The sequence below is a fragment of the Pseudoalteromonas sp. SR43-7 genome (genome assembly GCF_014163785.1).
In the GTDB taxonomy this organism is placed as follows: domain Bacteria; phylum Pseudomonadota; class Gammaproteobacteria; order Enterobacterales; family Alteromonadaceae; genus Pseudoalteromonas; species Pseudoalteromonas distincta.
Genome location: NZ_JACJDY010000018.1, coordinates 57,672 through 101,114, shown reverse-complemented (window position 1 = coordinate 101,114; position 43,443 = coordinate 57,672). Strand labels below are relative to the sequence as shown.

The following is a 43,443-nucleotide window of genomic DNA, read 5'->3' as shown; positions in this document are numbered from 1 at the left end:
GTCTCTGAAGGGCCGTTGAAGACTACAACGTTGATAGGCAAGATGTGGAAGTGGTGTGAGCCATTAAGCTAACTTGTACTAATTACCCGTGAGGCTTAACCATACAACGCCAAACGCGTTTTATGTGATAGTGAAACAAGCGAAGAAGTTAATATAACTAAAGTAGATATTACTTAAGAAAGACTTAAAAAATATTATCAGATATTTTCCAAATTCAGTTAGTGCGTAGAAATACGAATTAACGCCCAAATTTGCTTGGTGACAATAGCGTTTTGGACCCACCTGATCCCATGCCGAACTCAGTAGTGAAACGAAACAGCGCCGATGATAGTGTAGCATTTGCTATGTGAAAGTAGGACATTACCAGGCTTCAAATTGTAGAGAGCCCGACTAGAAATAGTCGGGCTTTTTTACGTCTGCAGAAAAGTTAAATGTGGTGAATTACTCACATATCACATTATAATTTAGCTAATTTACATCCTACCAAACACTTATATTAAGCACTCAATCTCGGTGAACGAGATAAATTAAGAATCAGTTTGATCCCCTACTTAGTTGATAAGTATCTATATAAATATAGTTAAGCTCTATCTCAATAATACTGAATGGGATTGAGGTGAAAACAGTGTTAACTAGGTACTTAATACTCTTATAGAGCACATATATTGTGCCAACATGTAATTCATTGACTATAATCATTATTCCTAGGTCGCGGTAAAGAGCGCTACTTAAAATAATTAAATAATTGATTATTCGAACTGGTGAATTATTTCCTTGTTAGCATAATTAATCTTCATTGTACTTTGCATAATTCAACAAAGGATTTAATTTTCTCTGATGCGATATAAAATATCTTGGTGCTTACTTTTTACCACTATGCTTACTCATTTTTCAGCTTTTTCTAATGAGTTAGAATTTTCTGGTTATGCTCGAGTTATTGGTGGTTACTTAGACGAAAAAAATGTCGAATTTAAGGGATATGAAGACAGTATTAAATTTTCTCCATCTAGTTTAATTGGATTCCAAGGCGAGTATCAATTTGATGATAAGTGGTCTGCAACAGCCCAAGTTTTGCTAAGAAGCAATAACACAACAGCTTCTGACAACTCAGGGTTAGAGTGGTTATATTTAACATATAGGCCAACTGATAATATTCAGATAAAACTAGGAAAATTACGCACACCTTTTTTTACTATGAGTGACTTTTCGGATGTTGGTTTTGCGTACCCATGGATCAATCCACCTCAACAAGTTTATGATACTTATTTATTTAAAACATTTAATGGCATAGATGCTGTTTATAAATTTGGTGCAGAAAACTTTGATTTGAGCTTTGAAGGTTACTATGGTGAAGAGTCGGGTGATATAGGGATAGGCGCCTTAAGAACGGGCTTTGAAGTTGATAACCTTTTAGGGTTCATTGGTAAGATTAATATTGAAAACTTAGAATTTAGAGTTTCCCGTTATAATGGGAATATCAAGCTTGATATTGATGAGATAAGACAGCTAGAAAATGTTCTTAATAGCCTTAATTTTACAAAAAGTGCCAGCTCGGTAAAAACAAAAGGTAGGGCACATGCAGACCAATTCGGCGTAATTTACGACAATTTAGATTATTTTTTTAGAGGTGAATGGGTCCGCATTAAAACTGATTTAGGGATAGTGCCTATAATTCAAAGCTATTATTTAACTGCCGGTGTTAATCATGCTCCTTTTACTTACCACTTAACATTTGCAGATAGCGACGTAGAAACTCGTTCTGCTGAAAATGAAATTCCGTTAGGTATTAATAGCGACTTAGATCAACTTGCATATGGGTACAATCGTATTTTTGATGAATCTACGCCTGACTCAATTAAGAGTTGGACGGTTGGTGTACGCTGGGATGTGTTGCCAAACCTTGCCTTAAAAGCTGAGTTTTCAACCCTAGAAGGCGACGATGTAAAAGACTCGTTTTTCGTTACTCCTGATGACTCTGATTTTGATAAAAAAACTAATCTTTATCTTATTGGTTTGGATTGGGTGTTTTAATGATATTTTTTAAACCTATTAATAACATTAAAAAAATAATGATGCTCTTTGTATTCGCTAGTAGCCTATTTGGTTTTAGCATTTCAGTTTATGCAGAAAATACAAACCCCTCGAACGTCATTATTGTAGTAAATACCACAGATAAAAACTTATCTTTTAGTAAGCAACAAATTCGCCATATTTATATGGGCGGAGCTATGAGCAGACAATTTAAAGCAGTTAACCTATTTGTCGGCAATCCGCTTAGAATAAATTTTAACACTAGGATGGTAGGTCTTACTGAATCTAGAATACAAGCTTATTGGGCCCAAATGCGATTCACGGGGCGCAGCAAGCCCCCTGTTGAATTTGAGTCTACAGAAGAGGTTATAGAGTACTTACTAACCGTTGAAGACTCAGTAGCTTACCTTCCAGCAGGAATTACTATACCTAAAGAGCTCACCATAATTGCACTAAATTAAAAGTAAGCCGTTTGCTTAGTAAAAAATCAATTACACTGAGTTATTTTGAAGTTATTGTTAGTTCTTTAAATAATGTTTTCGCTCGTTCAATTGCGTGTGGTAGTTGTGCAATGCACACTGGTTTTGCAAAGTAATAGCCCTGCATTTCATCACTACCATTTGATACTAGGTAGTTAGCTTGGTCGGTTGTTTCAATTCCTTCGCTACATATTTTTAAACCAAGGCGTTGGCCTAAATCGAGTATTGCTTGTAATACTGCAGTGTCTTTTGCTGAGCTTGCATATTGATTTACAAACATTCGATCTATTTTTAATGTATCAATTTCAATTTTAGTAAGGTAACTCAATGAAGAATAACCTGTGCCAAAGTCATCTAATGCAATTGAGCCTCCCATAACTTTTACTTGATTAAAAAATTGATTCGCGTTTTCAAAATTTTCTAAATAGCTTGATTCTGTTATTTCAAACTGAATATTTGAAATATCGACGCTATGTTCAAGTAGTTTACTTTTTACAGTATGAATGAAGTTATGATCTTTTAAGTCATGGCTTGAAAGATTCATGGAGACGAGTACATTATTCCCCATAAGTTGTTTTAGCATTTGCATATCTTTAAATACTTGTGTGATCACCCATTGGGTAATCGCTTTTATTTTACCTGCTTGTTCCGCTATAGGTATAAACTCACTAGGAGAAACAAAACCTAGCTCTTTGCTTTGCCATCTTATTAAGGCTTCTAAGCCCTGAGTTTCGCCTGTATTCGACATTTTAAGCTGATAAAATAACTCAAATTCATTTTGCGCTATTGCGTGAGATATTAAGTTAGCGACTTGCGCTTTTCGTTTGTTATCTTCAAGCATTTTATGGTGGAATATTGTATATGCGCCTTTGCCTTTTTCTTTTGATGTGTACATTGCAATATCGGCATTACTGATAAATGTATTTATATCAAATTCAGCTTCTTTGGCACTTGCAATACCAATACTAATACCCGCTGGTACGTCCCACTCATTTATAGTGAATGGCTCTTTCATACCCTCAATGATATTTTCGGCAATATCTATAACAATAGATTGCTCAGTGATATTAGGTAGCATAATTAAAAACTCATCACCGCCTAAGCGTGCAATTATGTCGTTACTACGCAGATAACTTTTCACTTTTTTAGCCACAGCTTGTAAAAGCATATCTCCGGTTTCATGGCCTAGGGTGTCGTTAACGCCTTTAAAACTATCAACATCAAAGAACATAATCGCAACGTCTCGGTCGTTACTTTTACTACTAGCTAGTTCGAGTTTGAGTAGGTCCATAAAAAACATGCGATTAGGTAAACCTGTTAATATATCGTAGTTGGCGAGGCGCTCCATTGAATGCGTTTGTACTAAAAGTTGTGCGGTGTGTTTATGATTGGTTTGAACTTGGGAGTCAATTGTTTGTAGTAATGCATTAATGTCGTTACCAAGTTGAGATACTTCATCATGACCAGTGACTTGGTATTGAAGCTTATAATTTGTTGATTTTTCAACTTTCTGTGTGAACTTCGAGAGCGCTAAAAGTGGGCTTAATAAACGCTGATATATCCAAAATGAAATAATAATGGTGAGTGCAATAATTACAACAACAAATGGAGCTGCACTATAAAAAAGGCTAATTTTACTTTCATTCAATGGCTTTTTAAAGTCTTGCACAATGAGCAAATATCCAATAGGAAACTGCTCCTCCCCAATTGCCTTTAAGGCCACTAGTCCTTCATTGGTTATTGTAACCGCATAAGGTAAATTTTTTGGTTGAATACTTATAAGTTCAGGCTTAAAGCTCTCAAGCTCTAAATAGTTGGGGTGGACATACGATTGGATTAATTGCCAGTCAGCGTCAAATACATTAACAAACTTAATGTGTTCGTACCGATCAAAACCGAGCAATTCGGTGGTTATAGAGAACAAATCAACTTGCTCAGACATAACACGTAATAAGCTATCGGAAATATTTGAAGACATTGCATCTAAATTTTGTTTAACAGATTGGCGATATAAATCTTCGTGTTCATTAATCGCGAGGAAAAAAACTAAATTTGCGCTAAATATAATTAAAACCGTTGTTATTATAATAAATTTATATCGAATACTATGAAGCATCAAATTTAACCCTTAACCGTCATTTAATTATGTTTTAGTTATTATTGTGTAATCAGGCAATCCATAATTACAAAAAAGCTACTTATTACGCCCTTTGTAGCACTAAAAGCCTAACATTGAGAATGCTTTTAAATTCATATACTAAATATAGCTGTTTATTTAATTTTGTACTGACTTACTTTGTTGCAATTTCATTCTTGGTTTAATAAGTGACCTGTGTAAAACTACCTTAGTTAATTTAGTAAATCAGGTGACATGAATGTCGAATATTAAAGCTTGGAAACTTATAAGCCTGTTTTGTTTGTTCGCAGTGCTTATGGGTTGTCAATCTAAAGAAGAGCAGCTGCAACAAACAATTCAAGAGTCTATTAAAAAAGCAGATACAGAGCTGTCACAGCTTGGTACTGCGCTTGATAATGGGAATGTGCGCAATGCTGTATTACTTAAAGAATATGGCGAGCTCCTTAAAAAACAACAACCAGAGCTTACAAAAGTTGTTGATGTAATTACCCTTGATGCAACGCGCCAAGGTGCACTTTATAGTGGTTTAACACAGCGACTTAAAGATATTAAAGGAACTTACTTAATTCCTCCTTACGAAGATACGTTGCATAGCATTGATTTGTTGCGTGATGCGTCTAAACCTACGCTATTTTCTGATGCGTTAACCGATCCTATTAATATGCTAGCTGATATGTCCAAAGGCACTTTAGCGCGTGTAGGTGCAATTAGTAAGCAAGCTGAAGGTGAGGGTGTTGGTAACCAAATGGTAGGTAACCCTAACTATGGTAACTGGCAAACAAATAGTAATGGTATTAGCTTTTGGCAATGGTACGGCATGTACCGTATTTTAGGCGATGTATTTGACCGTGTTGAATATGGTAGTTGGAGCAAACGCCGAAAGTATAGTTATTACAATGACTATGGCCGTTCGCGTTATTCAAGCCCTAAACAAATTAAAACCCAAAGCGCGCTAGAAACACGCACGCGCCAAACATACCAACGCCAAGGTAAGCAGTTTACAAGCCCTTATGCGAGTAAAAAAACAGGTGCATCCGGTTTAAGCCGTAGTAGTTATACGCCACCAAAAAGCCGCAGTAGTTATTCTCGTTCGAGCAGTTATAGCAATAGCTCAGGATCGGTGCGTGATAGCGGTAGCAGAACCTCTCGTGGCGTGAGCCGTGGTAAGTAAAAGAATAAAGTTGGAGTTAGAATAATATGTATGAATTTAATGGAATAACTATGTGGTCGCTACAAGCATTGGCGATTGATTTTGCAATTATTGTTTTATTATTTGTAAGCCTTAAATATATAAAAGGTTGGGTTTCAAACTTACACGCAAATGATGAAATAACAGAGCGTGATAACTTTGCTTTTGGTATTAGCTTTGCCGCTGGTTTAGTGGCACTGGCGATTGTATTAACAGGTGTAAGTAGTGGTGCTTTTGCTGCAACATTGCAACAAGAAGCACTGCAAATGTTAGCTTACGGCGCATTAGCAATTGTACTTATTAAGTTGGGTCACTTTTTTCAAGATAAAGTAGCGCTTCGTAAAGTAAGCCTGCACGACGAAATAGTTAAAGGTAACGTTACAGCTTCAATAATTGATTTTGGTCATGTTGTTAGCGTTGCAATAGTTATTCGCTCAGCACTTTTATGGGTGGCTACTGATGGCTGGCATGGTCTTCCAATTGTAATTGCTGCCTTTATTATAGGTAGTGTTGTATTACTACTTGTTAGCCAGTACCGAGTGCAGTTATTTAAGCGTACAAACAAAAGTGGCGACTGCCTACAACAAGCAATTGTTGATGGTAACTTAGCTGTGGGTATTCGTTACGCTGGATTTTTAATAGGTAGTGCATTAGCTATTACAGCTGCAACGGGTGTTGCGCCATACGCTGCTGATAACATTAATGCGAGTTTACTATACTGGGCTATTAGCGCTGTTGTGAGCCTTGTCGCATTTATTATTTTGCACTTAGTGACAATTAAAATAATTTTATCTGGTTGCGATATTTCAGATGAAGTTAATCGTCAAAAAAATGTAGGTGTAGCAGCTATTTCTGCAGCAGTATCATTTGCTGTAGGTATCACTATGGCAACCTTACTAGGCGCATAATCAGTGTCATCAACCAACACTCCCCCAAGTAAGTCTCGCTTACTTGGGCACGATATATTACTAATTACTGTTATGGCCGTGCTTGCTGGGTGCGGCCTTATTTATGAATACTTACTGTCTCATTATGCGGGCCGTGTACTTGGCTCTGTAGAAAGCGCTATTTACGCCATGATCGGTACTATGATTGTAGCAATGGGCTTAGGCGCTTTTTTAGCGCGTTGGTTTAAAGATGCATTTACCGCTTTTGCTTGGCTAGAAAGCATTATTGCTTTGGTTGGCATGGGCTGCATTTTAGCGATAGCGGGTGTAATAGCAGTTAGTTATTCTCTTCCTCATTTATTTTCGAGCATTTTTAATTTACCCCCTGATGTTGTGCTTAATGGTTACGTATTTCAAAAGCTACAAGAGTGGTCACGTTTTCTACCTTATGTTTTTGGTTTAATACTGGGCTTATTTATTGGTATGGAAATACCGCTTATAGCGCGCATTCGTCAACATGTGTACGGGCGGTTTTTAGAAAACAACGCAGGGACTATTTATGGTGCCGATTATATTGGTGCTGGTATTGGTGCCGCCATTTGGGTAAGCATCATGCTCTCAATGCCTATAATGCAAGCTGCAGCGTGGACGGCGTTATTTAACATCATCGCAGGGCTTGCTTTTTTATGGCGTTACCATACCCATGTGCGCTTTGCTAAGGCACTTTTAGTTTGCCATATAGTACTGTTGGCATTGTTTGGCTTTATTTTAGTATTTGGCAGTAGCTGGATGAACAATCTAAGTAATGTTTTATACAAAGATAAAGTAATTTATTCGCAAGCAACCAAATACCAGCACGTAGTATTAACCGAACGCTTAAGTAAAAATCAGCCAGAGCCTATTACTGATTTGTATTTAAATGGGCGTTTGCAGTTCTCAAGTATTGATGAGCAAATATATCATTCAATGCTGGTTTATCCTGCAATGCTTGCCTCTAACAGACACGACCGTGTATTAATAATTGGTGGTGGTGACGGGCTAGCTCTAAGAGATGTTTTAAAATGGCCTGTGAGTGAAGTAACGCTAATAGATTTAGATGCGCAGCTTCTCAATTTATTTGGTCATAAAGACGGTGACTTTACGCCGCCAGAGCACATCAATAAGCGATTACTACAGCTAAACAATAAATCGATGCAAGACTCGCGAGTCAACATAATTGTGGGTGATGCATTTTTAGAAGTTGAAAAACTGCTTGATCAATCCAAGCAGTTCGACACCATCTTAATTGATTTACCGGACCCAAATCACCCTGATCTAAATAAGATGTACAGTGACTACTTTTATAATCATGTACGTCAGTTATTAGCACCCGATGGCGCAATGGCGGTTCAATCAACCTCACCTTATCATGCTAAAAAAGCGTTTTTAAGCATTGCTAAAACAGTTAAAGCCGCAGGGTTTGAGTATGTTGAGCAGTATCAGCAAAACATACCTTCGTTTGGGCAGTGGGGCTGGACGATAGCCACTAAAATGGGTCAATCGGCCAGTGGCCGTATTAATGATGCGACAGCTATGCCTGTGCCATCAAGGTGGATTAGTAAAGAATATTTATTGGCAAGTTTTGTATTTCCTAACCACTACTTTGAACAAGTTAAAAGTATTGAGGTCAATAGGTTAGGATCTGGTCAGTTGTATGATTACTACCGCACTGCATGGCAAATAGAAAGCGAATTGTATAAAAACTAACAAAACATGGTTGACATAATATGTCGGCCGTGAGAATCTTAACTCAGACATAATATGTCAAACGACAAAAGGCAGAGACATGGAATTAAATGAACTTTCAATAAAATTAGCTTCTTTTGAAACTGAAGGCGCTAACTTTGAGTCTTTCTTGATTGCCAACCCTGGCGAGCAAGATGTTTTACAAGTCATTGTTGATGGAAATGATGAACTTCCAATTTTTGTTACACAAACGCAAGAGCAGTTGTTATGTATTAGCTACTTGTTTGACGAAGATGAAGTTAAGAGTGAATTACGCAACGAGTTAAACGAAACATTACTACGTTTAAACGTGCCAATTCCGCTGAGTGCATTTGCTAAAATCGATAACAAATACGCGATTTTTGGTGCACTGTCGGTAAATTCATCATTAGATGACGTTACCCACGAACTAGTGACATTAGCCGATAACGCTATCGATGCACTAGAAGCCGTGACCTTGTATTTAAACGATTAATAGCCAGTTAGTGGAGTTAAGATTATGAGTATTTTAAAAAAATTATTTACAGCAGTACGTGGCGGCGCTCGTGAAGCAGGCGAAGCAATTGTAGACAAAAATGGTATCCGTATTTTTGAGCAAGAAATTGCAGATGCGCAAAATGCACTTCACCGCGCTAAAAAAAGCCTTACAGAAGTAATGGCTAAAGAAATGCAAACTAAGCGTAAAATTAGCGCTGTAGATGCATCAATCGCGGAACATGAAGCGTATGCAGGCCAAGCTCTTGAAAAGGGCAACGAGGCGCTGGCATTAGAAATTGCAGAAAAAATTGGTGACTTTGAAGCTGAAAAAACCGAAAACGAGCAAGTATTATCTGGTTTTAGCAATCACATTGTTGCGCTTAAGCAGCAAGTTAAAGATGCTGAAAAATCGATTAAAGAGAATCAGCGTCAGCTTACAATGGTTAAAACCACTGAAAGCGTACAGCAAGCAACAATGGCTGTTAACAGCACGCTTAATACAAACAGCTCGTCTATGACATCGGCTCGTCAATCGCTTGAACGCATTAAACAGCGTCAACAAGATCGTAGCGACCAGCTAGGTGCTGCAAAGCAACTTGAGTCAGACGTAAATGGCGATGACTTAAAAGCAAAAATGGCTGAAGCAGGCATTGGCGACACAAGTCCAAAAAGCGCTGATATTTTAGCTCGCATCAAAGCGAAGCAAAATAGCTAACCATTACGTTTATACTTTAAAAAGGTAACCGAGTTATGCTCAGTTACCTTTTTTGCTTAGAGGGCAGCCTTTCTATGTTTAATTTTTTCAAATCTAAAAAAGAGCCAGAGCGTCAGCTTAATCATCCGAGCGAGCTTAAAAAGGGCGACATGTTTAGTGTTATCGACTCATTTGCTTATCCGGCATGGTTAAAAGGTGAAACGCTACGTGTTACTGATATTCAGACTTACCAATATCAGCACAGTAGCGATACTGAATTTGTACTCGAGACAAATAGCGGGCAAGTTGTATTTTTACAAATTGAGCAAGATGACGGCGAAGAGTGGGCTAACTTCTCTATTAAAATTCAGCGCAACGAAGTTGAAGAGATATTTGGCCTTGATGAGTTTGCGCGTATTTTTGATGAAGAGTCGTTAACCCACATTACAGTGCAAAATACACCAGAGCGCTTTATGCAGTTTCTAGCTAAAAGCTATCAACAAAGCGAGTCGCCTTACGTGTGTTATTTCCATAATAAAGATTACCGTAACCAAACATTGCCTCGCTATGAGCAAGAAGGTGGTGAACCATGTGAAATGATTTGCTTAGCATCAGATAATGAAGGCTTTGGTTTAAATATCGAAATTTGGGATGGCGGCGAAACCGAAGTATCGCTAACACTGACGCGCCCAATGTCAGACATTGTAGACTTGTTTCCCGGAGATGCTAAGTGAGTGATGCTAAAGACAAGTGGTTGCGTCAGGAACAAGCTGTACGTGCCACACAAATGGCATTTGATCTAAGCAGTGAAGTTCAAAAGCTGATAAAAAAGCAAGCTATTGACCAAGAGTTAACTCCATCAGATATGATCCGTAAAATACTTGGCTTAGATGTAAAATCTAAAAAAACGCGTCAACGTTTATCGTTTAATTTAAATGATGACGAGATTGCGCAACTAGCCAGTCGCTTTGATGTCCCAAGTGATGATAAGCGAGCCGTAAAACAACAAGTAGCTGACTTACTAATTGCTCACACTAAAAAAACTAAGTAGTTGCACTAGATTATTATGAATATTACTCTAATTGCTTATCTACTTATTTTTGCGTTGTTTGGTACTGCGGCGAGTTATTTTGTACGCTTTATTTATGCATATTGGGTGCTTAAAACAATGCCCATGAAGTACATTATAAAAGCGGGTATTTGCGTAGTGCTGGTTGTTGTAATTTCAGCGTTAATTCCGTATTTAGGTTAACGCTGAGATTAAATTATACGCGACCATTTTTATTTTATATCAAACGACTGGCATTGGTGATTAATACACAGCGACTGCACTTCAAGTACTGGTGAACAATCGGTTAAGCCTTGTGCTTTATTTTGTATTTTTTCTTGTTTTGTTATTTGTTGAGCAAGCTGTTCTGCTTCTTCTTGAGATGTGTTCAGCGTTGAATAAACAGCATACTTACTCGGTCCGCCGCATGCGCGGGCGCCCACTTCAAGTACTTTGCACTGAAAACTTGCGGTGCAGCTGTTATTACTCACCATGTTACTAAGATCATAGTTTAAGTCAGACAAGTTTTTACTTTGCTCATTTGACGTCAAAGTACTAGCACAACCACTTAGTAATAAAATGCTGCTAGCAATGCTTAAAATTGATAGTTTAATTGTCGATGGTAAACAACTCATAACGTTATCCTTAAAATGCACTTACCGCTGAACCTTCAAGTTTAACACATTTATTTTCAACACACTGCGTGCTTGGCGTTGTTAAATGCTGACAAATGCTCATCATCCCTTTTTGTGAATTATAGTTACTTTCAAGCTTAGTAATTTTATCGCTAAGGGCTGCTACTTGTTTTTCAGACGCTGATTTTGTTGAGTACACAATAAAGCTGCTTGGCCCACCACATGCGCGACTGCCTACTGCACTTATTCTGCATTGGGTGCTGGTATCACATTGCTTATCTGTAATTAGCGTATTTAATTCGGCTTTAGCTGTTTTTATATCGTCTATTGAAACGTTTTTTAAATCGTCTATTGAAACGCTTTCAGCAATTACATTATTTTTTGTATTTTCTTGTAATTGAGTGTTTTCTTTTAGCTTTTGCAGCTCTTGCTTTGGCGCTTCAGTTTCTGAGGTTATTGTTACTTGCTGCGTTTCAGTTGGCGTTTTATCTAAGCATGCAGTTAAACAAAGTGGTAAAAGTATGGCTAACAATGGGGTACGCATAACAAACCTTGATAGTGATGAAATATTCATCACTATCATACACGGTGCATTTTTTACGGCAATAAAAACTATATTATCAAGTAATTAAAGCCGTGAAAAATATCGTTTATTAAAGTCCACCCTGCGTTAGTTTGGTGGGATTAAGTAATTTTTCGAGTTCATTGCGTGGTAAATCGGTTTCTTGTTCGGCTACATCAATAATAGGGCGGGCTTCCTTATAAGCCTGCTTTGCTATTTTTGCTGCTTTTTCATAACCGATCACCGGATTGAGCGCAGTCACTAAAATTGGATTTTTAGCGAGTGCTTTATCTATATTAGGCTGATTTACTTTAAAGCTGGCAATGGCTTTATCGCCCAATGCTTGTGCGCTATTGGCAAGTAATTCTATGCTTTGCAAAATATTATACGCAATGACTGGCAGCATAACGTTTAGCTCAAAATTACCCGCTTGCCCTGCTACTGTAATGGTCGCGTCGTTACCGATTACTTGTGCGCTTACCATGGCTGCGGCTTCTGGTATTACCGGATTTACCTTGCCAGGCATAATAGACGAGCCCGGTTGAAGTGCTTCTAGCTCTATTTCGCCTAAGCCCGCAAGTGGTCCTGAGTTCATCCAGCGTAGGTCGTTCGCTATTTTCATTTGTGCTACAGCGAGTACTTTTAATTGCCCCGAAAGCGCTACTATGGCGTCTTGTGAGCCGATGTTATAAAAAAAGTTACTACTAGGCGTAAATCTAATGCCTACATTGGCACTCAGGTTTTCTGCAAATTTGGCTGCAAACTTAGGGTCTGCATTTATTCCTGTTCCAACAGCTGTACCGCCTTGTGCCAGTTCGCATACACGCTCTAAGCTATGTCTAATTCCTGCTGCGGCATGGTTAACTTGTGACTGCCATGCACTTAGTGTTTGATCAAATGTAACAGGCATTGCATCCATTAAATGCGTACGGCCCGTTTTAACTATATGGCCTATCTCAGCTTTTTTCTTTTCTAGGCTTTGCGATAAGTTTTCAAGCGAAGGAAGTAATTCATACACTACATTTATTGCGCTACTGAGTGCGATAGCAGTAGGGACCACATCGTTAGAGCTTTGCCCCATGTTTACATCATCATTAGGGTGAATGCTTTCACTGCCTAATCGGCTAGCAAGCGTTGCAATAACTTCGTTGGCATTCATATTTGAGCTTGTGCCCGAACCGGTTTGAAAAATATCAACGGGGAAATGCTCAACATGCTCGCCATCAATAATACTTTGGCAAGCTTGCTCAATAGCATTTGCTTTGTCTTTACTTAAATGGCCAAGCTCACAGTTACTTTGCGCAGCAGCTTGTTTTATATAAGCCAGTGCAGTGATAAATTGCTTTGGCATAGATAAGCCACTAATGGCAAAGTTATTAACTGCTCGTTGTGTTTGCGCTTGATAGAGCGCATTAGTAGGTACTTGTAGCTCGCCCATGCTGTCTGATTCTGTTCTAAAGTTGCTCATAAGTGTGCTCCTTAAAAAGGGTTGAATTCGTGACTAAGAATACGAGCTTCACGCTCAAGTATTAAAAATTGTGCAGTATTGTTATGCACCTTATAAAACCGTTTTAATGCTAATAATGGTTTGTATAGCTGCTCTAAACATTGTTTACGAATAGCATTATGTATAAGAGGGTCGCACATTTTGTTCATAATTTCATGGTGTGTGCGCCTAAGATAAAACTCTTGAAGCAAGGGATTATGTTGTTGCTCAAATTTTTTGGCGACGTTAAGGGCGGTTTCTATGTAGTCGGCAACGAGCATGGGTGCATGCAGGCCAGGTCTTAAGCAATGACAAGAGAGTTCTTGATGGTAACGATGCTGGGCATAATTTGAAGACATAAAAAAACCGACTCAAGTTAACGATAATAGTTATCATTACATTTAATCGGTTTCAGTGTAAACAGTTATTATAAAAATTATTTGCGATACTAATTTGAGTATTAATTGTAGCCAAGAATAAATATCTGATCTGTTTCATGTTTGGTCATCGCCTGTTGATTATGTTTAGGGTGTGAAAGTAAATCGATTACTGTAGCTCTCATATCAACGGCGTAACTATGATCGTCGGTGGTTTTTTCGGTTATAGCAATGGCCGCGTCTACAGCGGTATAAGGGGGTATATGCATAATTTTATCCTTTGAAATTTAATATAAGTTAAACCCTTTAGTGGGTTAACAATATAAAAGCATATTACGTACCAACCATAATGAGCCGGCTCAACCATATGATAGTTATAGTGTTTAAAAATTATCTTTTTTTCATCACGACAAAATAAGCTAAATTTGCTTTACTGTTGTGCATTAATCTACAATTTTGGTGCACAGTAATGACAAAGCCATTTTCACAAGCCTGTGAAAACAATAAAACCCCTATTTTAGAGCAATTAAAGGACGTATTAAAAAATACTAAAACAGTACTCGAAGTTGGCTCAGGAACCGGCCAGCATAGTGTTTTTTTTGCAGAGCAATTACCACATTTACAATGGCATACAAGTGATCGTGCTATAAACCACGAAGGGATTAATTTATGGCACCGCGAAGCTAATTTAACTAATTTACATGCACCACTTGAGCTTGATTTAAATAATGAATGGCCTGTAGATAAGGTTGACGCTATTTATACAGCAAACACATTTCATATTGTAAGTTGGCAATTAGTTGAACGTTTTTTTGACGGTGTTAAACGTCACTTAAATAACGACGGTATGTTGTGTATTTATGGGCCATTTAAGTACCAAGGTGAATTTACCAGCCCAAGTAATGATGACTTTAGTGCCTTTTTAACAGAGCGCGATCCGTTAAGTGGAATAAGAGATTTTGAAGCAGTTGAACAACTAGCTAAGCAAGCAGGGCTTACGCTTATTAGCGATACTGCCATGCCTGCAAATAATCAGTTACTCGTTTTTAAACGGCAGTAATGAGCTACATTGCTCTTTATATATATCAATATGGCCGCGTTCACGCTTTAAGTAGTCGCTTATTGCATTACTGAAATCGCTATCAACAATATGGTGAGCAGAGTAGGTAAGTACGGGTTCAAATCCGCGTGCTATTTTGTGCTCACCTTGTGCTCCCGAATGAAAGCAGCTGAGTTTATGCTTTATTGCAAACTCAATACCTTGGTAATAACACAATTCAAAGTGCAGCGAATCTACTTCCTCACTTGCTCCCCAGTAACGCCCATAAAGCGTATTTTTACCTACTAAACTAAGTGTTGCAGCAATCACGCTGTCGTCTCTTTTGGCCAGCATAATAACGAGGTTATTAGCCATTAAGGCATGTAAAAGCGTAAAGAACTCCATATTTAAATAGCCTAAATGACCAGAACGCTTTAAGTAGGTACGCTGATAAAACTCACAAAACAATTGCATTATCTCGGGCGTAATTTGTGTGCCTTGCAGCCATTCAATATCAATATTTTGTTGCGCTATTTTAGCTCGTTCTTTTTTAAGTGACCTGCGTTTACGCGAGCTAAGCATTTGCAAAAAGTCGTCAAAGGATTCATAACCTTTATTAAACCACTGAAATTGCACACCCACTCTTAGCATGGCATGTTGCTCAGTTAATGATGTAGCTTGAGCTTGGTCGCAAAAATTAACATGCCACCCCGACCACTTTTGCTCAGCACTGTGTATGCTAAGTTGCTCTGTAATATATTGATATACCGCATTTGGGTTAGCGTGCTCGATAGCAATACGTTTGCCTTCAATAGGGCTAAAGGGAATGCCAGATAGCCACTTGGGATAATATTCTAAACCGTGTTTTTCGTATGCCTCAGCCCATGCCCAGTCAAATACATACTCGCCGTATGAATGACTTTTTAAATACCCGGGTGCAAGTGCAATGAGCGTATCACTTTCAAAAATAGCGAGGTGATGGGGCTGCCAACCACTTTTTTGTGTTACGCATTGGCTTTGTTCAAGGGCATATAAAAAAGCATGTTGAGTAAATGGTTCATCACCAAATAAACGTTGCCACTGCGCCTGATCAATCTCATTAATACTGCTAAACCATTGGTGCGAAAACGTTCCCATGACTACTTACCTTGTAGTTGTTCTAAGCTGTTCTACGTTTTTAATAAACGTACTAATTTGCTTTTTAAGCTCGGTAAAATGAGGATTATAAGTTAAGCGTTGTAAAGCCGGATGGTGTTTTAAGTTTGCGCTTGTACGCTCTCCTAGTTGTGGATTTTTTGTTGTTTTACATGTTTTGTACAGGGACTCGTCGTTAATAAAGCTGCCACAATTACGATAGGTTGCGTCAATTCCATAATGTGGGTTTTGCGGTGAGTTAACAACAGCAATATGCGACATACCATGAACTTTTTTACACTGTGGTGTTGTGCATTGCGGATTATTTACTGTGTAGTCACTAGCAAAGTCTGGCGGTAAAATATCAGTGCTTCCATAAAGTACTAAAGTATCGAGCAGCTTATATTTTACTGAATTACCTTGGTGTAATGCACTCAATAATTTTAGCGTGGCGCGCGTATCTATCGTGGTATCAATATCGCTAAGTACACTAAAAATAGGTAATTTAAGTGCAGGGCGTTTGTTCAAGCTACTTATGCTTGCAAGTGACATTGCATCGTACGAAGCGGCAGCTGCATTTAAAGGAAATGACTCATACTTAGCAAAGTCTACATCGGCGTCTTTATCTATCCAATTAACAAAGGGTATGGCATCAATCCACTTTGCTATCCAGCCGTACTTATTATGTGGCTCAGAGCCTGGCGAATAAAGCATAAGCGCTTTAATTTTAGGTGAAACAGTTTGCTTGGTTGCGTAATCAATAAGTAACGCGGCGCCGGTAGAGTAACCTGCGAGTATCACCTCATCAAAATCTTGCACCGAGCGTTCGACCCCATATTTTATTACTTGTTGCCATTGGCTAACCTCTACATTGAGTAACGCACTTGCGGCGCTTCCATGTCCTGGTAATAAAATAGTACGCACAGTATAGCCTTGCTGATAATACACTTGTGCTAAATCGTGATACGTAAAGGGGGAGTCAGTTAGCCCGTGGATTAATAGCGCAACTTTATTGCTGTTTGGATGCGTAAGCTCAAAAGGGGCAATAATATCTGCAATAGTAGGGTCAGGTTTTCGCGTACCTTGTGTTACTAATTGCTGATACGTTTGTGTAATAACAGGGCATGGCATATTTGCACGTGGATTGGCTTTATTTATATGCTTATACGCGTAATCTAAGTAATCGTTAAATGGTAAAAGGGCGTGGTAATTAAAGCGCTGGTGGTTGTGCTCATTTTCAAAGCGTAATAAGCCTTGTTGCTTACTTTTTGTTATAAATTTAAAGTCGCTCGCCTGTGATATACAGTTTTGAGCGACAGCAATATGCGAAAAAACACTTAAAACAAAACCAAAAGCGACTCTCAAAACTATTCTTAAAATTAAACCGCTATTGTTCATTAACTTCTGCATATTGGACAAGACACTCGGTTAGCTTAATGAGTTCAAGCGGTTTTGCAAGATGCTGGTTAAATCCAACGGCTTGTGCATGTGCTTTATCCTCTGGCATAACGTCGGCAGTTAAAGCAATAATCGGGAGCTCTTGTTCAGTCTTAAACTGGCGGATCAGTGCCGTTGCTCTATAGCCATCCATTACAGGCATTTGGCAATCCATAAGCACTAAGTCAAAATGCTGATTTTTAACTATATCAACGGCCAGTTCCCCATTTTCTACTATATACGGCACAATTCCTAACGAGCCAAGCATCGCTTTAATAACCATTTGATTTACCGGGTTGTCTTCTGCGACCAAAATGTCTAGCGAAGTAATATTAGTATTATCAAATGTAATAACATGTTCTTTTTTAGGCTCTGTTGTTTCTAATCGCATTGAAAATGTAAAAGTAGAGCCTTTATCTATTTCACTTTTAAGGGCTATTTCTCCCCCCATTAATTGGCTTAGCTCTTTCGCTATGGTTAAGCCAAGTCCTGTACCGCCAAACTGCCTTGAGGTAGAGCTATCAGCTTGGGTAAATGCGTTAAATAATTTTTTATGCTGGGTTGGTTTTATACCTATTCCGGTATCACTAACGTTTATAACAAGCTGTACTTTATTGGCGGCAGTAAACTCTGTTTCTATGTTTAAAGTAACGCTGCCTTGGCTTGTAAATTTAATCGCGTTGCTACATAAATTAAGTAATATTTGCTCAATTCGCATAGGATCACCAATAAACCAGGTATCAACAGGTAGCTTTGAATTAACTTGCCATTTAATACCTTTGTTAACTGCGCTTTGCTCAAACATGTTGTTTATACGTGTTATTAAAGCACCTAAGTCGAATGCAATAGATTCAATAACTAACTTTTGGGATTCTATTTTTGATATATCAAGAATGTCATTAATTAAGTTTAATAAGCTTTTAGATGCTGAGTTTATTTTATCTAAATAGCCAATGAGTGTACTTGCATTGTCTGTTTCTCTAGCAAGTGAAGAAAAACCAATAACGGCGTTTAATGGTGTTCGTATTTCGTGGCTCATATTCGCTAAAAATTGGCTTTTAGCCTGATTAGCTAAATCGGACTGCTTCTTTGCTTGTGCGAGTGAGTGAGTACGCTCTGCAACTTGACGTGTAAGTGCGATTTGTTGCTGATTAAACAGCAGTAAAACCATTAAAATTAAAGAACATACGGCAACTTGAAGTATGAGTAATAATAAAGTTAGTTGACTATTATGTTGTGTTAAAAAGCTTTCTTTAAGGGCTAGTTTTACAATCCATTTTTGCCCTGCAAAGTCCACATCAAACGACATTAAGCGGCTGCCTTTAGCTTGCTGAACATTTTGAGAGTAATTACTATAAAACGGCGGAGTGTTTGTATCTTCGTATATACCAATCGAAAACATATCAGACTGTTCTTTAGAAATTGCCTGCTCAATAATACTACGCACTAAAAATACACCAGTGGCATAGCCTTTAATTGTTTTTTCATCACTATGCTGGGAGTACACAGGGGCAAATAATAAATAGGCTGGTTTAGGTTGTTTGGTTTGCACCAACTGAATTATTTTAGTTCCTACTGGCATGTACTTTATAGCGGGGTTAAGCAGAGAGCTTTTTCGATCAGGGTTTGAAAATACATTAAAGCCAATAGCTTTTTGATTACCATTAAAAGGAGCTATGTATTTTACTATAACAAGGGGATCACTAGTTTCAAGAGGTTCGCCAACTACATCAATATCTAAATGATAAATGTTTGATATTTCTTGGGCAAAGACGTCGCGTTGATCTTGAGGTATTTTTGCGTTCCACGATAAGGCGTTAATAAATGCGTGCTGAGTTAGTAACTGGCTAGCATAAGAATAAAAATCTTGCTGGCTTAGCATGGGAGATGACTGTACCTGACTTGCTAGGCTCTGCACTGCAATAATACTAAGATTTGTATATCTATAAAGGCTGTTTTCTATAACGTGGACTTCACGTTCAGCAATTTTAATAGTGTTTATACGATTTTCTTGATCGTATAACTGCGTTGTTACCGCGACTGATAAAAATAAAATAGAGCATACTGCAATTGTCGGAAACGCCGATATATTATGTTGATTAGACTTTTGTGGTAATAAAGAAAGTAAAAGCGGAGTCGCAATTAATACTCCTAATGTATCACCAAGCCACCAGTAAGTAACATTCTTCCAATGATTATCAACATTGTAAACCGAGTTGAATTGGCTTAAGGCAAATACGCCAAAGTTAGCCGAAATTAAGCTGACCAATATTGCTATGACAAGGATAAAGTAAATTATATTCTTGCGCTTTTTAAAGCGCAGCGGGTGCCCAAGCCAATACTTTAAAAGAGCTGCGCCGACCATTGCCTGTATAACAACACCAAAGGCGATATACATAGCCTCGTTGAATGAGTTGCCGACCAGGACTAGCTCATGAGCAGAACTGTCAAAAATATTAAGGTTAAAGGCAATTGCAGCTACAAATAAAGGCGGGATAAAGCGCCACCACCAAATATAACAACCGACTAGTGCTATGCCGGCAGGTAACCAAATTGGAATTATTTGCGAGTTAAAAGCAAGTTTAGTGAGTGCTATGCCGACTAAAAAATATGCTAAAGCAAACATGATGTAAAAAATAATGGAATGATTTTTAGAGTTAAAATTTTTCACATAAGGTCCAAGCAATTATTATTGTCGTTTTGAAATATCAGTATAGCTAACAGTAAGTTATTTTGGTTATTTTTATAAAGGTAACTGTTTTTTGCTAAATGATTGTTTAAGCACAACTGTTGATTCTATATTTGCGATACAGCTTAAGCCACCTAGTTGATGTTTCACAAACGTTTCGTAGCTCTCAAGATCATGTGCAATGATTTTTAATAAATAATCATAGCTTCCTGATATTACACAACACTCTAATACATGTGGTAATTTTTCTACATGTTGCTCAAATTGCTCTGCAGCACTGACCGAGTTTTGGCTTAATCGTACAAACGCATATACCAATACATTAAGATTAAGTGCTTTGGGATTTATGGCGGCGTGGTAGCCGGTAATAATGTTTTCTTGCTCTAACTTTTTTATACGCCTTAAACAAGGTGTATCCGATAGGTTAATACTGCCAGCTAAATCTGAAACCGACATACGAGCTTGGCTTTGCAGTGCAATGAGTAATTGCTGGTCTTTTTTATCTAACATAGTTGTCGGCTTTTATTAATTATTTTTATATTTGTAGTGATTATTGCTAAGTATTGCAGTTTTTACTATTTTTTTTGGCGTTTTACCCTAATTGAACTCTGTTAGCATTTAACTATAAAAATAATAGAGCACACCAATGAACACACATACCGCTATTTTCGATCACTGGATACGAACAGAGTTTGTCACTTTAAATAGTGAATTAGAGCAACTTTATTGGCAGCAAACCGATAAAGCAAATGTAGAAGGAATAGGTGAGGCCTTAAAGCAACAATTAGAAAAAGAAGGCAACGCATTAATTAGTAATTTATTAGCCGAGGGAAACACAGATCAAGGCTTTGATAGCGCTTTTGACTTACTCGGTAACGTAGGATTATTTATGGCAGCGTGTAGGCGCCATGAAATTACTGAGCCAAGCAGAGAAACCACTTCACCGCTAATTGAAGCCTCAGCGCTTGCTATGCATATAGGCGCATCCATTGGCGTAACCCCTCGTTTTGCTACCGCCCACTTAACTACTCATAACAAAGCACTTAACGGTATTTATAAACGATTTACTAATTTACCTGATGAAAAGCTGTTTCTTGATTACAACACCCAAGGTATTTTGGCCTATAAACGTGCAAGTGATGCTTTATTAAAAATATTGCCGTTAGGTATCTCACACCCCCTGTGTGGTGAGTTATTAAAAGTAGCAAAACAAGCGCTTATAGATGTAATTGAGTCAAATAATGCACTTTATTCTGAGCTCGATGCAGATCGCTTTTTTAACTGCGTTCGCCCTTATTATAAACCGTACCGTGTAGGTAAAGAGGTTTACAGAGGTGCAAATGCTGGTGACTTTGCAGGTATTAACGTGATTGATATGTTACTAGGGCTTTGTAGCGCAAATGAACCTAGTTACTCGCAAATGCTGGTGGATAAGTTTTTATATATGATGCCAGAGGATCAACAAATCCTACGAGAAGCCATGCGTATGCAAAGCTTTATGGATGACTTTTTACAAGCAGAGCAATATAAAAATACAGATTGGTTTAAAAGCCACGCAACGTTATTTATCCAAGTGTGTAAATTACATGGTGACACCGCAGTCGGTCATCATAATCAACTGGTTGAAAAGTTTATTGCTCAGCCCTCAAAAAATATGCAACAGCAGCATATGAGCAAGGTAACAGCAAGTGGTCCGCCGCTTCATGTGTTACTTGATTCGCTCGAAAAATTAAGAGATAGGCGAGCTAGCGCAAAACGCGACGATATAAAAACACGTTTTGACGATCTAAATACACTTAAAGAATGGGTTAAATAGCATGCTTAAAAATGATTTTTGTATGGCTGATGGCTGTTATTTACTAAACCACTCGGTAGGGCGTCCTCTTAAAAATACGCAGCAATATTTAGCACAGCACTACTTTTTACCGTGGGAGAGCTCAAATAAAGAACCTTGGCAACAATGGCTGCCCGCAGTTGAGCAATTTACTACCGCGCTTGGTAAGTTATTTAATGCGCCTAGTTCGCAGTTTTGTCCTCAAGTTAATTTATCAAGCGGCTTAACAAAGTTGCTTATGTCGCATCCACGGCTACAGCAAAAAAATTGTAAAGTGCTTATGGCGCAAAGTGATTTTCCGAGTATGGGTTTTGCAATGCAAAAAGCGTTGCCAAAGTGCGCGCAAATCATATTTATACCTGAGCACGAAAACCTAACAGATATTAGTGTTTGGCAGCGTTATATAACTTGTGATATCGATTTAGTTTTTATAAGCCATGTGTATTCAAATACAGGTGTACAGGCGCCTGTGTACGATATTGTAGCTATAAGTAAATTAACCAATAGTTTATCAATAGTTGATGTTGCTCAGTCAGCGGGTGTTATACCGCTTGATTTAAGCGTGCTCGATGCGGACTTTATGATTGGCTCGAGCGTTAAATGGTTATGTGGTGGCCCAGGTGCAGCTTATTTATGGGTTAACAAAAATCAAATAGAGTATTGTGAGCCTAAAGATGTGGGTTGGTTTTCGCATCAAAATCCATTTGAGTTCGATATTAACCACTTTGAATATAACGCCAGTGCGCTTAAGTTTTGGGGGGGCACCCCTTCTGTAGCGCCTTATATTATTGCCGCAAATAGTATTGCCTACTTTGCAGAGCTAACAGCTCACAAGGTAAGGGTGCATAACTTAGCGATGCTTACGCTTATTCATGAGCAACTAAGCGAATATGTTGCATCACCTATGATTGGTGATAAATGCAGCGGGACTGCTATTTTGTTTTTTAACAAGCAACAAGACCATGTACTTACAGAGCTTAATAAAGCGAAAGTTAGTGTAGATGCTCGCAAATTTGGAATACGAGTATCGCCACATATTTATAATACTCAAGAAGACGTTGCGCAATTTATTTCTATAGTAAAACGAGCGCTTAAGGGTTTTGGCTAAGCTGCTGCTTTCTTTGCTTTAATGACTCTATTTTTTGCTGCGTTTGACTAATTGATGCGTCGTAGGCTTGTTTTAATGAATTTGTTTTAGTTGCGATAGCATCAGCAATAGACGAAGCGCCTAAACGATTGGCCTTATCTTGGGTCATATAATCTATTTGTTGTTTTTTAGCTGCGTATTCTTTTTGGCTTTGTTCAATAGATAGCTCAAGGCGCTTTATTTCACGCTCTATCTGCTGAACCTCTAAGTAGTCATCAACAGAGGTATCGGTAATACCTTTACCGGGCGTAGAGCTTTTATATGCTTCAATTACATTTATATCTTTTAGAGTAATAACTTGTGCATCTTTAGCGCAAGGCGTTTGGCTAAAAGTAGGAACGCCCTTAATTACACACTTATACACTGTTGTACTTTGTGCCAAGGTAAAAAATGGTGCTGCCGCGCAAAATGATAGCAATATGAACCGGATCATAGCTAAACCTATAAGTGGCTAAAGTTGTGTTAATAATGCCCTAAGTTATTACTAGGCACAATTTGTTTAGTTTTTATAAATTTTAGGCACAAAAAAACCACAATTAAGTGGTTTAAATTAAGTATGGTGGAGAGGGAGGGATTCGAACCCTCGATAGAGCTACAAACTCTATACTCCCTTAGCAGGGGAGCTCCTTCGGCCACTCGGACACCTCTCCAACGCATAACCGGTTGTATTGATGGAGTAAAAAAAGCCACCAATTAAAATATGGTGGAGAGATAGGGATTTGAACCCTAGATGGGCTATAAACCCATGCCGGTTTTCAAGACCGGTGCATTCGACCACTCTGCCATCTCTCCGTGACGCAGAATAATACTTAGGTGATACCGCTGTGTAAATAGCAAAATGACTGTTTGCCTAAAAAATATACGTAAATGAGGTTTTTTTTGTAAATAAGGGGAAATTAAGGCAATTTTTAATAAAATAAATAGGTTGCAGCAAACAATGGGAGCTAAATAAGTGACTTCATTTAGTGGTTGAGTGTTCGCTGCACCGAAAAATAATCATGGTTGGGTGATTATTTATATTGAGCTGCACCGCTAAGTGCTAGTCTTTTACCAATCGTGTTAAGTTTAGCTAACATTCTTGCTTTACGATTAGTTGGTTTAACGGCTACTTGCGCTGCTGCTGTTTGATTTAATGTATTAATTGGTTTCATTATTTTGCTCCGGTTGTATCTGTTGAAATCGCGTGCATTTTGCACGTTGTTTGATTAAAAATACAACGATAAAAATTGAGCCTGAGGGATTAGTTAAACTAATCTGAATTGATTTTATTAATGTGCAATTCAGTAAGTTGTATTACTGTTTTTGCATAGGTATTTAGATGGTAGTTGGTTTAAATCCCTTTAATATTGGGGTTTTTGCTTTTTTAATTTATTTTTATGCATTTTATATAGTGTTTTTTGATTATTTATTCAGATTAAAAAAATTTAATTAAACGTTTGTTATCTCACTCTAAAATACATTACTGGAAACAAAAGCTTGTCACTACTAATAATTATTAAACCAAGTATCAAAAAACAGAGCCAAAAATCATTGGCATGGCTTAAAAAAATCTGTAAAAAACGCGGCTTTTCTTATTGTATATTTACTACTACGGGAAGCTTTGACGATGACTGTGCCCAAATAAGGTCGTTACTGAGTAAATTTCCCAAAGTAGTTGCACTAGGTGGCGATGGTACATTGAACTTGGCGGTTAATGCGCTAATAGGGAGCAGCTGTTCGTTAGCATTATTACCTTGCGGTACAGGTAACGATTTCTCCAGAGGGTTTAATTGCAAAGAAGATGATTGGCGAAAGGCATTATTTAATACACCGACAGCCATTGATATAGGAAAAATTAATAGCCGCTATTTTATTAATATTGCAGGGGTAGGATTTGATGCTCATGTTATTAAAACAATTAACGAGAAAGCTAATTTTTCATCTTTTGATTACAGTTGGACGAGTATTAAAGAGCTATTTTATTATCAAGCTCAGCAGTTGCAAGGTACGTTTAATAACGATGCTCGGCAGTATCAAAATTTGATTACTGTATTTGCTAATCATAAGTACTTTGGTGGCGGGCTAGAAATAGCGCCAAAAGCAGATTTAACTGATGGTCAGCTTGAGTGTTATCAAATGCGATCGGGTGGGCTTTTTTATAATGTAATAAGCTTTATTAAGTTATTTTTTAAGCGCCATGAGTATATAAAAAACCTTACCTATAGTCGCTTAAATACAGCTTCCATAAAAACTGAAGGGCTATTGATTGAAGCAGATGGTGAACTTGTAGGTAAAACTCCTGCAGTTGTTAGTGTGCATGGACAAGCCTTACTTTTTCATATGCCAATAAAAAAGCGCCTACAGTAAAGTAGGCGCTTTTGCGTTAGTTGCGTTAATAACGCGTCTAACTGGGGACGGAGCCACTTTTAGCTATTGCTCTATTAGCTAAAAAGGCGTTAATTCGTTTTGTTGGGGTAAGCACAATGGCGTTACCTAATAGCACTAAGCTAAACCCTGCAAAGGTATTTGCGTGCCATTCAAACCCTTCAAAAAAGCTACTCAGTGTTACTGCCACTAATGGGAATAAAACAATAACGTAGCTGGCTTTTTCAGGGCCTATATTTTTTAGTAGTGCAAAGTAACAACCAAAAGCGATTACTGTGCCAAATATTGATAAATAAAGTAATGATAACCAGTAGCTAGTTGGGGCGTTTAAACTAAATTGCACATCGTTCATTAATACATATAAAGCTAAGCCTATAGCACTATATAACATGCCCCATGCATTGCCCTGCAATACGCCAATTTGCTTACGAGAATTACGAACGCTTACCATGTTACCCAATGAAGCCACAAAGGTGCCACCAAGGGCAAGTAGTAACCCGACCAATGCACCGTTACTTAAGTCGAACTGCTGTAACTGTGGCCAAAACAGACACGTAATACCTAATACAGCGAGTGCGGCACCGGTATAAATTCGTTTTGAGATAGGCTTACCAAAAAATAGTCGAGTGTTAACTATGTTCATAACAAGCAACATTGAAAAGGCGATAGAGGTCATAGCGGAGGTTAAGTAATTCTGTGCCCAGTAAAGCATTAAGTAATTTAAGGCAAAATTACAAATAGCCAACAAAGCAAAAAAGCCATGATCGATTAATGAAAAGCGCATATCCGGTTTTTTGTACGCTACATATAACCACATTAAAAGTGCTGCTATAGCAAAGCGATAAAATAACGATAACTCGACTGCAATATCACCTAGCTGAAATTCGATGGCTAACCAAGTAGAACCCCAAATTAAAACGGTTGTAATGTATAGCGCTGCACTTCTCATGGTTACTCTCCAAAGCCCGATTGAATGGCTATTTTAAGACCTATCTGTATACTTACCATATACAGAAAAGTAAAAATGTAACCTATACAGATTTGGATGCGTGATGATAAGACAAAAAAATAGCCAGGGGCATGAGTTTCTATATCAGCAAGTTATTCAGTTGATCAGAGATATGAGCGCCCAACAGGTTTTACTCCCTGGCGAAAAACTTCCATCACTGCGTAAAATGGCAGATAACTTAAACATTAGTATTCCGACAGTGAAGCAAGCTTATCAAACACTTGAAGATCAGGGGTTAGTAGAGGCACGTGAAAAATCAGGGTATTTTTTAAAAGTCGTCAGCATGGCGCATAATTTACCTAAGCGAGTTAAATTAAGTCGCGAACCTGTTGTGGTAAATAAACAAGCCTTAATAGAGCAGGTATACAGTGCGATTCATCAAGCTAATGTAGTTCCTTTTGGTATCGCTAACCCAATTGCTGCTGCACCTACCGATAAAGCACTGGCCAGAAATATGCGCCGAGTAATGACTACAGCTGGCAGTAAAGCTATTAACTATGGACCAACAGATGGGTTTGTGCCGCTGAAAAAGCAATTGGTGCATCGCTATTTAGATTTTGGTATTGGTATAAACATGGACGAGCTTGTGATCACCAATGGTGCACAAGAAGCCATGGCTATTGCACTTAAGTGTGTAACAAAGCCAGGCGATGTAGTTGCCATTGAGACGCCTTGCTATCACGGGATTATAGAGCTAATAGAAAGCCTAGGGCTTAAAGCGCTCGAAATACCACTGTGCCCAGATAATGGTATTTGGTTAAGTGATTTGGAACGCGCTTTAAATGAGCATGACATAAAAGCGTGTTTATTCTCGACTGCAATTAGTAACCCTGTGGGCAGCTTTATGCCTGATACAAACAGACAGCAGCTGGTGGAGCTACTTGAAAGTCATGACGTAGTGCTTATTGAAGATGACGTATATGGCGATTTATATTTTACGGCAAAACGTGGCACACCTGCTTTAGCGTACTCTAAAAAAGGATTAGTGATTAGTTGCTCATCTTTTTCTAAAACGGCAGCGCCGAGCTATCGTGTAGGTTGGTTAGTTGCGGGTAAATTTGCAACGCAAGCAAGGCGATATAAAAGAGCACTAAGTTGCTCTGCTTCGTTAATAAACCAATGGACGTTATCTGAGTTTATTGCCAGTGGTGAGTACGACCGAAATTTAAAAGTACTTAGGCAACGCCTGCGCGATAACAAAGAGCGTATGCGATGGTGCTTACAACAAGCTATGCCAAAAAATACACGTATAAGCGATCCAAAAGGAGGCTGCGTTATGTGGCTAGATTTAGGAGGCGAGTACGATAGCCAAACATTGTTTTTACTTGCGCTTGAGGTTGGTATTAGTATTACCCCAGGGCTTGTTTTTTCGGCCTCTAATAAATATAAAAGCTGCGTAAGATTAAGTTATGGTGTGCAATGGAGCGCGCAAATTGAGCAAGCAATAGTTACATTGGGTAAGCTCACTTTATTAGCTAAAAAGTAATACCAATCTGCTTATATATGGGGTCTATTTAACGTTAAGAAAATTACGCTAGAACTAGGCAAAAGTTTTTGTATCTAGTTGTTCTAAATAAAAAATTTTTAACGAAGTTATAGTGCAATTTAATTAGTTAAATTGATCAAAGATTTATGCAGGTTAGTATAAGTTTGCGAAACACAAAAAAGCAGCATTTAAGTAAACTTAAGTGCTGCCAAAGGGATGTTAAATAACGTTTGCTGTACTAATTTTGTTTAAAGCTAAATAACTGGTAACCTTCAAGCTCAGGCACTTGCATTACTAATTGCTCTTCTTGTTTTGCAATTTCAGCAAAGTTTCCACATAAAGAGTTGGCACGTTCTTCAAGTGCGCTTGCATGTAGCTCTACTTTTTCTTCTATTTGTGCATCCATATTTTCCATACGTTGTTCAAAGGCATCCATATCACCGCCTGAACCAAGTAACTCAGAACCTAAAGCTACTAAAATACTGCCCATTGATTGCATCACTGCTGATTCAACCGCTGTTTCTATCTGTTGCTCAAATTGTTGTTCAAAGTTTTCGCCAAATTGATTAAAACTTTGTTGGCCCATCACAAATGTACCTTGCTGGTAAAATGTGTTTTCTACTTCGATTTTAATGTCATCCATAAGCTCTGACATATTATCAAGACCGTCAATATTAAATGCATTGCCTACTTCTTCTAATGCTACTCCGGCAATTTTAACACCCTCAAGCGCTATATTAGCTACTTCAGGTAATTGAGTGCGTAAGCTATCAGAGTACTTGGTTAGCGCGTCGCGCTGCGAATTATTCAGCGCTACAAGTTCGCCATTTACGGTTAAGTCACCATGGCTATTAAACTGCATGGTTTTATTGTTGGCGGTAAAAATTTCCAATTCGTTTGGCTTAATGCGCACATCATTTTTAAATTCGACGTTACATTCATCATTACTAAATGAAATTGCAGAATCGTTATCGTTATGAGCCATAGCGGCTGGTGAACAAATTAATGCGCTAACTAATAGTAATTTTTTCATGTTTGTTCTCTACTTTTTGTTGATGACGATTAATTAATAACAAGTTTGATGCCAGTTTTATTTTTTAATATAAAACATATGGTTAACTGTTTTTGTTTGTTTTTTAGTAAATGAAATCAATTAATAAATAACTATTTTTTAGTCAAATTGGCTAACTAATAAAAATTAATAAATTTTATTTATCGATACGATAAAAAACTCTCACTTTCCTCAATTCAAATTTAGCGCTATTTATTCACATTACTGACATGAAGACTATTTACAGTAGTCACGTGGCTTTATTTTGATGTTAATTTGCACAGCATTTTGACGTTAAACATTTTAATTTTACCGACTATTGCGATAATAAAATCCTTGGTTGGTCTCAAACACTTTATGGAGTGGGTTGTGGGTAAGACATTTAGTTACGATGCGCTAGATGACGATTTTGTTGAAGACGAGTACGAAATGCTCGGCCGTAATCAACACGATAAGAACAAGCAAAAGGTTAAAAAGAAGTTGGAAGACTACCTTGAGCAAAAACGCTTGCGTAAAAATCTAGGCGAAGACGATTTAAGCGATTACACCGATTAAATTTCACTAGTATAAATAAAATACCAATTAATATTGAGAGTTTAAATGTGCAGTTATGCGTATGTTTAAGTTTCAATAGTATTGGCAATAAAGAGGCCTTGCGCCTCTTTATTACTTTTTAAAGCGTGCTTTTAGCCTGTGCTAAAGCTTTTTGAATTGTAAGTTCTAGCTTTTCGGGTTTAGTAAAAGGTGCATAACGTTTAATTGGCGTGCCATCTGCGGCAATTAAAAATTTAGTAAAATTCCACTTTATTTTACGTGTTAAAAAACCAGGTAAAGCCGATTTTAAATAACGAAAGACTGGGTGAGCATGCTTACCGTTTACATCTACTTTGGCCGCCATTAAAAAACTCACACCAAAATTAATTAAACACCCTTGCTCTATCTGTGTAGCGTCGCCGGGTTCTTGCTGACCAAATTGATTACACGGAAACCCTAAAATAACTAAACCTTGGCTGGCATATTTATTATGCAAAGCTTGAAGCGACTCGTATTGGTAGGTAAATCCACATTTACTTGCGGTATTAACAATAAGCGCAACCTTACCTTCAAAATCACTAAAGTTAATAGGTTGACCCTGCAAGCTTGTTGCGCTTAATTGATGGAATTTGTGCATATTGGCGTCTTTTTTATTATTGTTATCGGTATTTTAACCTGAGTACAGTATTTCATAAAGTATAAAGAGCGCTCTAATTTAAAATCAGAAATAGCCCCATACCGGCAAGCGTAGTGTAATAAATATTATGTGTTTTATAGGCAACAATGATGGCGACTATCGCTGCGCTTAAATAAGGGTTTTGCCAGTTTAAGTTAATGCCATCTTCATTCAAAAACACGATAGGCACCCAAATTGCTGTAAGCACCGCAGGTGCACTAAAGCTTAAAAATTGCTGCATTTTAGGACCTACTTTAAACGGTAAAGCGCGGTGCAAAAATAAATAACGCGTAAAAAATGTAATGCACGCCATGAGTAAAATAGTTGTCATCATAGCGTTGCTTCCTTTTTAGCGGTTAGCCTTGCTGTGCTGTAACCTGCGGCCATTGCCAGCAGCGCTGAGCAAACAAGCCATAATTCAAATCCGGTACTTTTTAAAAGCGTTGCGCTAACACCAGCTACAATTACTGTAACGAGTGAGGCCAAATTTTTGATCCCCGGAATAACCAACGCGATAAACGTGGCAGCAATCGCAAAGTCGAGCCCTAAATTAGTTAAATCGGGCAGCATTGTACCCGCTACAATGCCAATTAATGTCCAAATATTCCATGCAATATAAAAGCTAAAACCAGCGCTTAATGCGTATATTAAACGTGTTTTTGTTCTATATGCTTTTCGGTGATGAGAAAACGCAAACAGCTCGTCGGTTAAAACAAAGCTCACCGGTAAGCGCCAACGCATAGGTTGATCAATGACCTTATGACGCACAGCTAAACCGTATAAAAAGTGCCGAGAGCTAATAATAAATGTTGTGAATAAAATTGTGAGCAATGGTGTGTTGCCCGCCATAAGTTCAATCGCAACAAGCTGTGCAGAGCCTGCAAATACTAATAACGACATTGCTTGGGTTTCAAAGGGGCTAAAACCATTTTGAATCGCTAAAGAGCCGCATAAAATACCCCAAGGAACAACGGCTAAACACAGTGGTAGCATATCTAAAAAGCCTTTTAAAATAGCTTTTTTAACTGGTTGCATGATATTTACTCTCACGGCTTGTAGAATGGCTCATAAGGATACCTTAATATTATGATGTTAAAGTAGTTAACAAATTAAATAATACTGTTTTTTTAAGGATAGGCACAATGACGACGTTAAAAGTGTGGGATGGGTTTATTAGATGCTTTCATTGGTTTTTGGTTGTAAGTATTGCAGTGCTTTATTTTAGTATTGAAGAGGGCATGATTGAGCTTCATTTTGTTGCAGGTTTTTTTACTTTAGCACTTATAGTAACACGTTTAATATGGGGTGTTATTGGTAGTAAAACCGCGAGATTAAGTGGGTTACTGCACTCTCCTAGTGCTATTTTAAAGGCGCTAAAAACACCAAGCGACTCGTTAGGCCATTCAGCACCCGGTAGCTGTATGGTGATAGTGTTTTTTATATTAATTATAACGCAACTTGCAAGTGGCTTAATGAGCAGTGATGGTATTTTAACTGACGGGCCGCTTGCTCAATATGTGTCTAGCGATACGATTGATTTTGCCAATTGGCTACATGAGCTGAATTTTGACATTTTACTCTATGCTATTGGCTTACACGTATTGGCTATTATCATTTATAGAATAAAAGGCAAATCGCTAGTTAAGGCGATGATCACAGGCTCAAAAGAGTTAAAAGCGGATGACTCTGAGGCTAAAGTAACTAAAGCGTCTTGGCCTGCGTGGTTAATATTTATATCTTTATTGGTGTTGCTGGTATTTACGTGGGCGAAAGAGCCTTTAACTTATTTGTTTAGTTAAAAACACATTAAACCAATCTTAAAGGGGTGGTTTTTGTTTTTTGTTACATTCTTTTGTTTGATTGTTATGCGGGGTCGAATTATAATCGCCGCATTGCTGGCAAACTAGCCGAAAGGTTAGGACGCAAAGTTTCCGGTCTAAGGCTTTTTAAAAGCTATGGTAGCGGGACTACTGCATAACGTGTTGTTATGTATCACTTGCCCTCAGTGTATTTTTTGTGTATCCATAGTGTATGGATAAGATTTTGTAACTCTTAAGGTGTTGCCGTGTTTATGCATACGTCGTTGGCCTGTGGAAAGTGGTCAACAATAGGTTGCTTAAATCATCATACCCAATTATTTATTGGTGATGTGGTGAGTGTAACCTTTTACGACATGCAAGGAGAGCTGGTTAGTTTATCATTTGATTACAAGATCACCTCGCTTGAGCAAGGTGAGCCTCACGCATGGCCACGTTTAGTTGCTGAGCATATTAATGTGCATGTCCCTCTGGTTAGCGCAGGTAAAATGACCGAACAGGGTTTAATTGTAGCCTATAGAAATAATGAAATTTTTGCTTTGCAAAGCAGTGGTATATGTAAAGCACACGTCGACTTTCATTGTATTGCAAAATGCGATGAGCGTGTTGTTAATAACCTTGATACTTATGATTACGTGTACCCTGAAAATTGTGAAAACTATAATGCGGGTACAAAGGTATTGCAGCCAAAAACTGGGCATGTATATCAATGCAGGCCTTGGCCATTTAATGAGTTTTGCCGCACGAATGACGATAATAAGTCTATGTTCGAACCTGGTGTAGGGCAAAGCTGGGCTATGGCTTGGCAGCAAATATAAAGCTTAAATTATCTTCCCAAAGGTATAGCGGTTTTAGTAATGAAGCGTTTACCGTTTTAGCCCATCCAACTATTGGATGGGCTTTTTTATTTTTATGATAAACTGCAAATCACATTATTTTTTTAATTGGTTTTGTTGTGTCTCGTCCTGACTTCTCTTTAAGTTTATTACCTAATTTCCCGATTGCTAAACAGAAAGCCCATACATTAAGTACTCATAATAAGATACGTACCGATAATTACTATTGGATGCGCGATGACGATCGCCAGGATGAGCAAGTACTTGCGCATTTACATGCTGAAAATGCGTACTGCGATGAACAGTTAGCTGCTATGAAGCCACTACAAAATACACTTTTTGAAGAGTTAAAAGCACGCATTGTAAAAGATGATAATTCGGTACCCGTTAAAGACGGGAGATACTGGTATCACTCAGAAGTTCGTGGTGATGATGAATACTCGCGTCACTATAGAAGTACGAGCATAAAGGCCGATAATAAAGAGCTTTTACTCGATGTTAATGTATTAGCTGAAGGATTTGAGTTTTTTGAGCTGGGCGAAGTCGCACTAAGCCCATGCGAGCAGCTTATGGCTTACTCTGAAGATACTGAAGGTCGTCGTATTTATAATGTTCGCTTTAAAAGCTTAGCGACCGGTGAAATGCTTCCTGATGTGCTTGAAAATACAGAAGGACAAGTTGTTTGGGCTAACGACAATAAAACTGTTTTTTATGTAAAAAAAGATTTAAAAACGCTATTAGGATACCAAGTATTTAGGCATGAGCTTGGCAGCGAGCAAAACCAAGACGTAATGGTCTACGAAGAGCAAGACAGCAGCTTTTTTATGGGACTTGGTAAAAGCCGCGATGAAAGCTTAATTATTATTGATTTAGCATCGACAGAGACCAACGATACATGGGTGCTTGATGCTAATAAGCCCACTGGCGAATTTAAAGCATTAATGCCGCGTGAAGATGGCCACGAGTTTGACGTAGATAAGCTAGGTGACACATTTTATATTGTGACTAACTGGCAAGCTAAAAACTTTAGATTAATGACGGCAACAAACGAAACAATTGCTGATAAAACACAATGGGTTGAGCATACAGCTCACAGAGAGAATGTACTGCTTGAAGGTGTCGAGTTATTTAATGACTTTTTAGTATTGAGTGAACGCGAGCAAGGGCAAGCTCGATTTGTAGTTGTTAATAGGCAAGGGGATCGTATGGCACTTGAGTTTGCCGATCCTTGTTATTATGCTGCAATAGCAATGAACCCAGAGCCAGACACACGCACTGCGCGTATTTATTACTCAAGTTTAACAACACCAGGTTCTTTATATGATGTTGATTTAGCAACTGGCGAAAAAACACTACTTAAACAGCAAAAAGTACTCGGTAGTTTTAATGCCGATGTCTATCAGTCTGAACGATTAATGGTAACTGCTCGCGACGGAGTTAAAGTACCCGTATCAGTTGTTTATCGAAAAGACAGCTTTAAAAAAGATGGCTCAAATCCGTTATTTCAATACGGTTATGGTGCGTATGGCTATACGATTGATCCAAGTTTTTCAAGTTCATCGCTGAGCTTGCTCGATCGTGGTTTTGTTTATGTAATAGCACATGTTCGAGGCTCTGAAATGCTAGGTCGCGAGTGGTACGAACAAGGTAAAAAAGAGCATAAGCAAAATAGCTTTAGTGACTTTATTGATGTGACAAAAGCGCTTGTTGCACAAGGCTATTGTGATAGCAGCAAGGTATTTGCCTCAGGCGGCAGTGCAGGTGGTTTATTAATGGGGGCGGTTGTAAACCAAGCACCAGAGTTATATTGCGGTGTTGGCTGTCATGTACCATTTTTAGATGTATTAACCACGATGCTTGATGAGAGTATCCCGCTCACAACAAATGAATACGATGAATGGGGTAATCCAAATGAGCCTCAGTTTTATGATGTAATTGAAGCTTACTCGCCGTATGACAATATTCGCGCCCAAAACTATCCGAACATACTCGTTACTACCGGCCTTCATGACTCACAAGTGCAGTATTGGGAGCCTATGAAGTGGGTTGCAAAAATGCGTGAGCTTAAAACAGATAGTAATATTTTAGTATTTAAAACCGATATGGATGCAGGGCACGGTGGTGCATCAGGTCGCTTTAAAAGTTTAGAGGAAAAAGCACTCGAAATGGCCTTTTTTATTGCTTTATTAAATTAACTGCAAAATCAGAAAATTGTATTATCCTATATATAGAAGTTGATATATGTAAGGCGATTTATGTTTGGAGCACATGGTGAATTTCAGATTTGTTCACAGCCCCCTCAGATGTATTTAGAATTAAAGGGGAGCTTTAACAATGAAGGCATTACGCTGTTAACTAATGGCGTTGTTCAGGAGTTGAGCACTCACCCTGAGAATACAATTAAGTATGTGGTTGTTAATTTAAGAGAGTTTGAGCTGTTAACTTTGGATGGCCTTGATTCATTAGAGACCTATTTTGCCGGTGTAAAAGAACGTGGCTATCAACGAGTTGACTATATAAACATTAATATCATAGCTAAAAATATGTTTGAAAAAGTATGGAAAAATAGCGATGTAGAAGTTAATTTTTATAAAGATACCGACAGCTATTTATTAGTGCACCCAAATGACAGTTATATAAAACAGAACTGGTAACTAACATGAGTATTATAAACCGCTATTGAAGAGGGCTTATAATACTCTCTAAACACCCTTTATAGCGCCGTGAAAGGTTTAAACACATATCGTTTTTCAGCCTTACTTTATAATCGCCACTGTCAGTAGGCATCAGTTCGCAAATAGCTTGTTTTCTTACCAGCGTTGAACGATGAATACGAACAAACCCTTCTGGTTCTAGCTGTTGTTCAATATTTTTCATGGTTTCGCGATGTAGTACCGGCGTATTACCTTGGGTAAAATGCAGCTCTACATAGTTGCCCGCACCATTAATCCAAATAATATCATTTATATCAATTAGCCTTACCTTACCTACATCTTTAACCACAATGTGTGATGATGGCTTTTCTGCTTGTGTGCTTTGCTGGTATTGGCGTTCGGCCGCACTTGCGATCGGGCAAAGGTGAATCAGCTTATCAAAGCACTTATCAATACGTGATGCAGTTGAATCTAATATTAAAAAATCAACAGCGCCAACTTCAAAGGCAAAACTCGCAAAATGTCCCGATTGGGCAATAATGACTAACTTCAGCTTTTTAGCAAGCTCTGTTAAATGCACTATTTGCATCGGGTCAGCTAGGTTGGTTAGTTCGTAAAACAGTACATTGTATTGATCTGTGTCTATTTGATCTAATCTATTTGTTTGAAGAAAAGATTGAGATTCAAAGTGCCGGTGATCTTGCACGCGCTTTGTTAAAAATGTTGCAAACTTAGTGTTACTAACAAAAGTTAATGCATGAAAAGAAGCGATCATTATTTTATATCTCTTGCTGTATATAATAATAAAGACCGTGCTTAGCGGAAAAACTGTTATGAAAAGTACAATATATTTATAAAATAATTGTGACGTACTAATTCATCCCATAAAAGCTGCTATTCGTACCAAAGACTACGCCTCATAAATAATGCCCGTAGAGTGTTTAAATAAATCCCCTTACTGTAATCCGCGAAGTAACCATTTAGTTACAAAAATAACAATTCAGGGGAATTATATGACATTAACTAACAAAGGTAGCGCGCGACTATTTAAAAAATCGTCGTTAACAGTTGCGCTAAGCAGCGCGATACTTGCAAGCTTTTCATTTCAAGGTGTGGCTGCAGAAGATGACGAAATAACTAAAATAGAACGCGTACAAGTTACAGGTTCTCGTATTCGTTCAGCTGAGGCAATGTCATCAGCACCTATCCAAGTTGTAGACAGTGCTGCGATTGATGCATCAGGGTCGTTAAATATTCAAGACTTACTATTAGAGAACCCTGCATTTGGTACACCAGCTATTAGCCGTACTAACTCAAACTTTAATACCGCAAGTGCGGGTGTTGCTACTGTTGATTTACGTAATTTAGGCTCTAACCGTACATTGGTTTTAGTAAATGGTCGTCGTTATGTATCAGGTGTACCTGGTAGCTCTGCTGTCGATTTAAATACTATTCCGAGCCAATTTATCGAACGTGTTGAAATTATGACAGGCGGGGCTTCATCTGTTTATGGTTCTGACGCTGTTGCTGGTGTAGTTAACTTTGTATTAAAAGATGATTTTGAAGGTGTTGAATTCGAAGGCCAATATGGTGAATCAAGCGAAGGCGATGATGAATCACGCCAATTTAACTTTACCTCAGGCTTATCAAGCTCAGATGGGAAAGGGCACGCGATGTTCCACCTTGGGTATTCGGATCAAGGTGCTGTTTTTTCACGTGACCGTGACCGCTCGGCAGTAGACCAATTTTCAGGTATTTTCTTTGAAGATGATCCAGCAGCAAACCCAGGCTCTGTATTTGATGCTGTAAGCCCATTTTTATCTTCATTTCCGCCACAGGGTCGCTTTAGCGCTGGGGATGAAACATTTACGTTTAATGATGCAAACAACCTACAAAACTCATTTAGTACTAACGGTGGCGATGGCGTAGCTGCAAATGGTTTTAACCGAAGCGGTGTACGTACGATAGCGATACCTACAGAACGTTATTTATTCGCCTCAAACGGTAGCTACGAGTTAAGCGACAAACATAGCTTTTTTTATGAAGGTACTTACGCCGCAACAACGACCGTTTCTGAATTAGAGCCATTTCCTTTCGCCTCTGACGACATTTATGCAAATGGCCAAGTACCAATTGAATTTAACGTAAACGGTGAGCTTCTACGTAATGCGTTTGTTCCAGATGATATATATAACGCAGCAACTGATACTGATGGTGATGGCGCACGAGATATCTTTTTTGCAAAGCGCTTAAGTGATGTAGGTAACCGTGGAGCACGAGCAGAGCGTGACACATTCCGTTTAGCGCTTGGTTTTCAAGGTGAAATAGCCGATGGTTGGTTCTACGATACTTACTATGTATATGGTAAAACAAAAGAGCAACAAGTATCAGGCGGTCTAGTTAATGTACAAAGTTTTCGTCAAGGTTTAGAAGCTGTTATCGATAGCCAAGACTTAGATGGCGATGGTATTACTGATGAGGCTATTTGTATCGATGCGACAGCACGTGGCTTTAACTGTGCACCGGTAAATATTTACGGTTTCAATTCGTTATCACAAGGTGCTATTAATTTTGTAAGTGCACCTAGCTCACTTTCAACGTCGGTTGAGCAAGAAATTATTGGTGGTAATATTTCAGGTGATTTATTTGAACTACCAGCGGGTGTTGTAGGTATCGCTGCTGGTTTTGAATACCGCGAAGAGTTCTCACGCAGTGAATTTGATGCTCTACAGCAAGCTGGCCTTAATGCGGGTAATGCAATTCCAGCAACAGAAGGCTCGTTTGACGTAACTGAGTATTATGTAGAAGCAAATATCCCTGTGCTTGATTCTGTAACTATGAATGCAGCAGTTCGTTTGTCTGACTACTCAACAGTAGGCAATACTGAAAGTTGGAACGTGGGTGTAGACTGGGAAGTAATGGATAGCTTACGTTTACGTGCTACCCGTGCACGTTCAACGCGTGCTCCAAATATTGATGAGTTATTCTCTCCACCTTCACAAACTTTTCCAAGCGGTTTAAACGATCCATGTTTAGGGGTTACTAATAGTGGCGGTGGTGCCGCAGGTGATGCTTGTCGTACAGATGTTGGTGTTACAACTAATATCGCTTCAAATGGCGAGTTCACGCTTAACCAGTCTGACTTACAAGGTATTAGTGGCTTTAACCGTGGCAACCAAGATTTAAAAGAAGAAGTTGGTGACTCTGTAACAGTAGGTTTAGTATTTACACCAGAAAATCTAATATCAGGCCTAGATATTACGCTTGATTACTTTGATATCGAAATTACAGATGCAATCGTATCAACACCTCGTCAGTTTATTCTTGACCAATGTTATGGCGGCGGCGATACAAGCTTTTGTGACTTTGTAACTCGTCGTAGTGCGCCATCAGGTAATAATAGTGCTGGTTCACTAGAGTTTATTGATAGCGGTGTATCTAACAGTGGTGGTTTAGGTACAGAAGGCGTTGATTTAACACTGACGTACTCTACTGATATTGGACCAGGTGCGTTTAGAACTCGCCTTGCTTATACTTACCTAATCGATGGTTATAGCATTCCACTTCCTGGCGCTGATAAAGATGAGTTTGCTGGAGAGATTGGTGCATCAGAGCATAAAGCTAACTGGAACTTTGGTTATAAACTTAACGACTTTGATTTTAACTGGAGCTTAACTTACATTGGCGCTGCAGACTTTGATGATCAATTCTTAAGTGGTTTTGGTATTGCTCCAGGTGGAGTAGGGATTGGTTCAGTGACATATCATGATGTTCAAGCAAGTTACCATATCAGCGATTCAACAGAGCTTTACGCTGGTGCGAGTAACTTATTTGATAAAGAGCCACCACGCATTTTATCGGGTGTAAGTGGTTCAAGCACGGGTACTGAAACGGATGCAGGTACGTATGACCCAATTGGACAATCATTCTACATTGGTTTTAGAAGTAAATTCTAACCAACAATAACGACACTAACTATAGTTACTTAATTAGTTACGTTCACAAAGCCTCAGTATTGCTGGGGCTTTTTTATTGGAAAAAATAATGCGGCAGTAATTTTTTATACATCGTTTATCCCAATATATAAGTATTGTGCCCACTTAAACCAAAAACAACGCCACTGGTAACAGGGGCGTTGTTTAGTATGGGGAGGAGGCTAATATAGTAACCGAATCGCTTGATTATTTAACGATTTATCCCTATTTGTGCCCTCTTCATTGAGGGCTTTTTTTTGCTTAACTTTAGTCTAAGTAAGCTTTTAACATCCAAACCAGCTTTTCTTGCTCTGAGATGTAATCACTCATTAGTGAGGCTGTACCTTCATCGTCTGCATCACCAGCTTGAGTTAAAATTTCACGCTGCATGTGAATTAATGTACTGTAACCAGCAAGTAGGTTCTCTACGGCTGTAACGCCATCACTAATACCTTTAGCTTCTTTAATTTTACTTACTTCAAGGTAATCAGAAAATGCATGTAGAGGTGCGCCATCTAACGTTAAAATACGTTCTGCAACTTCATCTACTTTTAGAAGTAATAAGTTATAAATTTCTTCAAACTTAACGTGTAGTTCAAAAAAGTTACGGCCTTTAATATTCCAGTGAAAGCCACGCGCGTTCATGTATTGAATCTGGTAGCTACTCAATAATGTATTGAGTGACTTTATGATGTCTTCGCTTTTTGCGCTGTTTAGACCAATTGCGTTTACATGTGACATAACTTGCTCCTGAATAACCGTTTGTTTGTGAACTTGTGATAAGTATTACTAATTTCGATAAATTAGTAAAATCGTTTAAATGTATCTAGTTAATAGTTTTAACCTATTAGCTGTTTTTGATACCTGTATTCACTTTAGACTATTAATAGAAATGGGACTGATTAATAAAAATACTACCCCTCAAAAATAAATAAAACCCAGAAGTATATAAATCATGATCTAAAACAAACTTTATTCAAGGTAATAACTTAGCTATTTTTTTATTGATGTAGGTCAAAAATCACCCACCCTAATGGCGCATAATAATGTTGTCGAAATAATTAGGAGAGATAACATGCATGCAAAAACAGCGAAACAAAATAAAGCAGAGTTAGTCGTGGTAGGAATTGCAGTCATCGCATTTGTGCTAGGGCTAGTAGCGCACTTAGCAGGTGCAAGCTTTGCGAACTCAGATTTTTTTGGTTACATTGCGGCGCCCATTCCGCTGATACTGGCTGTGATATTTTTAATTAGTTATAAAATAGCAGCCAATGCTGAGGATTAATCTTTCTCGTTTAAGCACTTTAAAATGTAATCGAGCACTTGGCGCGAGTAAATCATACTGGTATGGCTTAAATGAAACACTTTATGTTCGGCCATACCTTTAAGTTTGGTTTCATCTAGTAATACGGTGCCATCTGACTGGCTACCTTTGACTATTAAAGGCATAAGCCCAATAGGTAAATCCCCTGCGATACTATAAAGCTTAGCTTTAAAAGGCCAATTACCATTTTTAGTAAGCAAAAACTCAACACTATTTTTTAAAAATGATTCAAACCCTTTTTGCTTCATTTTTTGCGCTATATGGCTGCCTTTATGTGGAGTACCCAGTGTAATTACCTTCGTAATATTCTGGCTAGCAGGAGAGTTTGCCTCTAGGTAAGCACGTGCAATCAGCCCTCCCATTGAGTGGCATACAAGCGCTGCAGGTTCGTTAGAAATACACTCATCAATTTGTGCAAATATGGTATCGCGGTGAGGGTCGAGCGTATTATAGGTAATGTTTAATACCGTCATACCCGATTCTTCAAGTCGTGAACAAAGTGGGCGCATAACAAAGCCAGACATATACAAGCCATGTAAAACAATAACGTGTTTAACTTTCATATGCTCCCTAATACCAATTTTATTAAAAACATGATCATTCTAGCGTATTAAATAATCCGCTACCTGCGTTAAAAATTATTTATATAAAACAACTATATGTCATAATTTTCGCCTTGTTATCGACTTATTTATTTGTCGCTATAATACATAACTAATTTAATGCAATTGGTATAACTACCGTAATTACATTAACTGTAGCGGTTTTATTTCAATATTGGTTGTATCGGTATTTACCCATACTTCACCATCTTGAATGGTAATGGCGAGCTTAATTCCACGATCAACCAAAGCAGCAAGTGCTTGTGTTGCTGCGTAATCAAGGCTAAAAATACTTAGATTTTTAAATTCATACAATTTAGGTTGATGTTTTTGCCACCAAATTGCTTGATTGTTTTCACCATAAGTATATAGCACCACTTTTTTAGATTTATTACAGGCTTTTTTAAGGCGTTTTTCATCTGGTAAGCCAAGCTCAACCCATAGTTCTATTTCTTCACTATAGCTTACATGCCAAAGTTCAGGCTCATCATCAGCACTTAACCCTTTGGTAAATTCTAAACCATCACAGCTATTGAGTGCAAAAGCGAGTAAGCGAATCATCAACCGTTGGTCGGTTTCTGATGGGTGTTGAGCCAAGGTTAAATTAAAATCTTGATAAACGTGGCGGTCCATATCGCTAAGCGATAACTGCACTTTCATAATGGTGGATTTAAGAGCCATAACAACTAATCTGAAAAAATTTGCGTCAGTATAGCGCAATTAAATGAATTGCCAGTTAAAAATTCATAATAGCCAGCGTCGTTATGTGTTTAGCCGAGAGAGCTAATATTTTCTTTATAGATATAAATTTTTATGATACAACTTTTTCTGTACCTTTTTTAATGAATAAATTATTTTACAAGGATGATCAGATGGAAGCGAACAGAAAAAAAATTATTGATCTTTTTATGGATAACGTAAAAGGCAAACGGCCTGAAGTAACGGGCAACCGTCATCATGGAAGCCATGGCCACTGGTTAGAAAAACAGATGGGCATTAAGCCAAATTCAAGTAATTCAACGGATATACTTGGTTATGAAATGAAAACGGATACGACTTCGAAAACTTCTTTTGGGGATTGGTCGCCGGATAAATCGTTGTGGGGTCGTTATCGTTCTGAACCAACAATAAAAAAACTGAATCGTGATAAGGAGTTTTTAGTCGCCTTTGGTCAGGCTAATCCAAATAAAAATGGTCGTTACTCTTGGTCTGGGATGCCAGTGCCCAAAGTAAAGCAATTTAACAGGTTTGGGCAAAAATTAATTGTTACACCAGGTCAAGATATACAGGCTATTTATAGTAAATCTGCTGATATGCGTATAAATAAATCAGAGATTGTTCCCAAAGAGTTACAAAAAGAAAGCTTATTAATTGCGCAATGGACAAAGGCTAAAATAAAACCTAAGTTAGAACGTAAATTTAATCAAAATGGTTGGTTTAAATGTATTTTAAATGAAAGCGGTGTATTTCATGAAATTGTTTTCGGAGAACCAATGAGTTATGAAAACTGGCTTAATCTCGTTAGAGAAGGACATGTTTTCTTTGATTCAGGAATGTATGAAGGAAATCGTAGGCCTTATGCACATTGGCGAGCAAGTAATAACTTATGGAATGAATTAGTAGTTGCTCGGTATAGTTAATATTGTAAGCTATTTATGATGAACTCTACCAACTACTTTCTGAGTAGAGTTCTGGTCACATTCTTTGCCAATGCATCTACAACCTTCATACATACTGAATTACCAAATTGCTTGTATATCTGGCCCTGGGATACTGCATTTACAATGTACTCTTCTGGGAAACCCTGTAATCGAGCACACTCTCTAGGTGTTAGCTTACGAGGGCGTTTACCAAGTTCTGATTGATCAATTAAAATTTCAGAGCCGTCTTTGTAGTAACGAGCACTGATTGTATTTGCATATTCACTTTCAGCATTAAACAGCGAGTAACCAAAGCCATTACCTTTGGTTTTATGTTCTGCTTTCCTGCGCTGGTGGCCTGCCCATAATTTTTCAGATATTGTAAATTTATCATCACTAGGGGTTATAGCGCTTAAGTCTTCTAAAATAT

45 protein-coding genes, 2 tRNA genes, 2 rRNA genes and 1 riboswitch (1 of these 50 cut by a window edge) are annotated in these 43,443 nt (G+C 38.1%); of the genes, 25 read left to right on the top strand and 24 right to left on the bottom strand.

Annotated features, from left to right (window positions below; all coding sequences use genetic code 11):
* The 4 genes from H5087_RS14330 to H5087_RS14315 form a co-directional block, all read left to right on the top strand.
* Positions 1-103 (top strand): 23S ribosomal RNA (locus tag H5087_RS14330); the annotation flags it as partial.
* Between the two features lie 151 nt (positions 104-254).
* A 5S ribosomal RNA gene (gene rrf / locus H5087_RS14325) occupies positions 255-369 on the top strand.
* 468 nt (positions 370-837) lie between these two features.
* Positions 838-2,031, top strand: coding sequence for a porin (locus H5087_RS14320; protein ID WP_182672493.1), 1,194 nt, complete (start codon positions 838-840; stop codon positions 2,029-2,031).
* Positions 2,031-2,492 (top strand): hypothetical protein, encoded by a 462-nt coding sequence (locus tag H5087_RS14315; protein WP_182672492.1) that lies wholly within the window; start codon positions 2,031-2,033, stop codon positions 2,490-2,492. Before H5087_RS14320 ends, H5087_RS14315 begins: the two co-directional genes overlap by 1 nt.
* A gap of 40 nt (positions 2,493-2,532) precedes the next feature.
* On the opposite strand, the gene H5087_RS14310 is transcribed toward H5087_RS14315, so the two are convergent.
* Positions 2,533-4,626: an EAL domain-containing protein gene (locus H5087_RS14310; RefSeq protein ID WP_182672491.1), complete on the bottom strand. Its 2,094-nt coding sequence runs from the start codon at positions 4,624-4,626 to the stop codon at positions 2,533-2,535.
* A gap of 259 nt (positions 4,627-4,885) precedes the next feature.
* Between H5087_RS14310 and H5087_RS14305 the strand changes: the two genes are divergently transcribed.
* The 8 genes from H5087_RS14305 to H5087_RS14270 all read left to right on the top strand — a co-directional run bounded on the left by H5087_RS14305 (position 4,886) and on the right by H5087_RS14270 (position 10,910).
* The gene (locus H5087_RS14305) at positions 4,886-5,818 is read left to right on the top strand and encodes a CHAD domain-containing protein (protein ID WP_182672490.1); all 933 of its coding nucleotides are present in this window, start codon (positions 4,886-4,888) and stop codon (positions 5,816-5,818) included.
* Between the two features lie 26 nt (positions 5,819-5,844).
* Complete coding sequence (locus H5087_RS14300) at positions 5,845-6,744, top strand: DUF350 domain-containing protein (RefSeq protein WP_024597420.1); 900 nt, start codon at positions 5,845-5,847, stop codon at positions 6,742-6,744.
* 3 nt (positions 6,745-6,747) lie between these two features.
* Entirely contained in the window at positions 6,748-8,469 is a 1,722-nt protein-coding gene (locus H5087_RS14295) for a polyamine aminopropyltransferase (RefSeq protein WP_182672489.1), read from the top strand.
* A gap of 79 nt (positions 8,470-8,548) precedes the next feature.
* Entirely contained in the window at positions 8,549-8,962 is a 414-nt protein-coding gene (locus tag H5087_RS14290; RefSeq protein ID WP_004335098.1) for a YjfI family protein, read from the top strand.
* 24 nt (positions 8,963-8,986) lie between these two features.
* A complete protein-coding gene (locus H5087_RS14285) occupies positions 8,987-9,679 on the top strand; it encodes a PspA/IM30 family protein (RefSeq protein ID WP_182672488.1) in 693 nt (230 codons plus the stop codon).
* 74 nt (positions 9,680-9,753) lie between these two features.
* Positions 9,754-10,392, top strand: a complete 639-nt coding sequence (locus tag H5087_RS14280; RefSeq protein ID WP_182672487.1) for a DUF4178 domain-containing protein — start codon at positions 9,754-9,756, stop codon at positions 10,390-10,392.
* Positions 10,389-10,709 carry a hypothetical protein gene (locus H5087_RS14275; RefSeq protein WP_024597423.1) on the top strand — a complete coding sequence of 107 codons (321 nt, stop codon included), beginning with the start codon at positions 10,389-10,391 and terminating at the stop codon, positions 10,707-10,709. The genes H5087_RS14280 and H5087_RS14275 overlap by 4 nt, the downstream gene beginning before the upstream one ends.
* A gap of 15 nt (positions 10,710-10,724) precedes the next feature.
* Positions 10,725-10,910, top strand: coding sequence for a hypothetical protein (locus H5087_RS14270; RefSeq protein WP_024597424.1), 186 nt, complete (start codon positions 10,725-10,727; stop codon positions 10,908-10,910).
* Between the two features lie 29 nt (positions 10,911-10,939).
* On the opposite strand, the gene H5087_RS14265 is transcribed toward H5087_RS14270, so the two are convergent.
* The 5 genes from H5087_RS14265 to H5087_RS14245 form a co-directional block, all read right to left on the bottom strand.
* A complete protein-coding gene (locus H5087_RS14265) occupies positions 10,940-11,341 on the bottom strand; it encodes a hypothetical protein (RefSeq protein ID WP_182672486.1) in 402 nt (133 codons plus the stop codon).
* 10 nt (positions 11,342-11,351) lie between these two features.
* A complete protein-coding gene (locus H5087_RS14260) occupies positions 11,352-11,885 on the bottom strand; it encodes a hypothetical protein (RefSeq protein WP_182672485.1) in 534 nt (177 codons plus the stop codon).
* A 109-nt stretch (positions 11,886-11,994) separates the two neighbouring features.
* Complete coding sequence (locus H5087_RS14255; RefSeq protein WP_182672484.1) at positions 11,995-13,371, bottom strand: lyase family protein; 1,377 nt, start codon at positions 13,369-13,371, stop codon at positions 11,995-11,997.
* 11 nt (positions 13,372-13,382) lie between these two features.
* The gene (locus H5087_RS14250; RefSeq protein WP_223231703.1) at positions 13,383-13,748 is read right to left on the bottom strand and encodes a hypothetical protein; all 366 of its coding nucleotides are present in this window, start codon (positions 13,746-13,748) and stop codon (positions 13,383-13,385) included.
* Between the two features lie 101 nt (positions 13,749-13,849).
* Positions 13,850-14,035 (bottom strand): hypothetical protein, encoded by a 186-nt coding sequence (locus H5087_RS14245; protein WP_010554833.1) that lies wholly within the window; start codon positions 14,033-14,035, stop codon positions 13,850-13,852.
* Positions 14,036-14,235: 200 nt separating this feature from the next.
* Between H5087_RS14245 and H5087_RS14240 the strand changes: the two genes are divergently transcribed.
* Positions 14,236-14,826 (top strand): DUF938 domain-containing protein, encoded by a 591-nt coding sequence (locus H5087_RS14240; protein WP_149601919.1) that lies wholly within the window; start codon positions 14,236-14,238, stop codon positions 14,824-14,826.
* On the opposite strand, the gene H5087_RS14235 is transcribed toward H5087_RS14240, so the two are convergent.
* From H5087_RS14235 to H5087_RS14220, 4 genes are all read right to left on the bottom strand, one after another.
* Positions 14,803-15,942, bottom strand: coding sequence for a GNAT family N-acetyltransferase (locus H5087_RS14235; RefSeq protein WP_182672483.1), 1,140 nt, complete (start codon positions 15,940-15,942; stop codon positions 14,803-14,805). The genes H5087_RS14240 and H5087_RS14235 overlap by 24 nt on opposite strands.
* A 6-nt stretch (positions 15,943-15,948) precedes the next feature.
* The gene (locus H5087_RS14230) at positions 15,949-17,337 is read right to left on the bottom strand and encodes a carboxylesterase (RefSeq protein WP_182672482.1); all 1,389 of its coding nucleotides are present in this window, start codon (positions 17,335-17,337) and stop codon (positions 15,949-15,951) included.
* A complete protein-coding gene (locus tag H5087_RS14225; RefSeq protein ID WP_182672481.1) occupies positions 17,327-20,047 on the bottom strand; it encodes an ATP-binding protein in 2,721 nt (906 codons plus the stop codon). Before H5087_RS14225 ends, H5087_RS14230 begins: the two co-directional genes overlap by 11 nt.
* 72 nt (positions 20,048-20,119) lie before the next feature.
* Positions 20,120-20,575: an Lrp/AsnC family transcriptional regulator gene (locus tag H5087_RS14220; protein ID WP_024604725.1), complete on the bottom strand. Its 456-nt coding sequence runs from the start codon at positions 20,573-20,575 to the stop codon at positions 20,120-20,122.
* Positions 20,576-20,711: 136 nt separating this feature from the next.
* Here H5087_RS14220 and H5087_RS14215 point away from each other — a divergent pair, with 136 nt between their 5' ends.
* On the top strand, positions 20,712-21,881 hold the full coding sequence (locus tag H5087_RS14215; protein ID WP_182672480.1) for a monodechloroaminopyrrolnitrin synthase PrnB family protein: 1,170 nt from the start codon (positions 20,712-20,714) through the stop codon (positions 21,879-21,881).
* 1 nt (position 21,882) lies between these two features.
* On the top strand, positions 21,883-23,007 hold the full coding sequence (locus H5087_RS14210; protein ID WP_182672478.1) for an aminotransferase class V-fold PLP-dependent enzyme: 1,125 nt from the start codon (positions 21,883-21,885) through the stop codon (positions 23,005-23,007).
* Here H5087_RS14210 and H5087_RS14205 read toward each other — a convergent pair.
* The 4 genes from H5087_RS14205 to H5087_RS14190 all read right to left on the bottom strand — a co-directional run bounded on the left by H5087_RS14205 (position 22,991) and on the right by H5087_RS14190 (position 24,197).
* A complete protein-coding gene (locus tag H5087_RS14205; protein ID WP_024597153.1) occupies positions 22,991-23,479 on the bottom strand; it encodes an RNA-binding protein in 489 nt (162 codons plus the stop codon). The two genes, H5087_RS14210 and H5087_RS14205, sit on opposite strands and share 17 nt — an antisense overlap.
* Positions 23,480-23,603: 124 nt before the next feature.
* Positions 23,604-23,696 (bottom strand) — tRNA-Ser (locus H5087_RS14200).
* Between the two features lie 51 nt (positions 23,697-23,747).
* Positions 23,748-23,838: transfer RNA gene (locus H5087_RS14195), tRNA-Ser, on the bottom strand.
* 218 nt (positions 23,839-24,056) lie between these two features.
* Positions 24,057-24,197, bottom strand: a complete 141-nt coding sequence (locus tag H5087_RS14190; protein WP_004335040.1) for a hypothetical protein — start codon at positions 24,195-24,197, stop codon at positions 24,057-24,059.
* Positions 24,198-24,522: 325 nt separating this feature from the next.
* Here H5087_RS14190 and H5087_RS14185 point away from each other — a divergent pair, with 325 nt between their 5' ends.
* Positions 24,523-25,392, top strand: coding sequence for a diacylglycerol kinase family protein (locus H5087_RS14185; protein ID WP_182672476.1), 870 nt, complete (start codon positions 24,523-24,525; stop codon positions 25,390-25,392).
* Positions 25,393-25,429: 37 nt separating this feature from the next.
* Here the strand turns inward: H5087_RS14185 and H5087_RS14180 are convergent, their stop codons facing one another.
* Positions 25,430-26,359 carry a DMT family transporter gene (locus H5087_RS14180; protein WP_182672474.1) on the bottom strand — a complete coding sequence of 310 codons (930 nt, stop codon included), beginning with the start codon at positions 26,357-26,359 and terminating at the stop codon, positions 25,430-25,432.
* A 103-nt stretch (positions 26,360-26,462) separates the two neighbouring features.
* Here H5087_RS14180 and H5087_RS14175 point away from each other — a divergent pair, with 103 nt between their 5' ends.
* Positions 26,463-27,905: a PLP-dependent aminotransferase family protein gene (locus tag H5087_RS14175; protein ID WP_182672472.1), complete on the top strand. Its 1,443-nt coding sequence runs from the start codon at positions 26,463-26,465 to the stop codon at positions 27,903-27,905.
* A gap of 238 nt (positions 27,906-28,143) precedes the next feature.
* Here H5087_RS14175 and H5087_RS14170 read toward each other — a convergent pair whose 3' ends face one another.
* On the bottom strand, positions 28,144-28,938 hold the full coding sequence (locus H5087_RS14170) for a YggN family protein (protein ID WP_182672470.1): 795 nt from the start codon (positions 28,936-28,938) through the stop codon (positions 28,144-28,146).
* Between the two features lie 387 nt (positions 28,939-29,325).
* Here H5087_RS14170 and H5087_RS14165 point away from each other — a divergent pair, with 387 nt between their 5' ends.
* The gene (locus H5087_RS14165) at positions 29,326-29,511 is read left to right on the top strand and encodes a PA3496 family putative envelope integrity protein (protein ID WP_007579801.1); all 186 of its coding nucleotides are present in this window, start codon (positions 29,326-29,328) and stop codon (positions 29,509-29,511) included.
* 118 nt (positions 29,512-29,629) lie between these two features.
* On the opposite strand, the gene H5087_RS14160 is transcribed toward H5087_RS14165, so the two are convergent.
* From H5087_RS14160 to H5087_RS14150, 3 genes are all read right to left on the bottom strand, one after another.
* Positions 29,630-30,127, bottom strand: coding sequence for a glutathione peroxidase (locus tag H5087_RS14160; RefSeq protein WP_182672468.1), 498 nt, complete (start codon positions 30,125-30,127; stop codon positions 29,630-29,632).
* 73 nt (positions 30,128-30,200) lie between these two features.
* The gene (locus tag H5087_RS14155) at positions 30,201-30,500 is read right to left on the bottom strand and encodes an AzlD domain-containing protein (RefSeq protein WP_004335020.1); all 300 of its coding nucleotides are present in this window, start codon (positions 30,498-30,500) and stop codon (positions 30,201-30,203) included.
* The gene (locus H5087_RS14150; protein ID WP_182672467.1) at positions 30,497-31,201 is read right to left on the bottom strand and encodes an AzlC family ABC transporter permease; all 705 of its coding nucleotides are present in this window, start codon (positions 31,199-31,201) and stop codon (positions 30,497-30,499) included. The genes H5087_RS14155 and H5087_RS14150 overlap by 4 nt, the downstream gene beginning before the upstream one ends.
* Positions 31,202-31,308: 107 nt before the next feature.
* On the opposite strand from H5087_RS14150, the gene H5087_RS14145 reads away from it, so the two are divergent.
* The 4 genes from H5087_RS14145 (at position 31,309) to H5087_RS14130 (ending at position 35,473) form a co-directional block, all read left to right on the top strand.
* Positions 31,309-31,965 (top strand): cytochrome b/b6 domain-containing protein, encoded by a 657-nt coding sequence (locus H5087_RS14145; protein WP_182672465.1) that lies wholly within the window; start codon positions 31,309-31,311, stop codon positions 31,963-31,965.
* Positions 31,966-32,053: 88 nt separating this feature from the next.
* A riboswitch (cyclic di-GMP riboswitch) is annotated at positions 32,054-32,141 on the top strand.
* A 96-nt stretch (positions 32,142-32,237) separates the two neighbouring features.
* Complete coding sequence (locus H5087_RS14140) at positions 32,238-32,801, top strand: chitin-binding protein (protein ID WP_182672463.1); 564 nt, start codon at positions 32,238-32,240, stop codon at positions 32,799-32,801.
* 137 nt (positions 32,802-32,938) lie between these two features.
* A complete protein-coding gene (locus H5087_RS14135; protein ID WP_182672461.1) occupies positions 32,939-35,014 on the top strand; it encodes a S9 family peptidase in 2,076 nt (691 codons plus the stop codon).
* A 60-nt stretch (positions 35,015-35,074) separates the two neighbouring features.
* Positions 35,075-35,473 carry a hypothetical protein gene (locus H5087_RS14130; RefSeq protein ID WP_182672459.1) on the top strand — a complete coding sequence of 133 codons (399 nt, stop codon included), beginning with the start codon at positions 35,075-35,077 and terminating at the stop codon, positions 35,471-35,473.
* A 22-nt stretch (positions 35,474-35,495) separates the two neighbouring features.
* Here H5087_RS14130 and H5087_RS14125 read toward each other — a convergent pair whose 3' ends face one another.
* Positions 35,496-36,248, bottom strand: coding sequence for a LytTR family DNA-binding domain-containing protein (locus H5087_RS14125; protein WP_182672457.1), 753 nt, complete (start codon positions 36,246-36,248; stop codon positions 35,496-35,498).
* Positions 36,249-36,486: 238 nt separating this feature from the next.
* Between H5087_RS14125 and H5087_RS14120 the strand changes: the two genes are divergently transcribed.
* Positions 36,487-39,429, top strand: coding sequence for a TonB-dependent receptor domain-containing protein (locus tag H5087_RS14120; protein ID WP_182672455.1), 2,943 nt, complete (start codon positions 36,487-36,489; stop codon positions 39,427-39,429).
* Positions 39,430-39,714: 285 nt separating this feature from the next.
* Here the strand turns inward: H5087_RS14120 and H5087_RS14115 are convergent, their stop codons facing one another.
* Entirely contained in the window at positions 39,715-40,188 is a 474-nt protein-coding gene (locus tag H5087_RS14115; RefSeq protein ID WP_182672452.1) for a Dps family protein, read from the bottom strand.
* A gap of 334 nt (positions 40,189-40,522) precedes the next feature.
* Between H5087_RS14115 and H5087_RS14110 the strand changes: the two genes are divergently transcribed.
* Positions 40,523-40,732 (top strand): hypothetical protein, encoded by a 210-nt coding sequence (locus H5087_RS14110; protein ID WP_182672451.1) that lies wholly within the window; start codon positions 40,523-40,525, stop codon positions 40,730-40,732.
* On the opposite strand, the gene H5087_RS14105 is transcribed toward H5087_RS14110, so the two are convergent.
* Both H5087_RS14105 and H5087_RS14100 read right to left on the bottom strand, forming a co-directional pair.
* Positions 40,729-41,334: an alpha/beta fold hydrolase gene (locus H5087_RS14105; protein ID WP_004334986.1), complete on the bottom strand. Its 606-nt coding sequence runs from the start codon at positions 41,332-41,334 to the stop codon at positions 40,729-40,731. The genes H5087_RS14110 and H5087_RS14105 overlap by 4 nt on opposite strands.
* 183 nt (positions 41,335-41,517) lie before the next feature.
* Positions 41,518-42,054, bottom strand: a complete 537-nt coding sequence (locus H5087_RS14100) for a YaeQ family protein (RefSeq protein ID WP_024593828.1) — start codon at positions 42,052-42,054, stop codon at positions 41,518-41,520.
* An 83-nt stretch (positions 42,055-42,137) separates the two neighbouring features.
* On the opposite strand from H5087_RS14100, the gene H5087_RS14095 reads away from it, so the two are divergent.
* Positions 42,138-43,013: an LlaMI family restriction endonuclease gene (locus H5087_RS14095; protein ID WP_220491579.1), complete on the top strand. Its 876-nt coding sequence runs from the start codon at positions 42,138-42,140 to the stop codon at positions 43,011-43,013.
* Between the two features lie 32 nt (positions 43,014-43,045).
* Here the strand turns inward: H5087_RS14095 and dcm are convergent, their stop codons facing one another.
* Positions 43,046-43,443, bottom strand: partial view of a DNA (cytosine-5-)-methyltransferase gene (gene dcm, locus H5087_RS14090; RefSeq protein ID WP_182672449.1) — the 3' end only. Its footprint extends 886 nt past the window's final position; only the last 398 of its 1,284 coding nucleotides appear in the window; its start codon lies off the right edge, out of view — the gene reads right to left on this strand; its stop codon occupies positions 43,046-43,048.

Excerpts from the sequence above, each read along its gene's own strand:
- H5087_RS14205 (WP_024597153.1), bottom strand. The coding sequence starts at position 23,479 with ATGATCCGGTTCATATTGCTATCATTTTGCGCGGCAGCACCATTTTTT.
- H5087_RS14100 (WP_024593828.1), bottom strand. The coding sequence starts at position 42,054 with ATGGCTCTTAAATCCACCATTATGAAAGTGCAGTTATCGCTTAGCGAT.
- H5087_RS14110 (WP_182672451.1), top strand. The coding sequence starts at position 40,523 with ATGCATGCAAAAACAGCGAAACAAAATAAAGCAGAGTTAGTCGTGGTA.
- H5087_RS14145 (WP_182672465.1), top strand. The coding sequence starts at position 31,309 with ATGACGACGTTAAAAGTGTGGGATGGGTTTATTAGATGCTTTCATTGG.
- H5087_RS14115 (WP_182672452.1), bottom strand. The coding sequence starts at position 40,188 with ATGTCACATGTAAACGCAATTGGTCTAAACAGCGCAAAAAGCGAAGAC.
- H5087_RS14310 (WP_182672491.1), bottom strand. The coding sequence starts at position 4,626 with ATGCTTCATAGTATTCGATATAAATTTATTATAATAACAACGGTTTTA.
- H5087_RS14285 (WP_182672488.1), top strand. The coding sequence starts at position 8,987 with ATGAGTATTTTAAAAAAATTATTTACAGCAGTACGTGGCGGCGCTCGT.
- H5087_RS14300 (WP_024597420.1), top strand. The coding sequence starts at position 5,845 with ATGTATGAATTTAATGGAATAACTATGTGGTCGCTACAAGCATTGGCG.
- H5087_RS14270 (WP_024597424.1), top strand. The coding sequence starts at position 10,725 with ATGAATATTACTCTAATTGCTTATCTACTTATTTTTGCGTTGTTTGGT.
- H5087_RS14260 (WP_182672485.1), bottom strand. The coding sequence starts at position 11,885 with ATGCGTACCCCATTGTTAGCCATACTTTTACCACTTTGTTTAACTGCA.
- H5087_RS14235 (WP_182672483.1), bottom strand. The coding sequence starts at position 15,942 with ATGGGAACGTTTTCGCACCAATGGTTTAGCAGTATTAATGAGATTGAT.
- H5087_RS14280 (WP_182672487.1), top strand. The coding sequence starts at position 9,754 with ATGTTTAATTTTTTCAAATCTAAAAAAGAGCCAGAGCGTCAGCTTAAT.
- H5087_RS14170 (WP_182672470.1), bottom strand. The coding sequence starts at position 28,938 with ATGAAAAAATTACTATTAGTTAGCGCATTAATTTGTTCACCAGCCGCT.
- H5087_RS14155 (WP_004335020.1), bottom strand. The coding sequence starts at position 30,500 with ATGATGACAACTATTTTACTCATGGCGTGCATTACATTTTTTACGCGT.
- H5087_RS14180 (WP_182672474.1), bottom strand. The coding sequence starts at position 26,359 with ATGAGAAGTGCAGCGCTATACATTACAACCGTTTTAATTTGGGGTTCT.
- H5087_RS14220 (WP_024604725.1), bottom strand. The coding sequence starts at position 20,575 with ATGTTAGATAAAAAAGACCAGCAATTACTCATTGCACTGCAAAGCCAA.
- H5087_RS14230 (WP_182672482.1), bottom strand. The coding sequence starts at position 17,337 with ATGAACAATAGCGGTTTAATTTTAAGAATAGTTTTGAGAGTCGCTTTT.
- H5087_RS14105 (WP_004334986.1), bottom strand. The coding sequence starts at position 41,334 with ATGAAAGTTAAACACGTTATTGTTTTACATGGCTTGTATATGTCTGGC.
- H5087_RS14320 (WP_182672493.1), top strand. The coding sequence starts at position 838 with ATGCGATATAAAATATCTTGGTGCTTACTTTTTACCACTATGCTTACT.
- H5087_RS14240 (WP_149601919.1), top strand. The coding sequence starts at position 14,236 with ATGACAAAGCCATTTTCACAAGCCTGTGAAAACAATAAAACCCCTATT.
- H5087_RS14120 (WP_182672455.1), top strand. The coding sequence starts at position 36,487 with ATGACATTAACTAACAAAGGTAGCGCGCGACTATTTAAAAAATCGTCG.
- H5087_RS14125 (WP_182672457.1), bottom strand. The coding sequence starts at position 36,248 with ATGATCGCTTCTTTTCATGCATTAACTTTTGTTAGTAACACTAAGTTT.
- H5087_RS14315 (WP_182672492.1), top strand. The coding sequence starts at position 2,031 with ATGATATTTTTTAAACCTATTAATAACATTAAAAAAATAATGATGCTC.
- H5087_RS14265 (WP_182672486.1), bottom strand. The coding sequence starts at position 11,341 with ATGAGTTGTTTACCATCGACAATTAAACTATCAATTTTAAGCATTGCT.
- H5087_RS14255 (WP_182672484.1), bottom strand. The coding sequence starts at position 13,371 with ATGAGCAACTTTAGAACAGAATCAGACAGCATGGGCGAGCTACAAGTA.
- H5087_RS14190 (WP_004335040.1), bottom strand. The coding sequence starts at position 24,197 with ATGAAACCAATTAATACATTAAATCAAACAGCAGCAGCGCAAGTAGCC.
- H5087_RS14150 (WP_182672467.1), bottom strand. The coding sequence starts at position 31,201 with ATGCAACCAGTTAAAAAAGCTATTTTAAAAGGCTTTTTAGATATGCTA.
- H5087_RS14245 (WP_010554833.1), bottom strand. The coding sequence starts at position 14,035 with ATGCATATACCCCCTTATACCGCTGTAGACGCGGCCATTGCTATAACC.
- H5087_RS14130 (WP_182672459.1), top strand. The coding sequence starts at position 35,075 with ATGTTTGGAGCACATGGTGAATTTCAGATTTGTTCACAGCCCCCTCAG.
- H5087_RS14160 (WP_182672468.1), bottom strand. The coding sequence starts at position 30,127 with ATGCACAAATTCCATCAATTAAGCGCAACAAGCTTGCAGGGTCAACCT.
- H5087_RS14215 (WP_182672480.1), top strand. The coding sequence starts at position 20,712 with ATGAACACACATACCGCTATTTTCGATCACTGGATACGAACAGAGTTT.
- H5087_RS14095 (WP_220491579.1), top strand. The coding sequence starts at position 42,138 with ATGTGTTTAGCCGAGAGAGCTAATATTTTCTTTATAGATATAAATTTT.
- H5087_RS14140 (WP_182672463.1), top strand. The coding sequence starts at position 32,238 with ATGCATACGTCGTTGGCCTGTGGAAAGTGGTCAACAATAGGTTGCTTA.
- H5087_RS14290 (WP_004335098.1), top strand. The coding sequence starts at position 8,549 with ATGGAATTAAATGAACTTTCAATAAAATTAGCTTCTTTTGAAACTGAA.
- H5087_RS14175 (WP_182672472.1), top strand. The coding sequence starts at position 26,463 with ATGATAAGACAAAAAAATAGCCAGGGGCATGAGTTTCTATATCAGCAA.
- H5087_RS14250 (WP_223231703.1), bottom strand. The coding sequence starts at position 13,748 with ATGTCTTCAAATTATGCCCAGCATCGTTACCATCAAGAACTCTCTTGT.
- H5087_RS14210 (WP_182672478.1), top strand. The coding sequence starts at position 21,883 with ATGCTTAAAAATGATTTTTGTATGGCTGATGGCTGTTATTTACTAAAC.
- H5087_RS14305 (WP_182672490.1), top strand. The coding sequence starts at position 4,886 with ATGTCGAATATTAAAGCTTGGAAACTTATAAGCCTGTTTTGTTTGTTC.